52 protein-coding genes (2 of these 52 running past the window's edge) are annotated in these 57004 nt (G+C 64.9%); 30 read left to right on the plus strand and 22 right to left on the minus strand.

What is annotated here, in order from left to right:
- Positions 1-501, plus strand: the final stretch of a protein-coding gene (gene pobA, locus AC1DQQ_RS13710; protein WP_478045476.1) for a 4-hydroxybenzoate 3-monooxygenase. Its footprint begins 678 nt before the window's first position; only the last 501 of its 1179 coding nucleotides appear in the window; the start codon falls outside the window, past its left edge; the stop codon is at positions 499-501.
- A gap of 61 nt (positions 502-562) precedes the next feature.
- On the opposite strand, the gene AC1DQQ_RS13715 is transcribed toward pobA, so the two are convergent.
- Entirely contained in the window at positions 563-1876 is a 1314-nt protein-coding gene (locus AC1DQQ_RS13715; RefSeq protein WP_478030277.1) for an MFS transporter, read from the minus strand.
- A gap of 157 nt (positions 1877-2033) precedes the next feature.
- Positions 2034-2825 (minus strand): CmcJ/NvfI family oxidoreductase, encoded by a 792-nt coding sequence (locus tag AC1DQQ_RS13720; RefSeq protein WP_478030279.1) that lies wholly within the window; start codon positions 2823-2825, stop codon positions 2034-2036.
- Between the two features lie 270 nt (positions 2826-3095).
- Between AC1DQQ_RS13720 and AC1DQQ_RS13725 the strand changes: the two genes are divergently transcribed.
- From AC1DQQ_RS13725 to AC1DQQ_RS13755, 7 genes are all read left to right on the plus strand, one after another.
- Complete coding sequence (locus AC1DQQ_RS13725; protein WP_478030280.1) at positions 3096-5615, plus strand: TonB-dependent receptor; 2520 nt, start codon at positions 3096-3098, stop codon at positions 5613-5615.
- 32 nt (positions 5616-5647) lie between these two features.
- Positions 5648-6463: a glutathione S-transferase family protein gene (locus AC1DQQ_RS13730; protein ID WP_478040996.1), complete on the plus strand. Its 816-nt coding sequence runs from the start codon at positions 5648-5650 to the stop codon at positions 6461-6463.
- A complete protein-coding gene (locus tag AC1DQQ_RS13735; RefSeq protein WP_478040997.1) occupies positions 6460-7209 on the plus strand; it encodes a glutathione S-transferase family protein in 750 nt (249 codons plus the stop codon). Before AC1DQQ_RS13730 ends, AC1DQQ_RS13735 begins: the two co-directional genes overlap by 4 nt.
- A 37-nt stretch (positions 7210-7246) precedes the next feature.
- Complete coding sequence (locus AC1DQQ_RS13740; protein ID WP_478040998.1) at positions 7247-9388, plus strand: PQQ-dependent dehydrogenase, methanol/ethanol family; 2142 nt, start codon at positions 7247-7249, stop codon at positions 9386-9388.
- Between the two features lie 104 nt (positions 9389-9492).
- On the plus strand, positions 9493-10365 hold the full coding sequence (locus AC1DQQ_RS13745) for an amidohydrolase family protein (protein ID WP_478040999.1): 873 nt from the start codon (positions 9493-9495) through the stop codon (positions 10363-10365).
- 64 nt (positions 10366-10429) lie between these two features.
- Positions 10430-11194 (plus strand): glutathione S-transferase family protein, encoded by a 765-nt coding sequence (locus AC1DQQ_RS13750; protein ID WP_478045477.1) that lies wholly within the window; start codon positions 10430-10432, stop codon positions 11192-11194.
- Positions 11194-12090, plus strand: a complete 897-nt coding sequence (locus AC1DQQ_RS13755; protein ID WP_478041001.1) for a bifunctional 5,10-methylenetetrahydrofolate dehydrogenase/5,10-methenyltetrahydrofolate cyclohydrolase — start codon at positions 11194-11196, stop codon at positions 12088-12090. Before AC1DQQ_RS13750 ends, AC1DQQ_RS13755 begins: the two co-directional genes overlap by 1 nt.
- Here AC1DQQ_RS13755 and AC1DQQ_RS13760 read toward each other — a convergent pair.
- Positions 12070-12468, minus strand: a complete 399-nt coding sequence (locus tag AC1DQQ_RS13760) for a VOC family protein (protein ID WP_478045478.1) — start codon at positions 12466-12468, stop codon at positions 12070-12072. The genes AC1DQQ_RS13755 and AC1DQQ_RS13760 overlap by 21 nt on opposite strands.
- 230 nt (positions 12469-12698) lie before the next feature.
- Here AC1DQQ_RS13760 and ligM point away from each other — a divergent pair, with 230 nt between their 5' ends.
- Both ligM and AC1DQQ_RS13770 read left to right on the plus strand, forming a co-directional pair.
- Complete coding sequence (ligM, locus tag AC1DQQ_RS13765; RefSeq protein WP_478041003.1) at positions 12699-14102, plus strand: vanillate/3-O-methylgallate O-demethylase; 1404 nt, start codon at positions 12699-12701, stop codon at positions 14100-14102.
- Positions 14103-14139: 37 nt separating this feature from the next.
- Positions 14140-14823 carry an alpha/beta fold hydrolase gene (locus AC1DQQ_RS13770; RefSeq protein WP_478041004.1) on the plus strand — a complete coding sequence of 228 codons (684 nt, stop codon included), beginning with the start codon at positions 14140-14142 and terminating at the stop codon, positions 14821-14823.
- Between the two features lie 73 nt (positions 14824-14896).
- Here the strand turns inward: AC1DQQ_RS13770 and AC1DQQ_RS13775 are convergent, their stop codons facing one another.
- From AC1DQQ_RS13775 to AC1DQQ_RS13785, 3 genes are read right to left on the minus strand one after another with little or no spacing between them, the layout of a single operon-like run.
- A complete protein-coding gene (locus tag AC1DQQ_RS13775; protein WP_478041005.1) occupies positions 14897-15307 on the minus strand; it encodes a nuclear transport factor 2 family protein in 411 nt (136 codons plus the stop codon).
- Between the two features lie 45 nt (positions 15308-15352).
- On the minus strand, positions 15353-16243 hold the full coding sequence (locus AC1DQQ_RS13780; protein ID WP_478045479.1) for an SDR family NAD(P)-dependent oxidoreductase: 891 nt from the start codon (positions 16241-16243) through the stop codon (positions 15353-15355).
- Positions 16240-17205 carry an SDR family oxidoreductase gene (locus tag AC1DQQ_RS13785; protein ID WP_478045480.1) on the minus strand — a complete coding sequence of 322 codons (966 nt, stop codon included), beginning with the start codon at positions 17203-17205 and terminating at the stop codon, positions 16240-16242. Before AC1DQQ_RS13785 ends, AC1DQQ_RS13780 begins: the two co-directional genes overlap by 4 nt.
- A 176-nt stretch (positions 17206-17381) precedes the next feature.
- Here AC1DQQ_RS13785 and AC1DQQ_RS13790 point away from each other — a divergent pair, with 176 nt between their 5' ends.
- Entirely contained in the window at positions 17382-18200 is an 819-nt protein-coding gene (locus AC1DQQ_RS13790; RefSeq protein ID WP_478030302.1) for a helix-turn-helix transcriptional regulator, read from the plus strand.
- Here the strand turns inward: AC1DQQ_RS13790 and AC1DQQ_RS13795 are convergent, their stop codons facing one another.
- The gene (locus tag AC1DQQ_RS13795) at positions 18201-19058 is read right to left on the minus strand and encodes a CmcJ/NvfI family oxidoreductase (RefSeq protein ID WP_478045481.1); all 858 of its coding nucleotides are present in this window, start codon (positions 19056-19058) and stop codon (positions 18201-18203) included. It lies immediately after the preceding gene.
- A gap of 24 nt (positions 19059-19082) precedes the next feature.
- Positions 19083-19751, minus strand: coding sequence for a glutathione S-transferase family protein (locus tag AC1DQQ_RS13800; protein ID WP_478045482.1), 669 nt, complete (start codon positions 19749-19751; stop codon positions 19083-19085).
- A 228-nt stretch (positions 19752-19979) separates the two neighbouring features.
- Here AC1DQQ_RS13800 and AC1DQQ_RS13805 point away from each other — a divergent pair, with 228 nt between their 5' ends.
- The 4 genes from AC1DQQ_RS13805 to AC1DQQ_RS13820 all read left to right on the plus strand — a co-directional run bounded on the left by AC1DQQ_RS13805 (position 19980) and on the right by AC1DQQ_RS13820 (position 24091).
- Positions 19980-20738: a glutathione S-transferase family protein gene (locus AC1DQQ_RS13805; protein ID WP_478045483.1), complete on the plus strand. Its 759-nt coding sequence runs from the start codon at positions 19980-19982 to the stop codon at positions 20736-20738.
- 16 nt (positions 20739-20754) lie between these two features.
- Positions 20755-21576: a glutathione S-transferase family protein gene (locus AC1DQQ_RS13810; RefSeq protein WP_478045484.1), complete on the plus strand. Its 822-nt coding sequence runs from the start codon at positions 20755-20757 to the stop codon at positions 21574-21576.
- 23 nt (positions 21577-21599) lie between these two features.
- On the plus strand, positions 21600-23042 hold the full coding sequence (locus AC1DQQ_RS13815; RefSeq protein WP_478045485.1) for an aldehyde dehydrogenase family protein: 1443 nt from the start codon (positions 21600-21602) through the stop codon (positions 23040-23042).
- Positions 23043-23242: 200 nt separating this feature from the next.
- Positions 23243-24091 (plus strand): p-hydroxycinnamoyl CoA hydratase/lyase, encoded by an 849-nt coding sequence (locus AC1DQQ_RS13820; RefSeq protein WP_478045486.1) that lies wholly within the window; start codon positions 23243-23245, stop codon positions 24089-24091.
- Between the two features lie 36 nt (positions 24092-24127).
- Here AC1DQQ_RS13820 and AC1DQQ_RS13825 read toward each other — a convergent pair whose 3' ends face one another.
- The 3 genes from AC1DQQ_RS13825 to AC1DQQ_RS13835 all read right to left on the minus strand — a co-directional run bounded on the left by AC1DQQ_RS13825 (position 24128) and on the right by AC1DQQ_RS13835 (position 27267).
- Positions 24128-26275, minus strand: a complete 2148-nt coding sequence (locus AC1DQQ_RS13825; protein WP_478045487.1) for an acetate--CoA ligase family protein — start codon at positions 26273-26275, stop codon at positions 24128-24130.
- Positions 26275-26667 (minus strand): hypothetical protein, encoded by a 393-nt coding sequence (locus AC1DQQ_RS13830; protein WP_478041014.1) that lies wholly within the window; start codon positions 26665-26667, stop codon positions 26275-26277. The genes AC1DQQ_RS13825 and AC1DQQ_RS13830 overlap by 1 nt, the downstream gene beginning before the upstream one ends.
- Before the next feature lie 153 nt (positions 26668-26820).
- Positions 26821-27267, minus strand: coding sequence for a MarR family winged helix-turn-helix transcriptional regulator (locus AC1DQQ_RS13835; protein WP_478045488.1), 447 nt, complete (start codon positions 27265-27267; stop codon positions 26821-26823).
- A 124-nt stretch (positions 27268-27391) separates the two neighbouring features.
- Between AC1DQQ_RS13835 and AC1DQQ_RS13840 the strand changes: the two genes are divergently transcribed.
- The 3 genes from AC1DQQ_RS13840 (at position 27392) to AC1DQQ_RS13850 (ending at position 30807) form a co-directional block, all read left to right on the plus strand.
- Positions 27392-28810: an aldehyde dehydrogenase family protein gene (locus AC1DQQ_RS13840; protein ID WP_478041016.1), complete on the plus strand. Its 1419-nt coding sequence runs from the start codon at positions 27392-27394 to the stop codon at positions 28808-28810.
- Positions 28811-28887: 77 nt separating this feature from the next.
- Positions 28888-30015 carry a cobalamin-independent methionine synthase II family protein gene (locus AC1DQQ_RS13845; protein WP_478045489.1) on the plus strand — a complete coding sequence of 376 codons (1128 nt, stop codon included), beginning with the start codon at positions 28888-28890 and terminating at the stop codon, positions 30013-30015.
- Between the two features lie 45 nt (positions 30016-30060).
- Positions 30061-30807: an IclR family transcriptional regulator gene (locus AC1DQQ_RS13850; protein ID WP_478041018.1), complete on the plus strand. Its 747-nt coding sequence runs from the start codon at positions 30061-30063 to the stop codon at positions 30805-30807.
- A 52-nt stretch (positions 30808-30859) separates the two neighbouring features.
- Here the strand turns inward: AC1DQQ_RS13850 and desA are convergent, their stop codons facing one another.
- Together desA and AC1DQQ_RS13860 are read right to left on the minus strand one after the other, a co-directional pair.
- The gene (gene desA, locus AC1DQQ_RS13855; RefSeq protein ID WP_478030324.1) at positions 30860-32257 is read right to left on the minus strand and encodes a syringate O-demethylase; all 1398 of its coding nucleotides are present in this window, start codon (positions 32255-32257) and stop codon (positions 30860-30862) included.
- 1 nt (position 32258) lies between these two features.
- Positions 32259-33014 carry an alpha/beta fold hydrolase gene (locus AC1DQQ_RS13860; RefSeq protein ID WP_478041019.1) on the minus strand — a complete coding sequence of 252 codons (756 nt, stop codon included), beginning with the start codon at positions 33012-33014 and terminating at the stop codon, positions 32259-32261.
- Positions 33015-33100: 86 nt separating this feature from the next.
- Between AC1DQQ_RS13860 and AC1DQQ_RS13865 the strand changes: the two genes are divergently transcribed.
- The 5 genes from AC1DQQ_RS13865 (at position 33101) to AC1DQQ_RS13885 (ending at position 37369) form a co-directional block, all read left to right on the plus strand.
- On the plus strand, positions 33101-33973 hold the full coding sequence (locus tag AC1DQQ_RS13865; RefSeq protein ID WP_478041020.1) for a methylenetetrahydrofolate reductase: 873 nt from the start codon (positions 33101-33103) through the stop codon (positions 33971-33973).
- A 26-nt stretch (positions 33974-33999) separates the two neighbouring features.
- Complete coding sequence (gene purU, locus AC1DQQ_RS13870) at positions 34000-34854, plus strand: formyltetrahydrofolate deformylase (protein ID WP_478041021.1); 855 nt, start codon at positions 34000-34002, stop codon at positions 34852-34854.
- Entirely contained in the window at positions 34826-35266 is a 441-nt protein-coding gene (locus AC1DQQ_RS13875; protein WP_478045490.1) for a dihydroneopterin aldolase, read from the plus strand. The genes purU and AC1DQQ_RS13875 overlap by 29 nt, the downstream gene beginning before the upstream one ends.
- Positions 35256-35660: a hypothetical protein gene (locus AC1DQQ_RS13880; protein ID WP_478045491.1), complete on the plus strand. Its 405-nt coding sequence runs from the start codon at positions 35256-35258 to the stop codon at positions 35658-35660. Before AC1DQQ_RS13875 ends, AC1DQQ_RS13880 begins: the two co-directional genes overlap by 11 nt.
- Before the next feature lie 146 nt (positions 35661-35806).
- The gene (locus tag AC1DQQ_RS13885; RefSeq protein ID WP_478045492.1) at positions 35807-37369 is read left to right on the plus strand and encodes a class I adenylate-forming enzyme family protein; all 1563 of its coding nucleotides are present in this window, start codon (positions 35807-35809) and stop codon (positions 37367-37369) included.
- A 251-nt stretch (positions 37370-37620) separates the two neighbouring features.
- Here AC1DQQ_RS13885 and AC1DQQ_RS13890 read toward each other — a convergent pair whose 3' ends face one another.
- Positions 37621-38526 (minus strand): helix-turn-helix domain-containing protein, encoded by a 906-nt coding sequence (locus AC1DQQ_RS13890; RefSeq protein ID WP_478041024.1) that lies wholly within the window; start codon positions 38524-38526, stop codon positions 37621-37623.
- A 236-nt stretch (positions 38527-38762) separates the two neighbouring features.
- Positions 38763-39665 carry an SDR family NAD(P)-dependent oxidoreductase gene (locus AC1DQQ_RS13895; protein WP_478045493.1) on the minus strand — a complete coding sequence of 301 codons (903 nt, stop codon included), beginning with the start codon at positions 39663-39665 and terminating at the stop codon, positions 38763-38765.
- Between the two features lie 139 nt (positions 39666-39804).
- Between AC1DQQ_RS13895 and AC1DQQ_RS13900 the strand changes: the two genes are divergently transcribed.
- Genes AC1DQQ_RS13900 through AC1DQQ_RS13925 form a run of 6 tightly spaced genes read left to right on the plus strand, consistent with a single transcriptional unit; the run spans position 39805 to position 47741 of the window.
- On the plus strand, positions 39805-41220 hold the full coding sequence (locus AC1DQQ_RS13900) for an MFS transporter (protein ID WP_478030340.1): 1416 nt from the start codon (positions 39805-39807) through the stop codon (positions 41218-41220).
- A 55-nt stretch (positions 41221-41275) separates the two neighbouring features.
- Positions 41276-42034, plus strand: coding sequence for a nuclear transport factor 2 family protein (locus tag AC1DQQ_RS13905; RefSeq protein ID WP_478045494.1), 759 nt, complete (start codon positions 41276-41278; stop codon positions 42032-42034).
- A gap of 35 nt (positions 42035-42069) precedes the next feature.
- Entirely contained in the window at positions 42070-43497 is a 1428-nt protein-coding gene (locus AC1DQQ_RS13910; RefSeq protein ID WP_478045495.1) for an NAD-dependent succinate-semialdehyde dehydrogenase, read from the plus strand.
- A gap of 13 nt (positions 43498-43510) precedes the next feature.
- Entirely contained in the window at positions 43511-45085 is a 1575-nt protein-coding gene (locus AC1DQQ_RS13915; protein WP_478045496.1) for an FAD-binding oxidoreductase, read from the plus strand.
- The gene (locus AC1DQQ_RS13920) at positions 45082-46137 is read left to right on the plus strand and encodes an amidohydrolase family protein (RefSeq protein ID WP_478045497.1); all 1056 of its coding nucleotides are present in this window, start codon (positions 45082-45084) and stop codon (positions 46135-46137) included. The genes AC1DQQ_RS13915 and AC1DQQ_RS13920 overlap by 4 nt, the downstream gene beginning before the upstream one ends.
- Positions 46134-47741, plus strand: coding sequence for an MFS transporter (locus AC1DQQ_RS13925; protein WP_478030349.1), 1608 nt, complete (start codon positions 46134-46136; stop codon positions 47739-47741). The genes AC1DQQ_RS13920 and AC1DQQ_RS13925 overlap by 4 nt, the downstream gene beginning before the upstream one ends.
- A gap of 211 nt (positions 47742-47952) precedes the next feature.
- On the opposite strand, the gene AC1DQQ_RS13930 is transcribed toward AC1DQQ_RS13925, so the two are convergent.
- Positions 47953-49428 carry a carotenoid oxygenase family protein gene (locus AC1DQQ_RS13930; RefSeq protein WP_478045498.1) on the minus strand — a complete coding sequence of 492 codons (1476 nt, stop codon included), beginning with the start codon at positions 49426-49428 and terminating at the stop codon, positions 47953-47955.
- Positions 49429-49532: 104 nt separating this feature from the next.
- Here AC1DQQ_RS13930 and AC1DQQ_RS13935 point away from each other — a divergent pair, with 104 nt between their 5' ends.
- A complete protein-coding gene (locus AC1DQQ_RS13935; RefSeq protein ID WP_478041031.1) occupies positions 49533-49997 on the plus strand; it encodes a MarR family winged helix-turn-helix transcriptional regulator in 465 nt (154 codons plus the stop codon).
- Between the two features lie 32 nt (positions 49998-50029).
- On the opposite strand, the gene AC1DQQ_RS13940 is transcribed toward AC1DQQ_RS13935, so the two are convergent.
- The 6 genes in view from AC1DQQ_RS13940 to AC1DQQ_RS13965 are tightly spaced (at most 10 nt apart) and all read right to left on the minus strand, a layout consistent with a single transcriptional unit that may run on beyond the window.
- Positions 50030-51265 carry a molybdopterin molybdotransferase MoeA gene (locus tag AC1DQQ_RS13940; protein ID WP_478045499.1) on the minus strand — a complete coding sequence of 412 codons (1236 nt, stop codon included), beginning with the start codon at positions 51263-51265 and terminating at the stop codon, positions 50030-50032.
- Positions 51262-51804, minus strand: coding sequence for a molybdenum cofactor guanylyltransferase (gene mobA / locus AC1DQQ_RS13945; RefSeq protein ID WP_478041033.1), 543 nt, complete (start codon positions 51802-51804; stop codon positions 51262-51264). Before mobA ends, AC1DQQ_RS13940 begins: the two co-directional genes overlap by 4 nt.
- On the minus strand, positions 51801-52601 hold the full coding sequence (gene fdhD, locus AC1DQQ_RS13950; protein ID WP_478045500.1) for a formate dehydrogenase accessory sulfurtransferase FdhD: 801 nt from the start codon (positions 52599-52601) through the stop codon (positions 51801-51803). The genes mobA and fdhD overlap by 4 nt, the downstream gene beginning before the upstream one ends.
- Before the next feature lie 8 nt (positions 52602-52609).
- The gene (locus AC1DQQ_RS13955; RefSeq protein WP_478045501.1) at positions 52610-52840 is read right to left on the minus strand and encodes a formate dehydrogenase subunit delta; all 231 of its coding nucleotides are present in this window, start codon (positions 52838-52840) and stop codon (positions 52610-52612) included.
- A gap of 10 nt (positions 52841-52850) precedes the next feature.
- Entirely contained in the window at positions 52851-55697 is a 2847-nt protein-coding gene (fdhF, locus tag AC1DQQ_RS13960; protein ID WP_478045502.1) for a formate dehydrogenase subunit alpha, read from the minus strand.
- Between the two features lie 5 nt (positions 55698-55702).
- On the minus strand, positions 55703-57004 hold the 3' portion of the coding sequence (locus tag AC1DQQ_RS13965; RefSeq protein ID WP_478045503.1) for an NADH-ubiquinone oxidoreductase-F iron-sulfur binding region domain-containing protein. It continues 255 nt past the right edge of the window; 1302 of the gene's 1557 nt are visible here — the last part of the coding sequence; the start codon falls outside the window, past its right edge; its stop codon occupies positions 55703-55705.

Below are 57004 nucleotides of genomic sequence, written 5' to 3' on the forward strand. Positions count from 1 at the left end.
GTCCCGTCGAGTGAACGGCTGGACGATTGGCCCGAAGACCGGCTGTGGGACGAACTCGAACGGCGCTTCGCCCCGCTCGCGGATCATCCGGTGACGCGCGGGCCCGCACTCGAAATGTCGATCGCGCCACTCAGGTCCTATGTTTTCGAAACGATGCGGCACGGCCGCCTGTTCCTGGCTGGCGACGCCGCACATATCGTCCCGCCGACCGGGGCCAAGGGATTGAACCTCGCGGCATCCGATGTCGCCTATCTGTCGGACGCGCTGATCGGGTTTTTCGGACGCGGCGACGAGCGCGGATTGCTGGACTATCAAGCAAGGGCGCTAGCCCGGATCTGGAAAGCCGAACGGTTCAGCTGGTCGCTGACCAAGCTGATGCACCGCTTTCCCGAGGACGGAGCGTTCGAGCGCCGGATGCAAAAGGCCGAGCTCGATTATCTCGCCGGGTCGCCGGCGATGCAGACCGCGATCGCCGAAAATTACGTGGGACTGCCGCTTTAAGACCATCTTGCTGAGACGGCGCTATCGCGTCGGCCACCTCTCGAAATGTATGCCAAACAAACTATTTCGCGTCATCCAACCGCAGCTTGACCAGCATCAGCGCGAGCGCCGCGACAAGCGACCCCGTTCCCAGCCCGATCGCGACTCCCGCCAGCGGCAGCCCCGCATTGAACAACAGGCCGGCCAGGATCGGCGACAGCGCCGCCCCGCCTCGCCCGACGCCGATCGCGAACCCGGTACCGGTCGCGCGCACATGGGTCGGAAATGCCCGGGCGAAGATCGTATAGAGCCCAACCACGGCGCTGTTGGTGAACAGCCCCGACGCGCAGGCCAGCATAGCGAGGCCGGACAATGAGCGCACGCCCGCGGCGCCGAACAAGGCGACCATCACCGACGAGACCAGCAGTACGCCGATCGTCATCGGCTTCAACGCGAAGCGCTGGGCAAATAGCCCGAATACCGCGCCGCCAACCGCACCGCCGACATTCGCCCACACCAGCACGCCGGCGGCCTGGGCCGGCGCGTGCCCGAGATCGACGACGATCTTGGGCGCCCATTTGAGAATGAAGTAGAAGCTGACGATATGCGCGAAATAGGCGAGCGTCAGCAGCAAGGTCGTGGCCCGAAGGCCCGGCTTGAGAATGTCGATCAGCGACGCGCGGTCTTCGTCCGGCGAAACCGTGGGAAGCGCATCGACCGGCGCGTGCCCCATTCGGGCCAGCGTCGCGTTGACGCGATCGAGCGCGCGCGGCGGGCGGCGCGAAATCAGGAACTGGACCGGTTCCGGAACGAGGAACCAGACCAACGGCACGAAGCATGCGGTGACGATCGCGCCGAATTCGAACACCGCGCGCCAATCGCTTCCCTTGAGCAATTGGGCGGCGATGGAGCCGCCCAGCACCGCGCCGATCGGATAGCCGATCACCATGATCGCGAGCGAGAGATTGCGGCGGCGCCGGTTGGCGAACTCGGCCGCGACCGCGTTGATCGCGGCAAGCATTCCACCGATGCCGAGCCCGGTTATCACGCGCCAGACCGACAAGGTGACGATGTCGTGCGCGGTGGTGACCATGAACATGCCCGCCGCCATCGCCACCAGGCAGCCGAGGATCGTCCGCCGTCGTCCGATCCGGTCGGCGACGCCGCCGAGCAGCATCGATCCCACCGCCATGCCGATCAGTTCCATCGACAGCACCACGCCCAGCGCGGCGCGGTCGATTCCCCATTCGGTGGCGATTCCGGGTGCGGCAAAGCTGATCGACAGCACGTCGAATCCGTCGAGCGCATTCAACCCTACGGTGATCGCCACCGCCGCGATCTGAAGCGCGCCCATCGGCGCCTCATCGATCGTGATGCGCGGATCCTGATGTTTCACGCCGTCCTCCTCCCTTTTTTCGGTCGACCACGCGGAACAAGAAATTTCGTCCGTCCCGACAGCGTCCGCCCGCATATTATTTGTATGTTAGACTAACGAATTATAAGGCCGATGCGAACGTAAAACCTCGCTGGGCGGAGCGTAGCGGCCAGGCACCCTAGAACCAATAGGCGATCGCGCGCATCTCGATCGAGGCGCGCGGCACCGCATCGGCCGGACATTGGGGATCGTCGAACGCGACATGCGGCACCGAATGTGCGCGGTCGGGATCGCTGTCATTGGTCTTGAACACGATGACCTCGTCGCGTGTGAGATCCGGAAACCAATGCCAAAGATGCGCCGGCGAATGGGTGACGACCAGCCCCTCGAATGACCAGGCTATTTCTCCGTCCTGGTCGAACATCGCGTCCGCCGGCAGCAGGTCGGCGGCCGCGACGCTACGCGCGTCGCACAAGGCAAGCGGCACGTCCTGAGGCGCCGGCGAGAGCGCGCGCCAGACGTTGTAATGCGCGATCCTCCGCGGTTCGTCGGCACCGGCGGGTAGTGACCGTACGCCGAACTGCACCGCGGTGGCATCGGATACATCGACATGGGCGAATCGTGCCGGCTTCGAATTGTCGAGCGCACCGGAAAGCGTCGAGCGCTCGGCGAACCGCAACACGCCCGTCCCGGTCACCACAACCTCGTCCGCGCCCGACACGCGCCGCACCAATTCGGCTATCTCTTCGGGATGCACCCGTTTCACCTCGGCCGCGTCCGCAAAGTCGGTCACGACACTGCGATGCGGCACCAGCGCGAACCCTTCGCCGTCCAGAGTGGCCCCGATCTCCCGCGCATTGCGGATCGCCATCGGGCGGGGATCGAGGATGACGGTGTCACGGCTCGAATCATTGGCGAAATACCGCATCCGCTCCGTGCTGCGGGCGACATAGTTGATACCGACCTGCATTGAGCACCTCTCCAAAAACGGCCCGTGCCATCGAGTCCGCCGATGCTGCAATTTTTTTGCGCAGCATGAGGCGCTTAGCGGGGCGCCCCACAAAGGCTACATCATCGGCCCAACGGCAAAAGAGTGGCAATTATAGGGGTAGTCCTACTACTCCTTGTCAAGCGATCAATCGTATGTCCTACTAACAATACGCACCCATGAAGGTGCGCACGGGTGGCACGCTTTCCGGGAGGGGGAGCGAGGCGACACCGTATCAGGAGAGGATTTACGATGCAGAACCCCATTCGTTCGCACGCCTCATTGGCATTGTTGACCGGCGTTTCAGCAGCGGCATTATTGTGCGCAGCACCAGCCCTTGCCCAGGACGCGAACGCCTCGTCGCCGAGCACGGCCCCCGCGCCGCAAACGGCAACACCCCCCGCACCTCAGCCGCCCGCCCAGAACGATGCGTCGGGCTCGCCGGACATCATCGTCACCGCGCAGTTCCGCAAGGAACGGCTGCAGGACACGCCGCTCGCGATCACTGCGGTGAACGCCGCCCAGCTCGAAGCGAAGAGCCAGACCAACCTCGCCCAGATGGCCGACGCGGCACCCAACGTGTCGCTCAAGCCGCAAGGCGCCTCGTTCGGTCCGTCGATTTCCGCCTCGATCCGCGGCGTCGGCCAGAACGACTTCAACCCGGCCTATGAACCGGGCGTCGGCATCTATATCGACGATGTCTATTACCCGCAGCTGACCGGCGCGGTGTTCGACCTGCTCGACGTCGACCGGGTCGAGATCCTGCGCGGTCCGCAAGGCACGCTGTCCGGGCGCAATTCCGAAGGCGGCGCGATCAAACTCTATTCGAAGATGCCGAACGGCGAAACCAGCGGCTATGTCGAGGCAACCTATGGCTCGCGCAATCGGATCGGCCTGCGCGCCGGCGCCGACTTCAAGCTGACCGACACCTTGTTCGGCCGCGTTTCCGGCGTGTTCAAACAGCAGGACGGCTTTGTCGACCGGATCGATTATGGCTGCGCCAACCCAGGCAGCGGGGTTCCCGCGACGCAAGCGGCTGGCCATTGCAAGATCGATAAGCTCGGCGGCATCGGCTATCAGGCGGTCCGCGGCATTCTGCGCTGGGAACCGAGCAGCCAGCTCGATGTGACCGTGATCGGCGACTATACGCATGACGAACACACGATCGCCGGCGAAGTGTTGCTGGGGGTGCAGACGGTCAATAACCCCAACGTCAATCCGGCACCGGGCGTGCCGTACGACAGCCGCTTCATCTGCGGACGCTTCTGCAATTATATCACCGTCGGGCAGCCGGCGGCGACCTGGGCCGGGCCAGTGGCGCCCGGCGTCCCCATGGCGGCGACGCAGGGTAACGACCGCAGCCTGTACGATGGCTGGGGCGTTTCGGGTCAGATCAACTACCGACTGAGCGAGGCTATCTCGCTCACCTCGATCACCGGCTATCGCAAGTTCGACACGCGTTTCGATTCGGACGATGATTTGTCGCCGGCGAATATCGGCTTTGGCCGTAACCGGCTGAAGAACTGGAGCCTGAGCGAGGAATTGCGGCTGAGCGCCAAGCTGGCCAAGGGCATCGACCTGACCGTCGGCGGTTATTACTTCAAGCAGAAGTCGGTCTACGATTCACAGCAGGATTTGCGCTACGTCGTGATCCCGCTGCAATTCCTCCAACCCGATCCAACCGAGGCCGAGGCCAAGGCGTTCTTCGCGCATCTGTCCTGGGAAGCGTTCCACGGCTTCACGCTCAGCGGCGGCGTCCGGTACACCGACGAGTCCAAGGACCAGACCTATTACCGCCTGAACTACAACGGCACGGTCAATGCCTTCCTCGATCCGGTCGGCGCGATCTACGGGATCGGCTATTCGGGACCGGATACGATCGATTACAACGGCAACGGCAATACCGCCGAGACCGTCACCGCGCTGTCGGGACTGACCGCCAAATATAAGGCGAAGCGCTGGGACTATCGGATCGCGGCCGACTACCGTTTCTCTCCGGAGTTGATGGTCTATGCGTCCTTCTCCACCGGCTTCAAGGGCGGCGGCAGCAATCCGCGGCCGTTCAACGCGCAACAGGTGATCTCCTTCCAGCCTGAAGAGCTGCGCGCCTATGAAGTCGGCTTCAAGAGCGACCTGTTCGACCGCAAGGTCCGCTTCAACGTTGCCGGTTTCATCAACGATTATACGAACATCCAAATCCCCGTGCTCACCTGCCCAACCGCACCATGCGCCGCACGGCTCAATGCCGGGGCCGGCAAGATCAAGGGGTTCGAGGCCGAATTGTCGCTATTCCCGGTCCAGGGTTTGGCGATCGACGCGTCGCTTAGCTATTTGTCGTTCAAATATGATGCGAGCAGCTTGAATCCGGCGGCAGCCTATCCGACCAATCCGGGCGGCGTCGTGGCCAACGATCCGCCGACCGTGCCGCCATGGAAGTTCAGCGCGGGTGCCCAATACAAGATCGAGATGGGCAGCGCCGGCAGCATCACGCCGCGCATCGACATGACCTATCAGGACAAGCAATATACCGGACCCACCGTGATCGGTGCGACGCGGATCCTGAACTTCATCCCCTCTTATACCCTGGTCAACGCACGGCTGACCTGGGCCAATGAGAAGGGAGACCTCAGCGTCTCGCTCGAGGCGCAGAATCTCTTCGACAAATATTATCTGCTGACGATCTTCGATCTGCGCGGCGCCGGCGCCGGCTTCCGCAAGGGTCGGCCGGGATCACCGCAGGAATTCGCGGTGACGATCAAGAAGAAGTTCTGAGGCAATTACAAGGCGAACGCGGCAGGGCCGGCATGACTGTCCCTGCCGCGTATCGCGAGGAACGAAGCGACATGGCGGAAACAGCGAGCGTCACTCTCTATCATTGGGAACCCAACGCCAATTCGGGCAAGCCCATGCTGACCCTGTTCGAGAAAGGCGTGACGTTCGAGAGCCATTATCTCGACCTGCTGAACTTCGACCAGCACAAGCCCGATTATCTCGCGATCAATCCGCTCGGCACGATCCCGGCCATGACTCACGGCGACCTCGTGCTGACCGAATCGACCGCGATCATGGAATATGTCGATGAGGCATTTCCCGGTCCACGGCTGATGCCCGACTCCGCTGTCGACAGCTGGCGCGTACGCTGGTGGATGAAGTTCATGGACCAATGGCTCGGGCCGAGCTTCTCGATGATCGGCTGGAGCGTATTCGTCGGCCCGTCGGTGCGCAGCCGCGACCCGGCGGAGCTGGACGCGGCGATCGAGCGCATCCCGCTGCCCGAGCGCCGCATCGCCTGGCGAAAAGCGATCAGCGGCGCGTTTTCGGCGGAAGAGATGGCCGAATCGCAACGGCGCGTCGCGGTCGGTATCGGCCTGCTGGAACAAGCGCTCGGCCAGCGCGAATGGCTCGCGTCGGACAGCTACAGCCTTGCCGATATCAACGGGTTCAACCTGGCTTACGCGCTGCCTTTGTCGCAGCCGCATTTGTCCAATGACGAGCTCACGCCCAATATCATGCGCTGGTTGCGGGCGATCTATGCGCGGCCGGCGACCAGATCGTGCTGGGCACTCGGCCGCACCGACATGGCCAGGCGCGTCACGATTCTGGAAGGGGAACCGGCATGACGACCACCCTTTATCACGGCGAACCCAACGGCCCCTCTTTGACCGTTCTGGCGGCCCTGTTCGAGAAAGGCGCGGACGCCGCGCTCGAGCGGATCGATCTTGCCTCGGGAGAGCGCCACAGCGCGCGCGTGCCGCACGCGATGGAAGTGGATCATTCGATCGAGGGCGAAGGTCCAATATTGGTGGTCGACGGTATCCCGATGGCGGACAGCGTATTCCTCGCCTGCTATCTCGACGACGTTGGCCCCGGACCGGCGTTGCGCCCGCGCGACCCCTATGACCGCTGGCGGATGATGACCTGGTGCCGCTACATCGTCGAGCGAGTCGCACCGGCTGCGTCCTATCTGGGAGTCGAGGCGAGTCCGCCCACGCGTATTCCCGAACGCATCGCCAGTGTCGATCTCGCCGAGCGCTGGAGCGATGCCGTTATGGGGCGGATCGACGATGCCAGGCGCGCCGATAGCCGCGGCAAGATCGTCGAGGCGGTCGAACGGATCGAGCGCGAATTGAGCGACGGCCGCGACTGGCTGATCGACGCATTCTCGATCGCCGACCTGGAAAGCTATGCCTGGCTCGCCGGGATGACCGAGCTCGTTCCCGAGGCCTTTGCCGACCGCCCGCGTACCGCCGCGTGGCTGGCGCGGGTCAAGGCGCGGCCCGCCGTGGCACGCGCGCTCGCACTGGCGACCAGCGTCGCGCCCGAACGTATCTGGGCGCCCGGCCCCGAGATCAATCGCTGGGGCTGATCGCGTGTCGATCGTCATCTCTGGAGGAAGGCACCGAATGGCTTCGGCACTGCAGCGTACCAATTTCATAGTCCTGTTCGCCGCCGGCATGGCATTGGCGGCCGCCGGTTGCAGCCGCAACGCCGGCAGCGAGAGTGGAGAAACGAGTGGCGGCGTCGATGCGGCGCGCATTACCGCGGCGGCTCCCGACCAATGGCTCTCGACCGGCCGAACCTATGACGAACAACGCTTCAGTCCGCTCGACGCGATCAACACCGGCGACGTCGCCAAGCTGGGACTTGCCTGGTCCACCGATCTCGACACCGCGCGCGGCCAAGAGGCGACGCCGCTGTTCGTCGATGGCACGCTCTACGTCTCAACCGCCTGGAGCATGGTCAAGGCCTATGACGGCCAAAGCGGCAAGTTGCTCTGGTCGTACGATCCCCAGGTGCCGCGCGAGACTTTGGTCAAGACCTGCTGCGACGCGGTCAATCGAGGCGTGGCGGCATGGGGCGACAAAGTGTTCGTCGGCACGCTCGACGGGCGGCTGATCGCGCTCGATCGCGCCACCGGCAAGCCGGTCTGGTCGGTAGTCACGGTCGATCAGAGCAAGTCCTACACCATCACAGGCGCGCCGCGCGTGGTCGACGGGCTGGTACTCATCGGCAATGGCGGCGCCGAGTTCGGCGCGCGCGGCTATGTCACTGCCTATGACGCGCAGACCGGCGCGCAGCGCTGGCGGTTCTACACCGTCCCTGCCCAGCCCGGCACGGAACAACAACCCGACTACCTCAACAAAGCCGCCTCGACCTGGTTCGGCGAATGGTGGAAGCAAGGCGGCGGGGGCACGGTCTGGGACTCGATGGCGTACGATCCGGCGCTCGACCTGCTCTATATCGGCGTCGGCAATGGCTCGCCCTGGAACCAGGCCTATCGGTCGGACGGCAAAGGCGACAATCTCTATCTGTCGTCGATCGTCGCCATCCGGCCCAAGACCGGCGATTATGTCTGGCATTACCAGACCACGCCGGGCGACAGCTGGGACTTCACGGCGACGCAGCACATCATCCTCGCCGACCTCACCATCAACGGTCAGAAGCGCAAGGTGCTGATGCAGGCACCGAAAAACGGCTTCTTCTACGTGCTCGACCGCACCAACGGTCAACTCATCTCCGCCAAGAATTTCGTGCCGGTCAATTGGGCGACCGGTATCGACATGAAGACCGGCCGTCCGATCGAAACGCCCGAGGCGCGCTATTACAAGACCGGAAAGCCGTTCATCGGCTCGCCGGGCGCCGGCGGCGCGCATAGCTGGCAGCCGATGGCCTTCGATCCCAAAACCGGCCTGGTCTTCATTCCGGCCAATATAGCCGCTTTCCCCTACTTCCCGGCAAAGGACTGGAAGGCCGCCAAGCTCGGCTTCAACGTCGGCGTCGACATGGGCGCCGCGGCGATGCCAGCCAATCCCCAGATCCGCGCGGCGGCGGCACAGGCGACGACCGGTGCGCTGATCGCCTGGGATCCGGTCGCGCAGAAGGAACGCTGGCGCGTCTCCTATAAAGGGCCCTGGAATGGCGGCCTGCTCGCCTCGGGCGGCGGCCTGGTCTTCCAGGGCAATGCCACGGGCGAGTTCGCCGCTTATGGCGCCGCGGACGGCCGCAAATTATGGTCCTTCCCGGCCCAGACCGGGGTGATCGCCGCGCCGATCAGCTATTCGATCGGTGGCGAGCAATATGTCGCCGTGCTCGCCGGCTGGGGCGGCATCTGGGCGCTCGCCCCCGGCGTTCTGTCGGACAAGAGCGGGCCGAGCCGCAACATCAGCCGCCTGCTGGTGTTCAAGCTCAACGGATCGGCGACGTTGCCGGCCGCGCCGCCCCTCAACAAAACGCCGCTCGATCCGCCCGCTTCTACCGCGCCCCCCGCAGCCATCGCCGCTGGCGGCGAACGGTTCGGGCGCTTCTGCGGGACGTGCCACGGCGATGCCGCGGTCGCCGGCAGCCTCGTCCCCGACCTCCGCCATAGCGGCGCGCTCAACGACGCCGCGACCTGGCGCCAGATCATTTATGAGGGCGCGTTGAAGGACAATGGCATGGTCAGCTTCAAGGCAGTGATGACGCCCGAGGAGATCGAGACGATCCGTGCCTATGTCATCAAGCGGGCCAATGAGGACAAGGCGCTGGAGAAGGCATCGGGAAAATGAAGAAAAGCTAGTCGATATTGTATCAATGGCATACAATATCGACTATGCGCTGCGGGGCGGAGTCGATCGTTAGCGATTGGTCGCCACGCGTCTGAGGAGAGTTCATGCCCATCGATCCCAGCAAGGTCGTCGCCATCGACGTCCACGTCCATGCCGAGGTGTCGTGCCACGACCCCGAGGATCCGGTGATGGCCAAATTCTTCGACGCGGCGTCGGCCTATTTCAAGGCAGATCGCAAGCGGCCGACCATCCCGGAAACGATCGACTATTACCGCGCGCAGAATATCGCCTTCTGCCTGTTCACGGTCGATTGCGAGAGCGGCATCGGCGCCAAGCGCATCAGCAATTACGAAGTGGCCGAGCTCGCCGGGCAGCATGACGACATTGTCATCCCCTTTGCCTCGATCGATCCGCGCAAGGGCAAATACGGCGCGCGCGAGGCGCGCGATCTGGTCGAGAATTACGGGGTCAAGGGCTTCAAGTTTCACAGCATCATGCAGGATTGCCACCCGGCCGACCGCGTCGCTTATCCGATCTACGAAGTGATCGCCGAATACGGGCTGCCGGCGATCTTCCACACCGGCCATTCGGGCATGGGCACAGGAATGCGGGGCGGCGGCGGCGTCCGTCTGAAATATGGCCAGCCGATGCTGGTCGACGACGTCGCGGTGGATTTCCCCGACATGAAGATCATCCTGGCCCATCCGAGCTGGCCATGGACCGACGAGAGCCTGTCGATGGCGCTGCACAAGGACAATGTCTTCATCGACCTGAGCGGCTGGTCGCCCAAATATTTCCCCAAGCAAGTGATCCAATACGCCAACACCCAGCTCAAGCATAAGATGATGTTCGGTTCGGACTGGCCGCTGATCCGCCCCGAGAAATGGATCGACGCCGCCAAGGAGGCGGGTTTCCGCGACGACGTGCTGCCGCTGATCATGAAGGACAATGCGGTGCGCGTGCTGGGCTTGGGATGACGGGAGCGCCCGCCGCGTGCCGGACGACGGCACCCCAACAGGCTCACCCTTTGAAGGCAGATCGATGGCGCTGAAACTCTATCATGCCGAACCGCTTGCCAATTCGCTCAAGTCGATGGCCCCCTTGTTCGAGAAGCAGCTCGCTTTCGAGAGCATCTATGTCAATCTTCACAAGTTCGAGCAGCACGAATCCTGGTTCCTGGCGATCAACCCCGAGGGCCAGGTGCCCGTGCTCGACCATGACGGGACGATCGTGACGCACTCCACCGTCATCAACGAATATCTCGAGGATGCCTTTCCCGATGCACCGCCGCTCCGGCCGAACACGCCTACGGGCAATGCGCGGATGCGGTATTGGAACAAGTTCGTCGACGAGCATGTGATGAGCCATGTCTCGATGCATGGCTGGCACCGGTTGGTTGGCGTGATCGCGCGCAAATTGGAGACAGGCGAGTTCGAACAACTGATGGAGCGTATCCCCCTGCCCGACCAGCGCAGGAAATGGATGGCGGCGCGCTCGGGCTTTTCCGACGCCCAACTGGCCGACGCCACCGTCAAGATCGAATATGCGGTGGACAAGGTCGAGCGGCAGCTCGACGGCAATCCCTGGCTCGCCGGCGAGAGTTTCACGCTTGCCGATATCAACTTCTATTCGCATTGCGGCATGATGGTCGAACGGATGTTCCCCGAGATGGAAATCGCCAAACGCGCGCCGCGGCTGGTCGAGTGGCGCGATCGCGTGACGGCGCGCCCGGCGATGCAGCAGGCGCTGAACATGCCGGACCATACCGAACCTGGTTTGCGCACCTGGTCGGGACACGCCCGCTGATGCTGGCCGAGATCGTCGACGGACGCGCGCTCGCCCGCAAGGTGGTGGAGGATGTCCGTGCGGGCATGGCCGCGCTGGATCGCGCACCGGGACTGGCCGTCATACTGGCCGGCGACGATCCGGCGAGCCACGTCTATGTCAATGGCAAGGTCAAGCTGGCGCGCGAGATCGGCTTCAACGCCGAGGTCGTGCTGCTGCCGGCCGACACGACCGAGGAGCGCGTCCTGACCGAAGTCGCGGCGCTCAACGCGCGCGACGAGATCGACGGCATCCTGGTCCAATTGCCGCTGCCCGATGGCATCAACACCTTGCGGGTCATGGCGGCGGTCGATCCGGCAAAGGATGTCGATGGCCTCCATGCGCTCAACGCGGGGCGACTGAGCCAGGGATCGGGCGGGTTGATCCCCTGCACGCCGCTCGGCTGCATGAAGATCATCCGGTCGCTCGTCCCCGACCTGACCGGCAGCCATGCGGTGGTGATCGGCAGCTCGAACATCGTCGGCAAGCCGATGGCGGCGTTGCTGCTCGATGCGCGCGCCACCGTGACCCAGACCCACATCCATACCCGCGACACCCAGTTCATCTGCCGCGGGGCGGATATATTGGTCAGTGCGGTCGGCAAGCCCGGGTTGGTGCGCGGCGACTGGATCAAGCCACGCGCGATCGTCATCGACGTCGGCACCACTCGCGTCGCCAAGCCCGAGGTCGGCCATCGCATTGTCGGCGACGTCGTGTTCGAGGAAGCCAAGCACGTGGCTGGCGCGATAACCCCGGTTCCCGGCGGTGTGGGACCAATGACGATCGCCTGCCTGATGGAGAACACGCTGACCGCCGCCCGTGCACGCGTCGAGGCGCGGCGATCGGGCGCAAGGCGGTCAGTCGCCGAAGAAGTTTAGCTCGAGCAACACCCCGTCCGGATCGTGGACGAACAACTGCCGCAGACCGGCGGCAGCCACCGTATTGATGCGATGATCGAGCGCCATCGCCGCGACCCGGGCAAGCATGGCATCGTAGCCGCTGCAGCGGAGCGCGATATGGTGCAGCGCGCCTGTCGGCGCCGGCGCCATGTCGCGATCGAACACGCGCGGTGCGCCCAGCCCGTTGAGATGGAGCACCGCCCGCTCGCCTTTATCGTACATCCAGCGCGCCGTCGCGCGCGTCAGCGGCGGCGGCGCGGGCCGCGACTCGAGTTCCAGCAGCTCATGATAAAAGGCTTCCGCACGATCGAGATCGCGGGTCACGATGTTGAAATGATCGAGCGCTTCGACGGCCATGCCCTTCTCCTCGACACGGCGATCAGCTTCGTCCCAAACCGCGTAGTTCACAAGTACGCAAGACGCACGGCCTTCCGTGGCGCTCTCGATTTGGCGACACGCGAAAATTGTTTGCCTTACATACAAAATTTCCTATGATCGGCGCCAAGCTTTTGCCACCCGCGAGAGGCGAGCAAAGCACAGCGACAGCGCGGCTGCGGTAGCGGCCGCCGGAAAACGGGAGTGGATCGATGGCCGACAATCTGGAAACCGTGCTGCAGCGGAATGGCAACATCGTCGACATGCTGCGTAATTCGCAGTTGGGCGCCTATGTCTATCCGGTCGTCGCGCCCGAATTCCACAATTGGCGATCCGAACAATGGGCCTGGCAGCATTCGGCGGTATTGTTCGACCAGTCGCACCACATGGTGAACCTGTATTTGCGCGGCAAGGACGCGCTGAAGCTGCTCACCGACACGATGATCAATTCGCCCAAGGGCTGGGAAGTCGGCAAGGCCAAGCAATATGTGCCGACCACGCCTTATGGCCATGTCATCGGCGACGGCATCATTTTCTGGCTGGCGCCGGAAGAATTCTGCTACGTCGGCCGCGCGCCGGCATCGAACTGGCTACGCTATCACGCCGCGACCGGCGGCTATGACCTGGATGTCGAGCTCGACGACCGCTCGCCGATGCGCCCAATGGGAAAGCCGGTCACCCGGTCGGTCTGGCGTTTTCAGATCCAGGGGCCGAGCGCTTGGGCTATCATCGAAAAGCTCAATGGCGGCCCGCTCGAAAAGCTCAAATTCTTCAACATGAGCACGATGACCATCGCCGGCCGAGAGGTGCGCACGCTCCGCCACGGAATGTCGGGCGCGCCGGGCCTGGAAATCTGGGGCCCCTATGCCGAGCAGGAAGAGATCAGGGCGGCAATCCTGGACGCGGGCAAGGAATTCGGCATCGTGCCGTGCGGCAGCCGCGCCTATCCGTCGAACACGCTCGAATCGGGTTGGATCCCCTCCCCGCTGCCAGCCATCTATACGGGCGACAAGCTCAAGGATTATCGCCAGTGGCTGGGCGCCGACAGCTATGAGGCGACCGGTTCGATCGGCGGCAGCTTCGTTTCCGAGCGGATCGAGGATTATTATCTAAACCCGTGGGAGCTGGGCTACGGCCCGTTCGTCAAGTTCGACCATGACTTCCACGGCCGCGAGGCGCTGGAAGGACTCGATCCCGCAGCGCAGCGCCAGAAAGTGACGCTCGCCTGGCATCCCGAGGACATGGCCAAGATCATGGCATCGCTGTTCGACCCCGATGGCGAGCAGTATAAGTTCTTCGACGTGCCGCTCGCCAATTATGCCTCGTCCAATTACGATCGCGTGGTCGATGCCGACGGCAGGACGATCGGCCTGTCGATGTTCACCGGCTACAGTTACAATGAGAAGCAGGCATTGAGCCTCGCCACGATCGATCCGTCGGTGCCGGTCGGCAGCGAAGTCCGCGTCGTGTGGGGCGAGGAGAATGGCGGCACCCGCAAGACCACCGTCGAGCCGCACAAGCAGATCGAGGTCCGCGCGATCGTCAGCCCGGTCCCCTATTCGCGGGTCGCGCGCGAAACCTATCACGAAGGCTGGCGCACCACCCAGACAGCGTAATCGCCGCGACCAATCGACCACGTCCGGGGAGGGTGCGATGACGGATTATGTACTGGTGCACGGTGCCTGGGGTGGCGGCTGGACGCTCGCCGGCCTGGCTGCCGATCTCGAGGCGCACGGACATCGTGTCCTTGTCGCGGCGCTGACCGGGCTGGGCGACCGCGCCGCCGAGCTTTCTCCGGCGGTCGACCTGTCGCGCCATGTCGCGGACGTGATCGATCAAATCGAGGCCGCCGGTTTCGACCGCTTCGTGCTGGCCGGGCACAGCTATGGTGGGATGGTGATCACCGGCGTGGCGACGCACCTGGGCAGCCGGATCGACGCGCTTGCCTATATCGACGCGTTTCTGCCGGGCGATGGCCAGTCGCTGTGGGACCTGACCGGCGAGCAGGACCACCAATTCTATATCGACGGCCAACGCGATACGCCCGGACTTGTCGCACCTTTGCCGTTCCTGCCGCCGGAACCGCGCCTGGGACGGCACCCGCTGCTGACGTTGCTCGAGCCGGTACGTTTCACCGGCGAGGAAGCGAAGGTCGCGCGGCGGGCCTATCTATTCGCCACCGGATGGGCGCCGACACCTTTCACGCGTTTCCATGATGCGGTGAAGGACGATCCTGCCTGGGAAGTGCATCGTGCCGAGGCGAGCCACGACGTGATGACCGACCAGCCGCAGCAATTACGCGAATTGCTGCTCGATCTGGGCCAGCGTTCGTCCTGAGCGGCAGCTACCCAGACTCTCGCTCGCGCGTACGCGGACGCCCTTGGTGAGGCGGCCAGTGCGCCGGCGAGAGTCAGAAGGCGAGCGAGCCGCGACGCTCGGCAAAGCGCCAGCCTTGCTCCGTCAGAACGAATATATCCTGGAACCCGCCCACCAGCGGCGGCGCGTCTGCTGCGGTGAACAGCAGCATCGCGCTGGTGCCGCGAGCGCGGCGCGGGCTTTCGACGGTGACGACGATGTTGCTGCAGATATGGCATGTCACACGCGGCGGCCGCGCCTGGAACGCGGCGAGGATCGCCTCGCGCCCGACGATCGGCACGTCGGGCGCGGTCGGCCGGGTCATGAGCCCGTCCAGCGCGTAGAGCGCGGCGACCTCTTCCCAGCGCGCGGCGTCGTTGAGCTGGGCGTAGAGGTTGATCAGCCGCGCGCAGTCCCATTCGATCGCGCGCTGGTCGCCAGCGGAAAGTTCAGCGCCCAGATTCATTGCGAAGCATCCTTTTCCCTCCCGCTCGCGCCCGGTCGGCGGGGGTCAAGCGTCGGCCGGACGCCGCTCGCCGCCTGGCACGCCGTGCGCGACACGTTTCTCATATTCGGGATCGTCCTCGGGTTGGGCAAGCGCCGCCATTACCCGCGTGTGGATTTCCTCCAGCGTGCCGCGAAATTCGGGATAAGGCAGGATGTAGAGCTGGTCCCGCTCGACCCCATCGAGAACATAGCGCGCCAGCGTCTCCGGCTCCATGCCGACCTCGATCACGCGTTTCAGATGCGCGAACATCGCCGGGTCCGCACCGTAATAGCCGGTGTTCCGCAGATGCTCGGGCCGCGTCAGCACCGCTTCGTGGATATTGGTGTTGACCGCGCCGGGACACAGCATCGAGACGCCAATCCGGTGTTCGGCAAGGTCGAGCGCGAGGCATTCGGACAGGCCGCGGATCGCCATCTTGGTCGTGCAATAGATGCCCGTGCCCTTGAGCGCGACGAAGGCCGACATCGACGCCGTGTTGACGATATGGCCGCCATTGCCGCGCGCGATCATGCGCGGCACGAACGTCTGGATACCATTGATGACGCCGTTGAGATTGACCGACAATTGCCAGTCCCAATCCTCATAGGTCGCCTTTTCCAATGGTCCGAAGATCGACACGCCGGCGGTGTTGAACAGCAATTCGACCGGGCCGAGCCTGGCCTCCACCGTATCAGCCGCGGCTGCGTAGGCGGCGCGGTCGGTGATATCGAGCTTGATCGGCATCACCTCGAAATCGGTCTGGTCGAACCAGGCCATCGCTTCGTCGAGATGGTCCTGGCGGATATCGGCGATGGCGACCTTGCATCCGGCCTGCGCGAATATCTTGGCCTGGCCGAGCGCGACTCCCGAACCGCCGCCGGTGATGAAGGCGGTGCGCCCCGCCACCCTGGTCATCGTGCCGATTCCTTTTCCTTGACGCCCTTTTGCTTGCCGTGACGGGCGAGTTCCTCATCGAACACGGGGTTGCCGAGCAGGAAGCCGATTGCCTCCGCGCGCTCGCGATTGATCGGCTCGTCAGGGAAGGACGCGAGGATCGCATCGAACCGCGTGCGCATGCCGGCAGCGAATTCGGGATGGGTGAGGATATAGAGGTCGTTGTTGCGGATGCCTGCGAGGACGCGCTCGCCGACCTCGTCGGCCTCCATCCACAGTGGCGATACCGGCCGCTTTTCCAGTTCGGCCTCGCGGGTCTGATACCCGCTGTCGCCCTTGAACCGGTCGGGACGCAATTCGCCCGACAAGGCGATATTGCTCTGGACCGGCCCGGGCAGGAATGCCGAAACGCCGATATTTTCCGCCGCCAGCTCGCCGCGGATCGCTTCCGAGAGCCCCAGCACCGCTGCCTTGGCCGCCGTATAGGTCGCCGAAAAGGGTATCGGGATCAGCGCCGATTGCGACGAGGTGGTGACGATCTGCCCACCTTCGCCATGGGCACGGATCCGCGGCAGGATGGTGACGAGGCCATTGATAACGCCGCCGAAATTGACTCCCATCGCCCAATCCCAATCGTCGTAGCGGGCATCGACGATCGGCCCCATGATGCCGATCCCGGCATTGCCGATCAGCATGTGGATCTTGCCGAACCGCGCCTCGGCGGCGTCGGCGGCTCGCGCGAAACCGGGACGGTCGGTGACGTCCAGTACGACGGTTTCGACCCGGCTGTCGTCGCCGAGCGCGGCGCGTGCCTCCGCCAGCGAGTCCGCGCGAATATCAGCGATCACCACATTGGCGCCCGCGCGAACCAAGGCGCGCGCGATGCCGAGCCCGATGCCGTTGGCACCCCCGGTGATGAACGCCGTGCGGCCGGCCACATCGGCCATGGGGGCAGGCCGCGGCGCGGCCGTTACTTCCGACATCTCACTCTCCTTTTATCGTGCCCGCCGTCGGTTTGGGATGATCGGCATGCCGGTATTTCCGGCTATCTCCCGATCCTCCCAGCGGCGGCGCCACATGCTTGCGGTTTAGCTTGCAGAAGCTGGATAGAACTAGAAGACCGCTGGCTATGCCATTATTGGAGCTAACTGGATAAACCATGGCCCATCGCGAAGAACTCACCCGATTCCTCAAGGCGGCGCGCGCCAAGCTGTCGCCGGCGGATGTCGGCCTGCCATGCGGCACGCGGCGGCGCACGACGGGCTTGCGGCGAGAGGAAGTGGCTGCGCTCGCGGGCATGAGCGTCACCTGGTACACCTGGTTCGAGCAAGGCCGCGAAGTGCGGCTCTCGGCGCCGATGATCGAGCGGCTCAGCGCCACATTGCGGCTCGACAAGAACGAGCGCGAATTCCTGTTCGCGCTCGCCCAGCACCGCCCACCCCCGCTCACCGCGGTCGCCGACGAGCAGGTCCATCCCGGGACGCAGCATTTGCTCGACAGCCTGTCGATCCCGGCTTTGGTCATCGTCGAGGACTGGACGGTGATCGGCTGGAACGATCTCGTCGCGCGCGCTTTCCGCGATTATGGCAGCTTGCCGCTCGCCAAGCGCAACCTGTTCAAGATCCTGATGCTCGACGACCGCTATCGCAGCGACCCCGACCATTTCCGTGAAATGGGGCAGCGGCTGACCGCGCGGTTCAAATGGGATTACAGCCGCACCGCGCGGCCCGAAGTGTTCGACGCGATCATCGCGGAGATGTACGAGCGGTCCGAGTTGTTCCGGCAATATTGGCAGGAATCGGAAATCCTCGCCCATTTCGAGCACACCAATGTCGCCGACATGCCCGACGTGGGCGAGATCATTTTTAGGCATACTTCCTACGCGATCGAGGAAGCGCCGGGGCAGCGGCTGATCCTGTTCGCGCCCAACGACCCCGAAAGCGCCGCCAAGCTGGCAAAGCTCGCCGCCAAACGTTGATCAGGTGAAATAGGCGATCGCGCGGAATTCATAGCTTTCGCGCGTCACTGCATCTGGACGGCTGGTGTCGTGAAATGCCGTGTGCGGTGCCCGCCAGGCGCGGCTGTGATCGCTGTCGTGGAACTTGATGAAGATCACCTCGTCGGCGGTCATGTCGGGGAAATACCACCAACGATGCGCCGGATTGTGATGGAAGATGGTGGCGGCCGCCATCTCCTCTTCGCCCTCGATCGGTGCATAGAGCGCATCGCCCTCGGGGATTTCGTCGACATCGACCTTGACGTTGGCGACCGCGTCCTCGTCGCCGACGCTGCCCGCTTCGCACAAAGCGAGCGGCCAGTCCTGCGGCGGCGGTGAAAAAGTGCGCCACAGGCTGAACGCGATGAAGCGGCTGAAGCTGGTGCCGGGGGCCGCCTTGTCGTGAAGCGCCTTGGCGATCCGGTGCGCCGTGCCGGTGTTGAAATCGACATGCGCCTCGGCCGCGGGCGGTTGGATGCCGGCACCGGAAATGACCGGCGAGCGCAATTGCCCGCTCATCGGCACGACCAGGTCGCAGCCGGTGAGCATGCGCGCGACCTCCGCCACCTCGGCGGGATAATCCGCCATCGCGTCGGGGTCGCGGAAGTCCGCCACCCCGCTGACGTGGCGCGCCAGGCAGAAACCGTGCTTGTCGAGCGTGAACGGCTCGGGCGCGAGCCGCGCGTTGCGGATCGTCACCGGATAGCCTTGATAGACGCCCGTATTCACTTCGTGCCCCGGCGCCCAGAACCGCCGATTGATCTTCGATGTCGGGACGAGATAATCGATGCTGGTCTCGACCGCCGGCATCGCCGTGCTGCGATTGATGAGCGTCGCCATCGCCGTTTTCCGCCTTCCCTTCGCCTAGGACAGGATCGTCTTGCCCTGGAGGACGGTCTTCTTCTCCATTTCCGTGGCCTTTGGCGGTTCCGGCACGAGCAGGCCGCGCTGCACGGCCGGACGCACCGCGATGGCATCGAACCAGCGCTGCAGATGCGGGAAACCGTCGATCGGCACCTGCGCCCAGTCATGGCCCCTGACCCAGGGGAAGCAGGCGATGTCGGCGATCGAATAATCGCCGGCCAGATAGTCGCGATCGGCCAGATGCGCGTCCATCACGCCGAACAACCGTCGACTTTCGCGGACGTAGCGATCGATCACCTTGGGCAGGCGGTCCTCGAAATAGCGGTTGAACACCGTCGCCTGGCCCATCATCGGCCCCAACCCGGACATCTGCCACATCACCCATTGAATGACGCGGCTGCGGCCCTTGGCGTCGGAGGGCATGAAGCGGCCGAACTTCTCGGCGAGATAGATCAGGATCGCGCCCGATTCGAACACCGCGAAATCGCCTTCGTCATGGTCGACCAGGGTCGGTATCCGGCCATTTGGGTTGAGCGCGACGTACCAATCCTGCTTCTGGTCGAGGTTGGTGAGCGAGATCGCCGTCACCTGGTATGGTACGCCCAATTCCTCGAGCATGATCGCGGCCTTCCAGCCGTTCGGGGTTTCCGACGTCAGCAATTCGAGCATATGCGGGCCTTTTTCTCTCCTGGCCGGCAAGCCAAGCAGAGCGACGCCTCGCCTACAAGGTGACCGCTTACGCTATCACTGCCGATGACACCCTGGATCGCGCATTGCGCCCGCCTGAGGGGTAGCTCGACTAATAGAACCGCTGGTCTTCTTGCGAAGCGCGCCAACCATCGTCACCGCTACCGCAACGTGTGAAAACGCACGGTCCGGGAAGAGGAGGAAGCGCTGATGTTGACCCTGTATAGTTTCGGTCCGGCCGCCAACTCGCTCAAGCCGCTGCTCGCTTTGTACGAAAAGGGCCTACCCTTCACCCCGCGCTTCATCGATCCGCGGAAGTTCGAGCATCATGAGGAGTGGTTCAAGAAGATCAATCCGCGCGGCCAGGTGCCGGCGCTCGATCACGACGGCCACATCATCACCGAATCGACGGTGATTTGCGAATATCTCGAGGACGCCTTTCCCGACGCGCCGCGGCTGCGCCCGGCCGATCCGGTGGTGACCGCGGAGATGCGCGTCTGGACCAAATGGGTCGACGAATATTTCTGCTGGTGCGTCTCGACCATCGGCTGGGAGCGGATGATCGGCCCGATGGCGCGCGCTTTGTCCGATTCCGAGTTCGAGGAGCAACTCGAGCGCATCCCCGTTCCCGAACAGAAGGTCAAATGGCGCAACGCCCGCAACGGCTTTCCGAAGGAAGTGCTCGACGAGGAGATGCGCAAGATCGGCGTCTCGGTCGACCGGTTGGAAAACAGGCTGTCGCAAAGTCGCTGGCTGGCGGGTGAGGATTATACGCTGGCCGACATCTGCAACTTCGCGATCGCCAACGGCATGCAGCACGGTTTCGCTGACATCGTGAATCGCGACGCCACTCCCCATCTCGTCGCCTGGATCGAGCGGATCAACGCCCGCCCCGCCGCGCGGGAGATGTTCGCGCGGTCGCAAAGCGAAATGCCGTCGCGTGCGCCGGCGCCTGCGTCAGCTGCTTGAGGAGACCGAGACCGTCATGAGCTGGAACGACGAACCCCCGGGCGGTGCGCTCAGGATGTACCATATCCCGGGCTGCCCGTTTTCCGAACGCGTGGAGTTGCTGCTCGACCTCAAGGGGCTCGACGGCATCATGGCCGACCACGAGATCGATATTTCCAAGCCGCGCCCCGACTGGCTGCTGCGAAAGACGCGCGGCACCACTGCCCTGCCCGCGCTCGAGCTGGAAAATGGCGAGACGCTGAAGGAGAGCATGGTCATCATGCGCTATTTCGAGGATCGTTTCCCCGAGCGCCCGGTCGCGCGCAGCGACCCCTATGAGCATGCGGTCGAAGCGATGTTGTGCGCCACCGACGGCCAGTTCACCGGTGCGGGCTATCGCATGATCCTCAACCGCGATTCCGCCAAGCGCGACGAGCATCGGGCGGAAGTCGATGCGCAATATGCCCGGCTCGACGACTTCCTGCGCCATTACGCGCCCGACCGTGATTTCCTGTTCGACGCATTCGGCTGGGCCGAGATCGCGTTCGCGCCAATGTTCAAGCGGCTGTGGTTCCTCGATTATTACGAAGCGTACGAAATCCCGCAGCACCTCGTTCGCGTGCTGCGCTGGCGAGAAGCATGCCTGGCGCACCCGATCGTCGAGCGCCACCACAGCCATCGCGAGCTGATGACGCTCTATTACGATTATTCGCAGGGCGGCGGGAACGGCCGCATCCCCGATGGGCGCAGCGTCTCCAGCTTCACGCTCGACCCCGCCTGGGACACGCGGCCGATGCCGCCGCGCGACAAATGGGGTGTACCCGCCACCGACGCCGAATTGGGGCTTGTTCCCGCCTGACCTTCCGCAAAAGGACCGACACAATGAAGAGCTATCCGCAGAACTATATCGACGGCCGCTGGGTCGACAGCAAAGGCGGACGCAAACACACGGTCATCAACCCCGCGACCGAGCAGGCGGCGAGCGAGATCGTGCTCGGCACCGCGGCCGATGTCGATGACGCGGTCCATGCCGCGCGGCGCGCGTTCGAACGCTTTTCGCAGACGTCGAAGGACGAGCGCATTGCCCTGCTCCAGCGGATCATCGCCGAATATCAGAAGCGGATCCCCGACATCGCCGAGGCGATCGCGACCGAAATGGGCTGCCCGATCTCGATCTCGCAGACCGCGCAGGCCGGTTCGGGCCTGGGCCATCTCGGCAATGCGCTGAAGGCGCTGCAGGATTATGATTTCGCCGAGAAGATCGGCGACAATATAGTCGTGCGCGAGCCGATCGGCGTCGTCGCGCTGATCACGCCGTGGAACTGGCCGATGAACCAGATCGTCGCCAAGGTCGGCCCGGCGCTGGCTGCCGGCTGCACGATGATCCTGAAGCCATCGGAGGAAGCGCCGAGCTCGGCCGCGATCTTCGCCGAGATCATGGACGCCGCCGGCGTGCCGGCAGGCGTATTCAATCTCGTCCAGGGCGATGGCGAAGGCGTCGGCACCGCGCTAGCGAAACATCCCGATATCGACATGGTGAGCTTCACAGGCTCGACCCGCGCCGGGATCATGGTCGCCAAGAACGCCGCCGATACGGTCAAGCGCGTGGCGCAGGAGCTCGGCGGCAAGTCGCCCAACATCATTCTCGAAGGTGCCCCGCTCGATCAGGCACTGCCCGGCGGCGTCGGCGGCGTATTGCTGAATTCGGGCCAGAGCTGCGTCGCGCCGACGCGGATGCTGGTCCATACGTCGCAGCATGACGAAGCGGCCGAGAAGGTCGGCGCGATGTTCGCCGCCAAAAAGGTCGGCGAACCGCTCAGCGAAGGCGATCATATCGGCCCGGTCGTCAATCAGCGCCAATGGGAACGCATCCAGGGCCTGATCCAGACGGGCATCGACGAAGGCGCGACCCTGGTGACCGGCGGCACTGGCCGCCCCGACGGGTTCGACACCGGCTTCTATGTGAAGCCCACCGTCTTCGCCAACGTCACGCCCGAAATGACGATCGCGCGTGAGGAGATTTTCGGCCCGGTGTTGGTGATCATGCCCTATGCCGACGATGCCGACGCGATCCGCATCGCCAACGACACGCCGTACGGTCTGGGCGCTTATATCGCGGGCGATCCGGCCAAGGCGAAGACGATGGTCGGCAAGATTCGGGCCGGAGCGGTCTACGTCAATGCCGGCGGACTCGCTTTCGACATGCCGTTCGGCGGCTACAAGCAATCGGGTAACGGCCGCGAATTCGGTAAGTTCGGGCTCGAGGAATTCCTCGAGGTGAAGTCGGTGATCGGCACCCTGCCCGAAGACGCCGTTCCCGCCTGAAGCATTTACGGGTGCCGGCCGGCCCCGGCCAACCGGCACCCGACTCTCAAGCGGCCGGGCGTCCGCCGCGATCCGCATCACGCGCTCGCTTGCTTCCTGCGCTATCGTCGCTATTGTGCGCCTAGCATACAAATAACGGCGAGGGAGAGTCGGCACCTAACCGACCGGCATCTGCCCCGCGCAGACTGGGATGGCGAATGATGAGCGAAGGCAATGCGCAGGATGTGGTGTCGTATCGGGTCGAGGACCGAATCGCCTGGGTCTATTTCGCGCGACCGGAGAAGCGCAACTGCATGAACCCGGCGCTCAACCGGCGCATGATGGAAGTGCTCGACGAGCTCGAATATCGCGACGATGTCGGCGTGCTAGTCTTGAGCGGCGAAGGAACCGCCTGGTCGGCGGGCATGGACCTCAAGGAATATTTTCGCGAGACCGAGGCTAAGGGGCTGCGCGGCGTCCGCCAGTCGCAGCGTGAGAGCTATGGCTGGTTCCGGCGGCTGCGCTGGTTCCAGAAGCCGACCATCGCGATGGTCAACGGCTGGTGCTTCGGCGGCGGCTTCGGCCCGCTTTTCTCGTGCGACCTCGCGATCTGCGCCGATGAGGCGCAATTCGGACTGAGCGAAATCAATTGGGGCATCCTGCCCGGCGGCGGCGTGACCAAGGTCGTTGTCGACCTGTTGTCGATGCGCGACGCGATGTGGATGACGCTGACCGGTGAGCTGATCGACGGCCGCAAGGCGGCGGAGTGGAAGCTGGTCAATGAGAGCGTGCCGCTCGAGCGACTGGAAACCCGCGTTCGCGAAGTCGCCGAGATGCTGCTCAAGAAGAATCCGGTCGCGCTCAAATTCGCCAAGGACGCCGTGCGCCGCGTCGGCTCGATGACGTACGACGAGGCCGAGGATTATCTGGTCCGCATGCAGGAAGCGGCCAATTTCCACGACAAGACCGAAGGCCGCAAGGAAGGCATTCGCCAGTTCATCGACGAGAAGAGCTACAAGCCTGGGCTGGGGTCTTACGACCAGCAAAAGGCCGACGCTTCCCGAAGCTGATGCGGCGCGGCGGCCCCTGTGGCCGCCGCTCGTACCTTAGGTCTGGATCAGGGCGTCCAGCGCGATCGCACCATGGCCGCGCGGATAGACCATTACCGGATTGAGGTCGATTTCGCGGATCGCCGGTGTCGCTGCCACCACCTTGCCGAGTGCTTCGACGAGTGCCGCCACCGCGTCGACATCCATCGCCGGTTCGCCACGGAACCCGTCGAGCAACGGAGCGAGACGCAGGCGCCGCAATTCGGCGGCGATGGCTTCGCGATCGAGGCCGGCGGGAAGCAACCGCACGTCGTGGAGCAGTTCGGCACTGACTCCGCCGAATCCGACCAGGATGGTCGCTCCCCAATGCGGATCGTTGCGCGCGCCGACGATCAGTTCGACGCCGCGCGCCGCCATCGGCTCGACCAGCACGCCATCCAGCATGAGATCGGGCCGCGCCGCGGCAACCGCAGTCTGTAGTTTCGCCCATCCGGCGCGGACCGCTTGTGAATCTGCCAGCCCGACGACCACGCCACCGGCATCGCTTTTGTGCGGCAGCCCCGCAGCCTGAGCCTTGAGCACGACCGGATAGCCGAGCCGTTCGGCGGCGGCGACCGCCTCATCGGCCGATCCGACGAGTGTGCCCGATGGGAACGCGATGCCGCGCGCACCGAGCAGGTCCTTGGCGCGATATTCGGGCACCGTCGCGCCAGCTTCTGGCAGTCCCGCCAGCGGTGCCGCGTCACTTGTCGGAAGAACGGCAATGTCTCCGGCCGACCGCATCCTTGCCAGCGCGCGCAAGGCGCGTTCTGCCGTGGGCAGGTACATCACGCCTTCCGCCCGCAGCGCAGCGACGTCCTCGGCCAGGATGATGCCGCCTTCGTCCACGCCCGCGACGATCACCGGCTTTTCCGGCGGGCTCGCACGCAATGCGCCGAGCACGGCATCGAATTTGATGTGCGACGTGCCGGTGTCGGTTTGGATCAAGGTCACCAGGATCGCCCCGATGCGGTCGTCGGCCGCCAGTGCAGCGATCGTCCGGCCATAGATGCCGGGATCGACCAGCCCTTGCGCGGTCACGTCGAGCGGATTGCTGACCGGCACGAAATCGGGCAGCGCCGCGCGCAATGCTGGGCTGTCAGCATCGCCGAGCGGCGGCAGGACGAGCCCAAGCGCTTCGGCCTGATCGAGCATGATCGCCTTGAACGCCCCCGATTCCGCGATCACGCCGAGCCCCTTGGCCACCGGCGAGGCATAACGCGCGAGCATTTCGACGACGTCGCCCAATTCCTCCAGCGTATCGACCAGAATCACGCCGGCGCGTTCGACATGGACGCGCATCACCTCATAGTCGCCAGCCATCGCGCCGGTATGCGTCGCCGCGCTCGCCGCGCCCGCCGCGCTGCGCCCGGGATGGAGCAGCACCACCTGCTTGCCGGCGGCGCGCGCGGCTCGTGCCGCCGCCAGGAAGCGTGCGGGTTTGCGGAAATGTTCGACGATCATGCCGACCACCGACGTCGCCGGATCGCCGACGAGATGGTCGAGATAATCCTCGACCCCACTGGCCGCTTCGTTGCCGGTCGAGATGTAACAGCTGAGCGGCACCTCGCGCGCGATCATCGTCGTCGCCAGCACCGCCGCCATCGCGCCCGATTGCGACACGATGCCGACCCGGCGGTCGCCATCGACGCGCGGTTCGGGCAGCTCGATGAAGGTAAGCGCGATGCGATCGACGAAATTGACCAGGCCGAGGCAATTGGGACCCTCGACGATCATGTTCGCTTCCGCCGCGATCCGCGCAATCTCCTGCTGGTCGGCGAGGCCTTGCGGCCCATCCTCGGCGAAGCCTGCCGAAAAGACGATCGCCGCGCCGACGCGGCGCCCGGCCAGGCGACGGATCACGTCGAGCACGCCTGCGCGAGGAATCGCGAGCACCGCGACATCGATCCCTTCGGGCAAATCGTCGACCGTGGCGACGCAGCGCCGGCCGCCAATCTCCGCACGTTTCGGATTGACGAGATGAATCTCGCCGTCGAACCCCTGCCGCTCGAGATTGCCTAGAACCGACGCTCCGAGCGCGCCGGGTTTATCCGAAGCGCCGACGATCGCCACCGAGCGCGGCCGCAGCAATCGGTCGAATCGCAAGCCCCCGTCCGCGCCGTTGCCGATGATGTCGTTTTTCGCCGTCGTCGCAATCGTCGCCATCAAAATCCGTCCTCAATCTCGAAATCTTGTACCCGCAGCCAGGCGATGAAATCGCGAAGCGCCAGCGTCGCATCCTCTGCCGACCGGCGATAGGCTTCCGGACTCTCGCGCGCCCGAACGACCGGCCAGGTCGCCTGGTGCAGCGACACGACGTGCCGGACGCCCGACAGCCGCCGACGTGCATCCGATCGCAACTCGGGCGGGCACGATTCGCTGTCGATGAGAAGTCCGGTCGCGCCGATTTCCGCCGTCAGGTCACGGCGCGCGGCGACGATCTCGCGCATGCGATCCTCGCGGCCGGCCAGGAATTCCAGATTGCTCAATATCGCCTCGAGCCGGCCCGCCGCACCTAGCCAGCTGCGGCCGCTATTCGGCGATCCCCCAGTCGTCATCGGCGCGATTCGCACGCGACAAGACGGGCGGCATCGCCGTCATTCCATTCGATGTTTCGACACATCCCCGCCCACTCCGATCTCGCTCGTATGTGGCGAGCGTTTGCCAGATTGTATCTCAAGCAAACAATTTGGCAAGCTGGGTGCTACCCGTCAGTCATCGTCGCGCCGCACCGTGCGCGGTTTCCGGAGTTTCTTGAGCAATGCCATCAGCGTCGTTCGTTCGGCCGCGGTCAGATCGGCGGCGAGGCGTCGATCGGACTCGCGCAATCGGTCGAGCATCTCCGCCACCCGCTCCTCGCCGCCGGGCAGCAGATGCAGGGCATTGGTGCGCAGATCGCGTCCAGGTCGACGCTCGATCAGGCCGCGATCGACCAGCACGTTGACCAGCTTCATCGCGCTCGACCGGTTCACGCTCAACGCCTTGCCGAGCGCGGTCTGATCGCAGCCCGGATTGGCGCGAATGAGCAACAACGCGGTCAGCTTCGCCGGCGTCAGGCCGTATGGCGCGAGCGCCAGCCGCGCATCCTCTATCGCGATCAAATGGGCGAGTTCGATCCTGTACCCCAGTAGCCCGTCGAGATCGCTTCCTTGTTTCATCGGCTGAATACCATCTTGTCAAAATTGTATGCCCGGCGCACAAAGGCCGAAACGTGTCGCATCTTTTCCCGATTGCGACGCTGATTGCCAGCGCAATGCCGGCAGCCGAACAAGGAGAGTGATGATGGAACGCGATTTCAGGATGTTGGTCGATGGCGAACTCGTCGAGGGCGCGACGACATTCGACGTCATCAATCCGGCGACGGGGTCGAGCTTCGCGCATTGCCCCAAGGCCGATCGCGCCCTGATCGATCGCGCCGTCGCCGCGGCCAAGCGCGCTTTCCCGGCCTGGTCGGCGACTCCCATCGAACAACGCGCGGCCCTGGTCGACAAAATCGCGGACGCAATCGAGGCGCGGGCGGGCGAGTTCGCCAGCCTGCTGACCAGCGAACAGGGCAAACCGCTCGACCAGGCGATGTTCGAGATGATGGGCAGCATCTTCACGCTGCGCGCGTTCGCCGCCATGCGGATCGAGCCCAAGACCTTGCGCGATGAAGGCGGCAATACCGTGATCGAGCACCGCACCCCGCTCGGCGTGGTCGCGTCGATCACGCCATGGAACTTCCCCGTCATCCTGCTGATGAACAAGCTGGGGCCGGCACTCGTCACCGGCAACACGATGGTCGCCAAACCCGCGCCGACGACGCCGCTTACCACCTTGCTGGTCGGTGAGATCTGCCGCGATATCCTGCCCGCCGGCGTGTTCAACACGGTGTGCGACCAGAACGACCTGGGCGAAGTGCTGACCACGCATCCGGACGTGGCGAAGGTTGCGTTCACCGGATCGACCGCGACCGGCAAGAAAGTGATGGCCGCGGCCGCGCAAGGCGTGAAGCGCGTGACGCTCGAGCTCGGCGGCAACGATGCCGCGATCGTGCTCGACGATGTCGATCCACGCCAGGTCGCGCAAAAGGTCTATGGCGGCGCCATGGCCAATGCCGGTCAGATCTGCGTCGCGATCAAGCGCGCTTACGTGCCCGAGCCGATGTACGACGAATTCTGCGACGAGCTCGCCCGCCTTGCCAAAGAAGCGGTGGTCGATGACGGCGCCAAGCAGGGCACGCAGGTCGGGCCGGTCCAGAACAAGATGCAGTTCGACAAGGTCATGGCGCTGCTCGACGATGCGAAGGAGCGCGGCACGGTGCTGGCCGGCGGCGAAGCCCTCGATCGGCCCGGCTATTTCATTCCGCCGACGATCGTCCGCGACCTCGACGACGACGCGCCGCTAGTGCGCGAGGAGCAATTCGGTCCGGTGCTGCCGGTGCTCAAATATGACGATATCGACGACGTGATCGCGCGCGCCAACAATTCCGAATTCGGCCTGGGCGGCACCGTCTGGGGCAAGGACCTGGTGCGCGCCACCGATGTCGCGAAGCGGATCGATTCGGGCACCGTTTGGGTCAATCAATATCTGGCGATCGATCCCAACATCCCGTTCCGCGGATCGAAGCAATCGGGCCTGGGCGGCGAACTGGGTGAAGCGGGTCTGCACGAATATACCCAGCCGCACATCATCAACGTCGTCGCGCTCGAGGATGCGTGATTATTCGCGTATATGATCTATACACAAACATGAAATGACGGCATGGTCGTTCGATAGTCCAAAGACGAGGAACGCCCATGCCGATCGCGACGACCCATGTCGGTAGTTTGCCGCGCGGCCCCGAACTGACGCCGCTCTTGCTCGCCCGTGACCATGGCGAGCCCTATGACGCCGACGCGTTCGACACCGCAGTCCAGGCTGCGGTCGATGCGGTGGTGACGGCTCAGATCGACGCGGGCGTCACGGTGATCAGCGACGGCGAACTCGGCAAGGTCGGCTATTCGACCTACATGATCGAACGCCTGTCGGGCTTTGGCGGCCATACCGACCGCCATCCGGCACTCGACCTTGCCCCGCTGCCCGATCTCCGCGCCAAGCTGGCGCATATCATGGGAGCGCAGGAATTCACCCGCGCCTCGTGCATCGCGCCCGTTCGTTTGGTGAACCTTCAGCCGTTGCACGACGACATCCGGCGCTTCCGCGGCGCGCTCGACCGCCACGGCAAGGGCACGCGCGCATTCATGAACGCCGCCTCGCCCGGGCTGATCACCGCGTTCCAGAAGAATGCTTATTATCCCAGCCACGAGGCCTATCTCGCGGACCTCGTCGCCGCGATGCAGCCCGAATATGAGGCGATCGTCGCGGCCGGATTCGAATTGCAGCTCGATTGTCCCGATCTCGCCATGTCGCGCCACACCGGCTATCAGGAAATGGACGAGCCGACATTCCTCAAGACGATCGCGGCCAATGTCGACGCGCTCAATGCCGCGACCGCCAATATCGCGCCCGAACGGATGCGGATGCACATCTGCTGGGGCAATTACGAAGGCCCGCACGACCACGATATCCCGCTCGAGCGGATCATCGATATAGTGCTCAGGGCACGCCCAGCGACCATCCTGTTCGAAGCGGCCAATCCGCGCCACGAGCATGAATGGGTGATCTGGCGCGACGCCGCCATCCCCGATGACAAGCTGCTCGCGCCCGGCCTGATCGACACCTGCTCAAACTATCTCGAACATCCCGAGCTAATCGCGCAGCGAATCGAACGCTTCGCCGGTATCGTCGGCAAGGACCGCGTGGTGGCGAGCACCGATTGCGGATTCGGCACCTTTGCCGGCTACGGCAAGATCGATCCGATCGTGACCTGGGCCAAGCTGCGCAACCTGCGCGAAGGCGCCGATATCGCCGCCGCCCGGATCTAGCTCACGGGAGTAGCGGGCGGCGCCGCGATCGGGCAATAAACGTTCATGGCAGATGCCGCATCATCCCCCGTCAAATCGGCGACACGCACGCTCGACATCATCGAATATGTCGTGGCGCGCGATCGCCCCGTCGTCGCCCAAGAGATTGCGGCGGCCCTGGTCATCCCGGTCAGCAGCCTGTCCTATCTGCTCAACACGCTGATCGATCGCGGTTATCTGGCGCGCGCCGGCCGCCGCTACACCGCCGGCCCCGGCCTCGCCCGGCTACAGGCACGCGCGCACGGCTTTTCGCTGGCCGAGCGGGTCGCGCCATTGGTCCGCTCGTTGCGCGTCCAGCTCAACGAAACCGCATCCTTCTTTGTCCGCGTCGGCTGGGAAGTGGAGGCGCTGGTCACCGAAACCAGCGAGCATGCGCTGCGCTATGCCGTCCAGATGGGCACGCGCACCCCGCTCCACGGCTTCGCGGCGGGCAAGGCCATCCTGGCCGCTCTGCCTCAGGCCGAATTCGAAACCTATCTGGACGAGTCGGAGCGGCGAGCCTTCTCGCCGGCTACGATCACTGATGCCGATGCCTTGCGCGCCGAGATCGCCGCGATCCGTCAGTCAGGCATTGCTCGGACGCGCGAGGAGCATACGCCGGGCATCCAGGGGATCGGTTGCGCCGTATCGGTCGACGGCGAATTGCTCGGCGCGTTCAGCGTCGCCATCCCCTCGGTCCGGTTCGACGCCGAGATCGAACGCCATGCCGCCGAGTTGCTCAAGCGAACGGTGGCTCTATTCGAAGCCGCCTGACCGCATTTCCAGCGACACGAAAGCATCGCCGGAAATGCGGGGACGGAGTCCGTCAGGTCAGCTGGTGGGTGCGCCAGCTCTCGGCATAGCTGTCGCGCGCGACCTCGGAATAGGGGACCGGCGCCACAACCGCCTTGATCTCGGTCTGAACATGGCGCTCGACCGTCGGCTTGCGCGTGCCGCCATCGGGCTCACCCCATAACAACGTGACTTCGGTGCCGGGTACGGCGTGATCGGCCTCGATCATCGCCAGCGTCAGCATCCGCCCTTCATTGGCGCTATAGCTGATCCAGGTCGAAATACCGACCTGCTTTCCGTCCTTCAGCACCTGGTCATAGGGGTGCATCGAATAGACGGCCGATGGGAATTCCATATATTTGGCGCGATCTCCTCGCGTGAATTGCGAACTGATGACGCGCATCAGATCCTCATTGTCGAGCGCCAGCGTCACCTTCTTGCGATGCGGCAGGCCCGCCATCCGTTCCAGCGCATCGCGGCCAATGAAATCGTGGTCGAACTTGACGAACGGGCCGTAGCCGAGGTCCCAGGGTGTCAGATAATAGCCCTCGATCGAATCGGGCACGAAGCTGCCGCCGATCGACGCCTTGCCTTCATAGCTATTGGCCGACAGCCATTCGCGGAAACCGCGCGTCCCTTCACCGGTATAGGTCGCCGGCAAGGGTGACGGGATCCAGCCCGATTCGATCGTGTTCGACGAATAGGTGCGCCCGCCGACCAGCGCCAAACCGAATTCCTTGCCGGCGTCGATCAGCGCGTTGCGCACGACGTCGTAATCGCCCCATGGCCCGAATAGTTCATAGCCGGGCTGTCCCGCCATGCCGTGGCGCAGCGCGCGCACTTCCTTTCCAGCAATCGCGAGCCGCGTCATGTGAAAGAATTTGAGGTCGGGCGGTGTCGTGCCCATCGCCTTTTCCAGCGTTTTCATGGCGTTCGGCCCTTGAAGCTGGAACCGGTAGGAACGACGATTTTCCGGATCGGGACGGACCGCAGTGCGCTCGTCGCGCGACACCGTGACGTTCCAGTCGCCGGTCGCGGCGTGATATTCGATCCATTCGATCGTCGGCGCACGGCCGACCAGGTTGAACTTGTTCTCGTCGAGATAGAACAGGATGACGTCGCCGATGACATAGCCGTCGGGCGTCACCGGCACGAATTGCTTGGCGCGGTCGGGCACGAACCCCTTGAAGCTGTTGACGCCGAGATGGTTGAGCATCGCGAACGCATCGGGTCCCTCGACCGCCAGGTCGACCATGTGGAACGACTGGTTGAACAGCACGCAGGTCTTCGCCCAGGCTTGCTGTTCGCTGCGCCAGTTCGAATATTCGGCCGGCACGCCTGGATAGACATTGGGTCCGCTTTGCTGGTTGCGCAGCAATTCGACGATATCGCCGCTGGCATCCAGCAGCTGTTGCAGGGTCTGTTCGGTCATCTCAGGCTCCTTCAGGACAATATGATTGGGATGATAGGGCGGGCTGTTCCAGCCAGTCCGCGATCGCGGCGTTGAGCGAGTCGGGACGTTCGGCGGGCAGCATGTGCCCTGCCCCCTCGATCACGGCCAAGCGCGCGTCCGGAATAAGCGCGGCGATCGCCTCGTGCTGGACGGGCGGGCTCCAGCGATCCTCGCTGCCGACCGCGACTAGCGTCGGGCAGGTAATCGCCGGTAACAGGCTTTCGACTTCCGGCCGTGACAGCAAGGCGGCAATCTGCGCCTCGAAACGCGCCAGGCCGGCCTCGACGCACATCGCGTGGAGCTTTTGGTAGAGATCGTCGCGCGGTCGCGACGGCGCGATCATCGGCGGGAGCCAGGCATCGACCAGCGCCGCCATGCCACGCTGCCGCCCCAGATCGCGCAAGGCATAGCGCTTAGCCGCCTCGCCTTCCCCCGGCAGATGGACGCCGGTGCTGAGCAATGCCAGCCGATCGACTCGATCGCCTGCCGCTCGCACGATTTCCAGCGCGACGCGCGCACCCATCGAATGGCCGAGCAGCGCGAAGCGTGCGGGAGCAGCATCCAGCACGCGCCGCGCCATATCCCCCAGCGTGGCGGCATCGCCATAATCGGGCACCGGCCACGCTTGGGTGAAGGCCCCCGCCTGCGCCGCGAAGACGCGCGAATCGCACATCAGTCCCGGCAGCATCACGAGCGGGAGAGGTTCGACGGCAGGCTCAGATAAATTCACAGACATGAAGTTTTCATCTATACGAAATATCAAAGTCGCGATAGAGGCTATCGACACGCGGCGGTCGAAACCGCGCAAGAGCGAGAGGGCCCATGGGAATTCCTGTCCTGCACCCCGCCTGGACGCGGCCAGCCAATGGCATGACCGACGGCTATTCGCTCGAAATGACGGCCAAGGATCGCCCCGCTTTGTACGAGGTGGCCAATGCCATCGCGCCCGAAACGCCTGTCGCGATAACGTTCCTGCCCAACGAAACGATGGACGCCCGGATCGACGCCGCGATCGGCCTGCGCGCGCTCGGCTTCGAGCCGATGCCGCACCTCTCGGCGCGTCGCATCACGTCGCACGACGAATTGGCCCAGATGGTGGCGCGGACCACCGCCGAGGCCGGTGTGCGTCGCGTCTTCCTGGTCGCCGGCGATCCGCCCGTCCCTGCCGGGCCATTTGCGGACACGATGTCATTGCTCGAGACCGGGCTGTTCGAACGTCACGGGATCCAGGCGATCGGCATCGCCGGCCATCCCGAAGGGCATCCGGCAATGAACGAGGCCGAACGCTGGGACGCGTTGGCGACCAAGCACGCGGCGATCACCGAACGCGGCATGGCCACGCTGATCGTCACCCAATTCGCCTTCGACGCCGCGCCGATCCTTACCTGGCTGGCGGAACTTCGCGCGCGCGGCATCGACTGCCCGGTCCGCATCGGCGTGCCGGGCCCGGCCGGGATCAAGACCTTGCTGCGTTACGCAGCGCATTGCGGCGTCGGGGCGTCGACGACGGTGATGGCCAAATATGGCGTCTCGCTCACGCGCTTGCTCGGGTCGGCCGGGCCCGACCGGCTGGTCGCCGATTTCGAGCGCGGACTAACGCCGGCGCACGGCGCGGTCCGGCTGCATTTCTACCCGTTTGGCGGGCTCGCCCGAACGGTCGAGTGGATCAACACTTATCGGGCCGCGTCGCATTGACCGGCGTCACTCTTGCGGAGTTTGACGTGAATCCAACCTTCGTCCTGCGCTTGTCCTGCGACGATCGACCAGGCTTGGTCGCCAAGGTCGCGACCGTGCTCGCCGATCATGGCGCGAACATCACTGACGCCCAGCAATTCGACGACCCCGCCACCGGGCGCTTCTTCATGCGCGTCGTCTTCATCGTGACGGGCGGCGGCAGCATTGACGATGTGCGCACCGCTTTCTCTCCAGTGGGAACGGCGATCGGCGCGGATTGGACGATCCACGATGCCGCCGAGCTCAAGCGCGTGCTGCTGATGGTGTCGAAGTTCGACCATTGCCTGGGCGATCTGCTCTACCGCCGGCGCATCGGCGAATTGCCGATGGATGTCGTGGCGATCGTTTCCAATCATCCCAAGACCGCGCTCCACACCACGATGATCGGTGACATCCCGTTTCACCATCTGCCGGTGACCAAGGACAACAAGCACGAGCAGGAAGCGGCGCTGAAGCGGATCGTCGACGAAACCGGTGCCGAGCTGGTCGTGCTTGCGCGCTATATGCAGATCCTGTCGGACGATCTCAGCCGGTTCCTGTCGGGTCGCTGCATCAACATCCATCACAGCTTCCTGCCCGGGTTCAAGGGCGCCAAGCCCTATCACCAGGCGCATGAGCGCGGCGTCAAGATGATCGGCGCCACCGCACATTACGTCACCGCCGATCTCGACGAAGGCCCGATCATCGCCCAGGACGTCGAGCCGATCAGTCACGCCGATACGCCCGACGACCTCGTCCGCAAGGGGCGCGACATCGAACGGCGCGTGCTGGCGGCGGCGGTTGCCTATCACCTCCAGGACCGGGTGTTGCTCAATGGCCACCGCACCGTCGTTTTTCGATAGCGCGCCGTGCGACGCCGCGGCGGCGCGGCCGGTCCGCGACCGCTATGCGCTCGCCACCTATGTCCGCGTCGAAGAGCTCCGGATTTCCGCGCGCATCGGGATCAATCCGGACGAACGCGACCGGCGTCAGCCATTGCTCGTATCCGTCGATCTCCGACTCGCGGACAGGGGGCCGGTTGGCTCGCTTGGCCAGTCGGTCGATTATCGCCGGATCGCCGCCGAAGCCGAGGATCTGGGGTCGGATCATATCGAGCTGATCGAGACCTACGCTCTCCTGCTCGGCGAACGCTGCCTCGAACTGGGGCCGGTGGAGCGCGTCGAGATCATCGTCGCGAAGCCCGAGGCCCTGCCCCGCGGCACCGCCTCGGTACGGATAGCGTTGACGCGGCGGGAGCGGCACGATGGGCAATGACCCCGCGGCTTCCGGCAGTCATGGCGAGGCCGCGCGCCGGCAATATCGGTTGCGGCGCTTTTCCTTCCGGTCCGGGATCAATCCCGACGCGCAGCGTATCCTGGCGGACCTCGCGCGCCAGCTGACGCTGCAGGTCGACGGCATCGAAAGCTGCGACCTGGCGTTCGACCGCGCATCCAATCAGTGGGTCGAATATACCATCCGGACCGACCGCTGCCCGGTCGGCGAGGAAATATCGCCCGACGCCGCCAGGGCGCTGCTGGCGCGGCTTCGCGCGGCGGAACTTGGCGAGGATTATCTGGCGCCCTGCCCGTCGGGCAGCACGGCGACTGAGATCGAGCGACTGCCGGGGGCTAGATCGGATGAAAAACGCGATCGGTTCGGCGTCGGGTGAAGACAGGCATTTCCGTTCGGAAAATTGTATGTAAGACACACGGACGAATCCGACTGTAAGCTGGCGGGAATGGGCCATCGAACGGCCGAGCGTCGGAATGCGGAAGCGTTCGACAACGATAAGTATGGCGCAGGGAGAGAGCGGCGATGCGCAACATCGATTATTTCGACAAGCAGGCGCGACTGCATCCCGATCGCATCGTGCTGGTCGCCGGCGACGAAAGCTACACTTATGCCGAGATGGCCAAGCTGTCGCAGCGGCTGGCCGGCGCGCTGATCGCGGACGGCCTGGAGCGCCAGGAAGCCGTCGCGGTAATGTCGCCCAATCACGGCTCGGTGCTGATCGCGATGCTCGGGCTGTGGCGCGCGGACGCCGCCTGGATTCCGGTCAATACGCGCAACGCGCTCGACGCCAATATCCAGTATCTCAACTATGTCCGCGCCAGCTGGCTATTCTATCATTCGAGCTATGCCGCCGACGCGCACGCCGTCGCACAGCAAGTGCCGACGATCCGGCGTCTGATCTGCCTCGACGCCGAGGAAGGCGGCAATGCCTCGCTTGACAATTATATGCTGCCGGAGGGTTCGCCCCCGGTGCCCGATGGCGGCGACCCGACCGGCAATGGTGAGGATCTGGCCGCCATCATCGCCACGGGCGGAACCACCGGCCCGGCCAAGGGCGTGCGCGTGCTCAACCGCAGCTGGGGCACGATGCTGGAGACGATCGCGCATCTCATGCCGGCCGAGACTCCGGTGTTCCTCGCGACCGCGCCGCTGACCCATGCCGCCGGCCCCTTCACCATGGCGGGAATCGCGATGGGCGCGACAGTGGTGGTCCTGTCCGGCTTCGACGCAGATACCGTGATGGCGGCGATCGGCGAGCATCGCGTGACCCATATGTTCCTGCCCCCCACCGCGCTCTATTCGATGCTGGCTCATCCGCGCGTCAGCGAATTCGATTATGCGAGCATGCGCTATTTCCTGCTCGCCGGATCGCCGGTTTCGCCGGACAAATTGCGTCAGGCGGTCGGCGTATTCGGCCCTTGCATGTGCCAGAGTTATGGACAGACCGAATGCCACCTCGTCGCCACCTGGCTGTCGCCTGAGGTCGTCGCGGCGGCCGCGCGCGGCGAGCATCCGGAACGGCTGGGCAGCTGCGGCACGGCGACGCTTTCGGTACGCGTCGAGTTGATGGACGATGACGGCAACATCCTGCCGACCGGCGAAGTAGGCGAGATCGTCGCGCGCGGCGGGATCGTCGGCGGCGGCTATTTCGAGCTGCCCGAGGCGAGCGCCGAAGCCTGGGAGCATGGCTGGCACCATACCGGCGACGTTGGCCGGCGCGACGAGCACGGTTTCTATTATATCGTCGACCGCAAGAAGGACATGATCGTCTCGGGCGGGTTCAACGTCTTCCCGGTCGAGGTCGAGGCCGCGATCATGGAACTGCCCGAGGTGATCGAGGCCGCGGTCATCGGCGTGCCCGACGAGAAATGGGGCGAAGCGGTGACGGCGTTGGTCGTTCTGTTGCCCGGACAATCGCTCGACGCCGAGGCGATCCGCGCGCATTGCAAGGCGCAATTGGGCAGCGTGAAGGCGCCCAAGACCGTGCTGTTCCGTAGCGAATTGCCGCGCACCCCGGTCGGCAAACCCGACAAAAAGGCGATGCGCGCCGAATTCTGGTCCGGGGCCGGTCGCAACGTCAATTGATCGGACGGAGGTGATCGCTAGGTTGAGAACCAAAATAAGTCGTTGCTCTTAAAGAGATTTACTTCCAAAACTCGTCGTCCCAGCGAAAGCTGGGATCTCAAGCGGCATCGCGTTACCGCCAGAGACCAACATCGGGTCGGATCGTCCCCCGGACGATCCTTGAGCATGCGGGGCATGCTCAACCCGATGTTCTTTCGTTGGGGTGACGGGAAGATTCCGCGGGGATGACGACGGGACTATGAGTCCCCAACCTAAGCCCTATCGCGCCAGGCGCTCGGCGTCTGTCCGAAACGGCGGCGGAAGCAGCGGCTGAAAAAGGCCGAATCGGAAAACCCGACATCGAACGCGATCTGCGTCACCGACCGCCCGTCGCGGCGGCGGAGCGCCTCCGCCGCGCGCTGCAGCCGCTGCTCCGCGATGAACCCGGTCGGCGTCGCGGCGACATGCCGCGCGAATGCCTTCTGCACCGCGCGCGCGCCAAGCCCGGTCATCTCGGCGATGCGCGCGGTGCCGAGTTCGGGATCGTGCAGATGCGACAGGGCGTAATCGATCGGATCGCGCGGCGCCTCGGCTTCTCTCGGCGAGCCGCTGAGACACGCCATCCGGGCAAGACCCGCGAGCACACCGTCCACGCCTTCTTCCAACCGGTCGAGCTTCGCGCGTTCGGCCCATAGTCCCTCGAGCATCCTGCCGAACAGCGCAACGTGCGGGTCGTGCCCGTCCAGCATATGCGCGTGCCAGTCGCGCGCTGCCGCTTCGGCGCCGAGCATGGGCGCCGGGACATGGACGATCAGGCAATCGTTGGTATCGGAAATGTCGATCGTGTACGGCGTGGCTTCGTCAGCGATGACGATATCCCCTCCCCCCGCGATCGCGACGCGGCCCGCCTGGGTCATCATCAGCCTGCCGCGGCGCTGAAAGTGGAAAACCAAGTTGCGGTCGTCGCGCACGTCGCGCGTGCGCTCGACGCGGGCCCGGTCGCTGCGCGCATGTGCGACCGCCATCTTACCGATCGACCAGCGCGCCAGATCGGCACGGATTCCGGCAGGCACATCGGCGACCATGCCGGGAAAGGTCTCGGCGACCAGCGAGCGCCAGAAGTCCTGCCGCCGTTCGTGCGGCACCATGCGGGTGGTGAACAGCTCGACCGTGCTCAACGGACTTGCCCTGGCGGCTCGGCGAGCAGCGAAAGGCCACTCTCGCTTTCCGGCGTCGCCCGCGTGTCGCGCTTTAACCCGTCGTACCAGCGATCCATCGCCCCTCCCGCTCACCGGTCTTACCGGACGAACCTATGCTCCGCCCGATCTGCGCCGGGCTGATGGCGATATTGTATCCCTATCATACTTTTTGCACAAGCGCGGGGCGCTATGGCGACTCGTCGAGTCGCGGGACCTTAGCCGTCGCCACGAGCTGCTTGCCGTGCCGCGCGATAGCCGTCGCGTCGCATCTTCTCGAAGGCGAGCCGCTGCTGGAACGCCGAATCCTCCGGATAATCGCGAAACGCGTCGAGGATATCGTCGAACACTTCGCGCAATTCGTCACGAAATTCCGGATGCGAGAAGATGTAGAAGCGGTTGGCGCGGACCGCCTCGATCACGCGCGCGGCGATGACATCGGGCTCCATCCCGGCCTGATGGATCTGCTCGAGCCGTCCGACGCTCGTCGGGTCGACCGCTTTCGCTCCCGCCTTCAACTCGTCCGGGCGCACCTCGTCGCTCGCGAAGATGTGACTCTTGACCAGGCCGGGGCAGAGCACCGAGACGCCGATGCCGTGCGGCGCCAGGCTGTAGCGCAACGATTCACTCATCCCGCGCACGGCGAATTTGGCGGTATTGTAGATGCCCGGCTGCGGCCCGCAGAGAAAGGCGGCCATCGACGCGGTATTGACGATATGCCCGCCGCCGCCTCGCGCTTTCATCCGCGGAACGAAGGTCATCACCCCATTGACGACGCCGTGGAGATTGACGCCGAGCACCCAATCCCAATCGTCATAGGACGAGTCGTCGATCGTCTGGAACAGGTTCACCCCGGCATTATTGAACACCAGGCTGACGGGCCCCAATTCCGCCTCCACCCGATCGGCGGCGGCGGCGAAACCTTCGCGCGACGCGACGTCGAGCTGAACGCCGATCACGTCCTGATTGTCGAGCGTCGCGAGTGCCGCGTCGATCGCGTCCTGGCGGATATCGGCCAGCGCGACCTTGCACCCTTCGGCCAGCAAGGCGCGGACGAGCCCGAGTCCGATGCCGTTGGCACCGCCGGTGACGAACGCCGTGCGTCCAGCCAGATCCTGCAATTCGTCTCTCCCATGACCGGCGGAAATTTGTTTCCCACCGCACGCATTTTTGTCTCGCCTTTTGTATCCAACACGTACAATTTGCCAAGCGGAAACGATGGGCCCGCAAGCGGCCCACGTCACGGTGAGAGGAATGCCCATGGCGATCGGGATCGCGACGGCGGCGGACATGACGACCGGCGAACGGGAAGCGGAGGCTGCGCCGCATCCTTCGCGCATCTGGCCCTCGACACCGCGCGCTTACTGGGCGTTGGCGGTGATCGTGCTGGCGACCTTCCTGACTTTTTTCGATCAGGTCGTGTTCGGCATGCTGGCGCAGCGCATCAAGACCGATTTCGGCCTGAGCGATGCCCAACTCGGCTTTCTCGGTGGACCGGCCAGCATCATCTGCTATCTGTTCGTCGGCATTCCGCTGGCGCGGCTCGCCGATATCTATCCGCGCAAATACGTGCTGGCGGGCGGCGTGGCGGTGATCGGATCGATCATCGCACTCGGCGGCCTGGCGCAGAACTTCGCCCAGTTCGTCGGCTCGCGCGTCTTTCTCGCGGCTGGAGGATCGGCACACGCCCCGGCATCCTATTCGCTGCTGGCCGACGCCTTTCCGCCGCGCAAGCTGACTCGCGCTTTCGCCTTGCTGCAGTTCGGCTTCATCGGCGGCACGACGTTGGGCCCGATCGTCGGCGGGATGCTGATCGCGATGACCGCGCATTGGGCGCCGACCGAATTTGGCGGCCTCCGGATCTTCGCCTGGCAATGGATCATGATCTGGGTCGGGCTGCCCGGCCTGCTGGTCGCTTTGCTGTTCCTGACGGTGAAGGAGCCGCCCCGCCTCGCGCCCGCGCCCGACGCGCCACAGCCGCCGCGCGACGCCTCGCTCGCCCGCCGCATGCTGACTTTTACCGGGCTCGACGCGATCCGCGCGATCCATGCCCGCCGCCGGGTCTATTATCCCCTGTTCGCCGGACTCGCGCTGAGCGCGATCGAGGTGTTCGGGCTTCAATTCTGGCGAGTCCCGTTCATGATCCGCACCTTCGGTTGGGACGAGCGCCAGATCGGCGCGGTGATGGGCGGGATGATCCTGATCGCCTCGCTGGCGGGACTGGTGCTCGGCGGCGTGCTGGTCGAGTGGCTGGCACGGCGTCACAAGGACGCCAACGTCCGCGCCGCGGCGATCCTGTTCGGCGGCGTGACGATCTGTTCGATCCTGTCGCCGCTGATGCCCAACGGCTATCTGTCGCTCGGCGTGATGAGCGTCGGCGCGATGTTCGGCATCGCCGGCGCGGTACCCCAGAATGCCGCGATCCAGCGCGTCGCACCCAATGCGATGCGTGGCCAGGTCACCGCGATCTACCTGTTCATGTTCACCTTCTTCGGCGCGATGGGCAGCTTCGTCGTCGGGCTGGTGCAGGATTATGTGATCGGCGACGAAGCGCAGTTGTGGAAGACGCTGGTGCTGACCGCGTCGATCCTGCTGCCGATCGCCACCTTGTGCATGGTGCGCGCCATCAAACCCTATCGCGAGGAAGTCGAGCGGCTGGAAGCGGCGGGAAGTTGACTCGCTCGCGCGGGCGGCGCACATTGTACGCAAAGCATACAATTAGGAGAGATTGATGTCCGAGGCCGATCGCATCGCGAAGCTCGAAGAGACTGTCCGGCAATTGTCTCGCCGCCTGCTGCAGCGCGAGGACGAGCTCGATATCCGCAAGCTCCAGCACCTCTATGGCTATCTGATCGACAAATGCCTCTACAACGAGACGGTCGACCTGTTCACCGACGATGGCGAAGTGCGCTTTTTCGGCGGCGTGTGGAAGGGCAAGGAAGGTATCCGCCGGCTCTATGTCGAGCGGTTCCAGAAGCGCTTCACCCACGGCAATAACGGTCCGATCGATGGCTTCCTGCTCGATCACCCGCAGCTCCAGGACATTATCGACGTCGAACCCGACGGCGAGATCGCCTATGGCCGCGCGCGCTCGATGATGCAGGCCGGCCGACACAAGGATTATGCCGATTCGAGCAACCCGATGATGGGCGCGCGCCAATGGTGGGAAGGCGGAATCTACGAGAACACCTATCAGAAGGTCGACGGAGTCTGGCGCATCAAGGTGCTGAATTACCTGCCGCAATGGCATGCCGATTTCGAGACCGGCTGGGCCAATACGCGGCCCGAATACGTCCCCTTCCCGACCCAGACCTTTCCCCAGGATCCGACCGGCCCCGACGAGCTGATCGCCGACAGCTGGCTATGGCCGACCCACAAATTGGTGCCCTTCCACATGAAGCATCCGGTGACCGGCAAGGAGATCGTCGCCGAGCGCTGGCAGGGGGACGTCGACCGCGAACAGGCCAGGACGGCGGAGCCCGCGGTCTAGTCTCGAGTAGCGCTCACCAACAACGCAGGACGCCGATGACCTATCCCGAACTCTGCATGGTGATCGACGGCGAGCGCGTTCGCGGCGGAGGGCGGCGAACGCATGACGTGGTCAATCCGGCGACCGGCGAAACGCTCGCCGCGTTGCCGCTGGCCGACCCCGCCGATCTCGACCGCGCGCTCGATGCTGCCGCGCGCGGTTTCCGGCGCTGGCGCAATTCGACCCCGCACGAACGCGCCGCCGTGCTGCAAGGTGCGGCGCGGTTGATGCTCGAACGCCAGGACGAGCTCGCCCGCGTCGCGGTGCTCGAGCAGGGCAAGACCCTGGCCGAGGCCAAGGTCGAGGTGCTGATGAACGTCGGCCTGTTCAATTTCTACGCCGGCGAGGTCTTCCGCCTCTATGGACGGACGCTGGTGCGTCCGACCGGCCAGCGATCGACCGTCAGTAAGGAACCGGTCGGGCCGGTCGCGGCGTTCGCGCCGTGGAACTTCCCGATCGGTAATCCCGGCCGCAAGCTGGGCGCGCCAATCGCGACGGGATGCTCGGTGATCCTCAAGGCGGCTGAAGAAACCCCGGCCTCGGCGCTCGGCGTGCTGCAATGCCTGCTCGATGCCGGCCTGCCCGGCGAGGTGGCGCAAGCGGTGTTCGGCGTGCCTGACGAAGTATCGCGGCACCTGCTCGGCTCGCCCGTCATCCGCAAGCTGAGCTTCACCGGCTCGACCGCGATCGGCAAGCACCTCGCGAAGCTGGCCGCAGACGACATGAAGCGCACCACCATGGAGCTTGGCGGCCATGGCCCGGTACTGGTGTTCGACGATGTCGATGTCGATCAGGTGCTCGATACGATGGTCGCCGCCAAATATCGCAACGCCGGCCAGGTCTGCGTCTCCCCTACCCGCTTCATCATCCAGGAGGACGTGTACGACCGGTTCCGCGCCGGCTTCGCCGAGCGCGCGGGGCAGATCACCGTCGGCGACGGGCTGGACCCCGCGACCCGGATGGGACCGATGGCCAATCCGCGCCGCCCGGATGCCATGGAGCGACTGATCGGCGACGCGACTGCGCGGGGCGCGAATTTGCTGTCGGGGGGTGGGCGGATCGGCAATCGCGGCTTCTTCTACCAGCCGAGCGTGCTGTCCGACATCCCGCTCGACGCCGCGATCATGAACGAAGAGCCGTTCGGCCCGGTCGCCGTGATCAACCCGTTCGCCGGCGAGGAAGCGATGATCGAAGAGGCGAACCGCCTTCCCTATGGACTCGCGGCTTACGCCTGGACGCGCGATTCGGGGCGGCAGCGGCGCCTCGCGCGCGAGATCGAGAGCGGGATGGTCGGGATCAACACGACCATGATCGGCGGCGCCGACGCGCCGTTCGGCGGCGTCAAATGGTCCGGCCACGGATCCGAGGACGGCCCCGAGGGCGTCGAGGCGTGCCTGGTGACCAAGGCAGTCCACGAGGGGTAGAGGGAGGCGGCAAATGCCGGACGTAGCGGACGTTCCAATTGCGGCGATCGATGCTGCGCTCAAGGAGCTGGCCAATATCCTCGGCCAGGACGGGTTGATCGTCGATGAAGCCAAGGTCGCGGAGTTCCGCGACCCTTTCGCGCCGCCGACGGGCCGGTGGTACGAACCCGGCGCGGTGCTGATGCCGACCAGCGTCGAGCAGGTGCAGGAGGTGCTGCGCGTCGCCAACAGCTACAAGACGCCGCTCTGGGTCAACGGCCAAGGTCGCAACAACGGTTATGGCGGACCGGCACCGCGGGTGTCGGGATCCTTCGTCATGTCGATGCGGCGGATGAACCGCGTCCTCGACGTCGACGAGGATTCCGCTTGGGCGCTGGTTGAATCCGGCGTCACTTTCTTCGACCTGCACGACCACCTCAAATCGACCGGGTCCAAGCTCTGGATGTCGGTGCCCGATCTCGGCTGGGGCAGCATTGTCGGCAACGCGCTGGAACATGGCGTGGGCTATACGCCGCTCGGCGATCACTTCGACGCCAAATGCGGGATGGAGGTAGTGCTCGCGAACGGCGAGTTGCTGCGCACCGGGCTCGGCGGGCTCGAGGCGCCCCGCGCCTGGCACGTCTATAAACATGGCTGCGGACCAACACTGGACGGCCTGTTCAGCCAATCCAATTTCGGCGTCGTCACGAAAATGGGAACGTGGCTGATGCCCGCTCCCGATTGCTACATGCCCGGCTGGCTGACCTTGAAGAAGGACAGCGACCTTGAGGTGATGCTCGAGCGGCTCCGCCCGCTGATGCTCGACGGCACGATCCCCAACCAGCCGATGATCATCAACGCGGTCTGCGCCGCCTCGGCTTTCTGGCAGCGCGATCACTGGTACACGGGCGACGGTCCGATCCCGGAGGACGTGATCGACAAGATCGCCGAGACCCCCGGTTTCGGCCGCTGGGTGATGCGCTTCGCGCTCTATGGCGACGAGAAGATCGTCGAGCGTCAGCGCGAGATCGTTCAGGATGCGCTGGGCACGATTCCCGGGGCAACAATCGACTTCACCAAATATGACGGGCACGCTCTGCCCGAATTCGACAACCCGCATCACCGCGTGCAAGCTGGCGTCCCCAGCCTTGCCCTCGACCAGATGACACGCTGGTACGGTGGCGAACAAGGAGGCCATATCGGCTTTTCCTCGGCGACACCGATCACCGGGCGCGACGGCGGCGCGATCCGCGATCTGGTGCGCGAGCGCCTTTACGCGGCCGGGCTCGATTATAGCGGCGTCTATGTCGTCACCAAGCGCGCGCTGATCCATGTCGGGCTGGTCGTGTTCGACACCCAAAATGCGAAGCAAGCCGATGCCGCTTATGCCGCGTGCAAATTGATGGTCACCGACGCGGCGAAGATCGGCTATGGCGAATATCGCTCGCACCTCGATTTCATGGACTTGGTCGCCGACCAATACAGCTTTGGCGATCACGCCCAGCGCCGCTTCGCCGAAACGATCAAGGATTGTGTCGATCCGAACGGCATCCTGTCCCCCGGCAAGCAGGGCATCTGGCCCCGCGCCTATCGCGAGGCCCACCAATGACCCATGCGCTGAACACCGGCGGCGACCGCGGCTATCTTCGTATCGCGACCGAAGAGGCGTTTGCCACGCGCGAGCAGATCGACGCCTATCTGCGCATGGTGGGCGACGGCACCGCCGATAAGGGCATGACGTCGTTATGGGGCTTCTATGCGCGGTCGCCGTCGGAGCGCGCGATGCTGATCATCGAGCGGTTGCTCGATCTCGGCGAGCGCAGGATCGCCGACATGGACGCGACCGGGATCGATGTCGCGATCCTGTCGCTCACCTCGCCCGGGGTTCAGCCGCTGCTCGACACCGACGAGGCCAAGGCGATGGTGGCGCGCGCCAACGACTATCTCGCCGAACGCTGCGCCGCCTATCCGACGCGGTTCGTCGGCATGACCTCGATCGCGCCGCAGGATCCCGAATGGTCGGCAGCCGAGATCCGACGCGGCGCGGCCGAGCTGGGCTTCAGGGGCGTGATGGTCAACAGCCACACCCACGGCCATTATCTCGACGAGCCGCAATTCGACCCGATCTTCCGCGCGCTCGCCGATACTGGCCAGCCGCTCTACATCCATCCCCAGACCCTGCCCGACGCGATGATCGGTGGCATGATCGAGGCCGGGCTGGACGGCGCGATCTTCGGCTTCGGCGTGGAGACGGGGATGCACTTGCTCCGGCTGATCACCACCGGCATATTCGATCGCTATCCCGACCTCCAGATCGCGGTCGGCCATGGCGGCGAGGCGATTCCTTATTGGCTCTATCGCATCGATTTCATGCACAAAGCTGGCGTCGCCTCGCAACGGTACGAGCGGCTCAAACCGCTCAAGAAGGGCATGGTCGCCTGCCTGCGTGAGAATGTGCTGGCGACCACCAGCGGCCTCCCCTTCCCGCCGGCCATCAAGCTAATGCTCGAGGTGATGGGCGAGGATCGCGTGATGTACGCGATGGACTATCCTTATGAATATGTCGCCGACGAGGTGCGCGCGCATGATCTGCTCGACATTCCCGACGCGACCAAGAAGAAGCTGATGCAGACCAACGCCGAACGCGTGTTCGCGCTGTGAGCCAAAGCGCCACCCGGCCGCTGCCCGGCGCCTGGTATGCGCTGGCGCTGGTCGCTGCGACCCAGGCGATCAGCCTGCTCGACCGCAACATCCTCGCGATCCTGGCGCCGGCGATCAAGGCCGACCTGAAGATCGGCGATGCCGAGATGGGTCTGCTCTACGGCACGGTATTCGCGCTGTTCTACGCGCTGTTCTCGCTGCCGCTGGGGCGGCTGGCGGACGGCTGGGTCCGCACCCGGCTGTTGGCGATCGCCATCCTCTTCTGGTCGCTCGCGACCGGCACGGCTGCGTTCGCCGGCGGCTTTCTGCTGCTGATGCTGTCGCGGCTGGGCGTCGGCATCGGCGAGGCCGCATCACAGCCCGCCGGCACCAGCCTGCTCTACGATTATTTCCCGCGCCGGCGCCGCGGGACGGTGATGGCCATCCTGGCCGCTGCGGTCGCCATCGGACTTGGCGGGTCGCTGGTGATCGGCGGTGGCGCGGCCGATTGGTGGCATCGGTGTTATCCGGCCGGCGGCGCGCCGCTGGGGCTGGCCGGCTGGCAATTCGCCTTCCTGGTCGCGGCCTTGCCGGGGCTGCTGATCGCTCCCCTGATGTGGCGCGTGCGCGAGCCGGAGCGCGGCGCGGTAGACGGCATCGCGACGCCGCGCGACCCCCATCCGTTCGGCGCCAGCCTGGGCGTGCTCGGCGCGATCACGCCTGGCATCCACTGGGTCGCGCTGGCGCGGCGGCGCGCGACCGCGCGCGACTGGCTGGTCAATGCCGGCATCCTCGTCCTGATCGTTGCCGCCATGGTCGCCGCGATCCGTTGGGCCGAAGCCTTTTCGCCCCGGCCGCCGTTGATCCTCGGCGGCGTCGCGGTCAGCCCGCACGTGCTGCAATGGAGCGTGATCGGCTTCGGCATCTTCGTCATCGCCAATCTGCTCCAGGCGTTGCGCCGCAACGATCCGCCGGCCTTCGCGGCGATCGCGACCTCGCCCTCGGTGATCCTGTGCATCGCGGTCGGCGCTTTGCAGGGCGTGGTCAATTATGGCGTAATGGGGTTCACCCCCTCGTTCCTGATGAAGACCTATCACTTATCGCCAGGCGCGACCGGGCTCCAGTTCGGGCTGCTCGCGGCGGCGCTCGGTGTGATCGGGCCACTGATCGCCGGACCGCTGTCGGACCGGCTGAGCGGTGGCCGGCCGCGCGAGCGGGTATGGGTCACGCTGTTCGCGCTCGGCGTATCGCCGCTAATCGCCTTCTGGGTCTATCGCGCGCCCTCGGCGGGCGCCTTCTACTTCCGCTTCACCTTTTACAGCCTGGTGCTGACGATGTGGATGCCGCCGCTTTATGCCGTGCTTTACGATCAGGTGCTGCCGCGGATGCGGGGGATCACTTCGAGCATCTATCTGTTCGCGATGACGATCATCGGCCTGGGCATCGGGCCCTATGCCGTCGGACTGGTAAGCGACGCCACGCACGGCGACCTCGCCACCGCGATCCTCTCGGTCAATTGGGTCGCGCCGCCGATCGTCATCATGCTGGTGATCCTCGCCCTGCGCGTCAATCGCGACCAGGCGTCATTGCTCGACCGAACGCGCGCGGCTGGGGAAAAGGTTTAGGTTGAGAACCCAAATAAGCCGTTGTTCTTAAGCGATCCATTTCCAAAGCTCGTCATCCCAGCGAAAGCTGGGATCTCAAGCGACATCGCGTCACCGCCAGAGACCCCAGCTTACGCTGGGGTGACGGCGGGATTCCGCGGGGATGACGATAGGAATATGAGTCCCCACCCAGGGGCCCCGCTTCTGCGGGAACCCTGGGATGCTTTACGGCTTAGGCCGCCTCGGCCAGCCCGATCTCCTCGGCGGTCGCCCAATTGCCGTGCAGCCCGAAGCGCAGCCGGATCGGGATGCGCACTTCGGCGATCGGCCCCTTTTCGATGTCGAGCGCGTCGAACAGCAACAGGTCCGAACGATGCTCTTCGAGCCGGTTGCAGACCTGGACGATCCAGCCATCGCCTTCTGCGGCATCGGGCCCGCGCGGGATGAAGCAGGGCTCCTGCAGCGACGAGACCGGGCCGCACCAATATTTCTGTTCGCGCCCGGTCTCGTGATCGACCAGGCCGAGCGTGTTCATGATCATGCCCCCGGCGCTGCCGCCCTTGAGCTCGACCGGTTTGGTCGGATCGATCACCAGCATCCAGCCATAGCGATAGGGCAGTCCGGTGCGGCGTTCGTCGATGCGGGGAAATTCGCCCATCATCCCGGTCAGCCGCTCGAAGCTTTCGAACGTGTCGGAATTGGACGCCATATCGACCGTCCAGCGCGTCAGGAAGCTCGCCGCTTCCATCGGATTGAACGGCGCGCCATGGATGTCGGGGAAGAACGGAAACATGTTGTTCTTCGCTTCTGGCGTATCGAAATGGATCCTGGTCCCGTCCTGGAACGCGTTCATGACATGGCTGGCGAAGCAATTGTCGCGCTTGAACCAGCGTATGTCCTCCGCCGTCGCGTCCGCCCGCCGCGGCAATACGCCGAGATAGACTGGCAAGGTCGTGTCGAAGCCGAAATGCGGCAGGCCCTTTTCGAGCCGCTCCCAGTTAGAGGTCGAGGGCACGACGTGGAACAGCGCGTAATCGGGCGTGATCGCGAAATCGTGCATCATCGCGTAATAAGGCAGCTCGAACCACAATTCCTGCTTCAGCTCGCCATCGGGCGACACGACATAATAGGTCATGTCGCGCGTCAGCACGCCCTTGGCGGCATAGCCGAACGCGATCATGTCGCCAGTTGCCGGATCGACCTTGGGATGCGCGGTGAAGGTCTGCCCCGTCATCGCGCCGTTGAACCAGGTATAGCCCTCGGTCTCGAGCGTCGCCGGGTCCATCACCAGCGCCGGGCTGTCTTCCTTCAGCGCGTAGAGCTTGCCGCCATAGACGAAGGCGTTGGTATTGGCGGTGCCGCGGATCCGGCCCTTCACGCTCTCGTCGTCGGTCAGGGGGTTGCGATAGGCGCCGAACAAGGCATGGCCGGCCCCATGCTCCAACTGCCATTTGTCGGTCTTGGCCCAGCGCTGGCGGAAATCGACGCGGCCGCCATGGAAGCGGAACATCGTGATCATGCCGTCGCCGTTGAAGGCGATGTCGTCGCCCAGTCGCGGCGCGAATTGGGGGTCGGGCTGGACGCGATAGAAGGCGCCGTCGAGCTCGACCGGAACCGCGCCTTTCACGTCGAGATCGGCAATATCCGCCTCGATCCGCGACGGCGTATTGAAGCCGGTGAACGACGGCGTGTCGGGGAAATGCGTCACGGCCGATCCTCTCTTTGTTATCTGCGCGGCATTGTATGCAACGCAAACATTATTTTCAATCCGTGATGGTTGACCTGAACACCCCCGGGGGGCAGGCTGGCGCAATGCTGAGATCGTTTCCCGCCAAAAGCGCCCCCGCGTCCGACGATGGGGAGATCGGCGGTCTCGATCAGATCGTCGGGTTTCACATCCGCCTTGCCTATGGCGCGGTGTACCGCCATTTCAGCGAGACGTTCAACGACCTGGACCTGACCCAGAAACAGGTCTCAGTGCTATGGCTGATCGACGATCATCCGGGCATCGCCCAGGCGGATATCGGCCGGCGGCTACAGATGGACCGCGCGACGGTGATGGCGATCATCAACCGCCTGCAGAAACGCGGCTTCGTGGTGCGTGGCCCCTCTCCCGACGATCGCCGCCGCCAGACGCTGAAGCTGACCGATGCCGGCCATGACGGCCTGATCGCGGCGCGCGCGTGCATCCTGGAGCACGAGCAATGGCTCAAGAACCGGTTCACGCCGGGCGAGACGGCGATGCTGATCGAGTTGTTGCGACGGATACACGAGTAAGGGCACCGGGCCCGGAGTTTCGGGCTGGCAGCTTACTGGCCGCAGCCGGCTCCCTGATCGTCTGCGAAACTCGGCGTCATCGCGAAACAGGTCCAGACAGGATCGCCGTTCGGACCCGACGAGCGCACGACCCAGCTGTTGCAATCCAACAAGGGCCGCATGGTGTGCGAGCGCTGGTCGGCCGCGAGAGTGACGGCCGGCGTCGGGCCGGGGTGCCATCGCGCCTTGAGGATCCGGGTACCGACAGTGTCCGCCCCGCCGGGAACCTCCATCGCGACGGCACCTCCGCGCTCGTGCCCCAGACCCAGCATGGCGCGAATCGCGGCGATCACGAAGAAGCGAGCACCTACCGCCGCGGCGACCGGATTTCCCGGCAATCCGAAATACAGGCAGCCATTGGGCAAGGTGGCGAAGAGCACCGGCTTACCAGGACGCATCGCCACGCCGCGAAAGTGGATCGTCGCGCCCAGCGCCTGGAGCGCGGCCGGTACCTGGTCATGATCGCCAACCGATATCCCGCCCGTTGAGATGATCAGATCGGGTGCTGTGGCCATGGCCTGCTCGATGCTCGTCGCCATTGCCTCGGGATCGTCGCGTGCCGGCGTGACGAGCTGCGGCGCAAGGCCGGCTTGTTGCATCATCGCGGCGATCATCGGTCCGTTCGAATCGTGGACGAAATGGTCGCTGGTCCCGCTCGCCCGCCGCAATTCATCGCCGGTCGTCAGCACGACCACGCGCGGCAGCCGGATCGCGTCGACCTCGGGCACGCCATAACAGCATAATGCGCCGATCACTTCAGGCGTAACCAACTGGCCGCGAGTGGCGACGACATCGCCTTGCCGCGCGTCTTCGCCCCGGCGCCGGATATTCCGCCCGAGGCCGACGGGCTCTGTCAGCAGGACGGCCGTTCTCGCGCGCGAGACACGTTCCTTGGCGACCACAGCGTCGAATGGCGGGACGATCGGCGCCCCAGTGCTAATCGCGCAGGCGCCCGACGCCGAGACCAAAGTCGCCGCCGCACCGGCCCGGCTTTCCCCGACCAGATCCAGGCGAACCGGCCGCTCAGGCGATGCATTGGCGACATCGGCGGCCACGACCGCGAACCCGTCCATCGCCGAGCAATCGAACCGCGGATAATCGGCTTGCGCCACGACATCCGCGCCGATGATCCGACCGAGCGCCGCGCCAATCGCCACGGGTTCGACCGGCAGGCGCGGGGCGACGTCCTCGATACACGCGAGCGCTGCCGAAAAATCGATGCGATTCATGGCTCCGACATAGCACGCAGCGCCGCCAGGTCGTCGGGCCGATTGACGTTAGGGATAGGCGGCCAGCCATCGAGCGCCGCGGCGCCGATCTCCTCCGCCCAGGCTCTGACCGCCCGGTTCCCGCCGTGCTCGAGATAGTCGCTGAGCCTGTCGGCCAACGCGCAAGGCCATAATCCTATCACGGGCGTGTTGGCGACGAAGCTCGCCACGCCGCGCCCGGCGAGATCGCCGAGCAGCCCGGCGGGAAGCGACGGCGTGTCGCAGGGAAGCGTGAGGATGGCATCGAATTGGCGATCCCGCGCATGACGCAATGCGCCGCACAACCCGCCGAGCGGGCCGAGCCCAGGCGCCGGCCAGTCGGCTATCGAGACATAGGTCGGACTGTCGCGCCCGACCACGGCGATGTCCTCGGTAACCGGCCGCAACGCCCGGGCTGCATGGTCGAGCAAGGCGATCCCGGCGAGCGTCGCGAGCGCCTTGTCGCCGCCGAACCGGCGCGCCTGCCCGCCCGCAAGGACAACGCCGAGCAGTCGGGTCACGGTGCCTGCTCGAGCAGCGCGTCGCTGCGCGCGAGAACGACGAGCCTGAGCCCGGCATTGGCCGCGCGCGCCATGGCGAGATCGGTCGGCGCCGAAATCGTCACCAGCATCGGACATTGCGCGAGCACCGCTTTTTCGACCAGCTCATAGGAGCAGCGCGACGACAACAAGGCGAATCCGCCATCCCAGGTTCGGTCGGATCGCGCCATCGCGCCGATCAGCTTGTCGAAGGCATTGTGGCGGCCGACATCCTCGCGGACCTCGACGACGGCGCCGCTTGCGTCGCACAAGGCGGCGGCATGGACCGCGCCAGTCTGCTCGTTGAGTGGTTGGCGCGCGCGCAACCCGGCGAGTGCCGCGAATATCTGGTCGGGTGCGGCGCGCGAAACCGTTTCGACCCTGGGCAGCGGCCGGATCGCCTGGTCGAGATTTTCGATGCCGCAAAGTCCGCAGGACGATTCCGACACGCGATGCCGCGCCCGTTCGACCAGTGCCTCGGCGCGCGACGGCGCGAGCGACGCGCGGACCACGTCGCCGCTGGGCGTGGCATGCACGTCGATCGCCTCGATCTGACCGGCATGGTCGATCAACCGCTCGCTCAGGGCGAACCCGACGACAAAATCCTCGATGTCGAGCGGCGTCGCCATCATTACGGCATAGCCGATGCCGTTGAACTCGAGCGCCAGCGGCCGCTCGACCGCCACGGCCCGCTCGATCTCGTCGACGCCCCGGCCGTCGGCGGCGTGGCGTTGAAAGCGTCTCGCGGAGACGCCGGCGGTCCGGGAACGATCGGGCAATGTCCCGGTCAATCGACCCGTTCCGCAGTCTCACGGAGCAGCGCAACCGCGTCCCGTGCGGTATCGCTCAGATACTCGCCGCCACCGTCAAGATACGCGACAATCGCCTGGCGCATCCGGGGATCCCAGAATTGGCGGAGATGATCTCGCGTCGCCGCCACCGGGCGGCCGGGGCATTGGCTGCCGAGTTCGCGCGCGATCTGGTTGGCCATGTAGACGAGGTGGTCGATGGTCGACATCGCCCGCGCCTCACTCGGCCGGTTCGGGAAGGACGCGGCGCGAGCGCTCGGTTTGCGCTTGATAGGCCTGCTGCCAATCGCTCGGCCCATTCGATATCGCGACCTGAACCGCGGTGACCTTATATTCCGGGCAATTGGTCGCCCAGTCCGAATAGTCGGTCGTGATGACGTTGGCCTGGGTCGCGGGATGGTGGAAGGTCGTATAGACCACACCCGGCGCGACGCGTTCGGTGATCAAGGCGCGCAACGTCGTCTCTCCCGCCCTGCTGCGCAGACTGACCCAGTCGCCGTCGCGGATGCCACGATTCTCGGCGTCGTGCGGATGGATTTCGAGCCGGTCCTCGGGATGCCAGGCAATATTCTCGGTCCGGCGCGTCTGGGCGCCGACATTATACTGGCTGAGGATGCGGCCGGTCGTCAGCAGCAGCGGGAAACGCGGCCCGGTCTTCTCGTCGGTCGGGATATAATCGGTGACGACGAAATGCCCCTTGCCGCGCACGAATTGGTCGATGTGCATGGTCGGGGTACCTTCGGGCGCGGCCTCGGTCGCGGGCCATTGCATCGATCCCAGCCGGTCAAGCGCGTCATAGCTCACCGTGGCGAAGGTCGGCGTCAACGCGGCGACCTCATCCATAATCTCGGACGGATGACTATAGCTCCAATCGAGCCCGATCGCATTCGCCACGAGCTGGACGATTTCCCAATCGCCATAGCCGTTGAGCGGTTCCATCACCTTGCGCACGCGCTGGATTCGGCGTTCGGCATTGGTGAAGGTGCCGTCCTTTTCGAGAAAGGTCGATCCGGGCAGGAAGACGTGCGCGTAATTGGCGGTTTCGTTGAGGAACAGGTCCTGCACCACGACGCATTCCATCGCGGCGAGCCCTGCCGCGACATGATGCGTGTTCGGGTCCGATTGCAGGATGTCCTCGCCCTGGATGAACAGCGCCTTGAACGTTCCGTCGGTCGCGGCATCGAGCATGTTGGGGATGCGCAGGCCCGGCTCGGCGTCGAGCGTGACACCCCAGGCTTGTTCGAACATCGCCCGTGTCGCGGGGTCGGAAACGTGGCGATAGCCCGAATATTCGTGCGGAAAACTGCCCATGTCGCACGCGCCCTGGACATTGTTCTGGCCACGCAGCGGGTTCACGCCGACGCCCTCGCGGCCGATATTGCCGGTCGCCATCGCCAGATTGGCGATCGCCATGACGGTCGACGACCCCTGGCTATGCTCGGTGACTCCCAGACCATAATAGATCGCGCCATTACCGCCGGTCGCGAACAAACGTGCGGCGGCGCGCAGGTCGGCCGCGGGTACGCCGGTCAGCGCCTCGGTCGTCTCGGGCGAGCGCTGGGGCTGCGCGACGAACGCTGCCCAATCTTCGAACTCGCTCCAATCGCACCGCTCGCGGACAAACGCCTCATCGGCGAGCCCCTCGGTCACGACCACATGCGCGATTGCGGTGAGCACCGCGACGTTGGTGCCGGGACGCAACGGCAAGTGATGCGTCGCGGCGACATGCGGCGTGCGGACGATGTCGGTACGCCGCGGGTCGATCACGATCAACTTCGCGCCTTCGCGCAACCGCTGCTTCATCCGGCTGGCGAACACCGGATGGCCGTCGGTCGGATTGGCGCCGATCACCATGATAACGTCGGCATGCGCGACGCTGTCGAAATCCTGCGTTCCGGCCGACGTGCCGAACGTCGTCTTGAGGCCATAGCCGGTCGGAGAGTGGCAGACCCGCGCGCAGGTATCGACATTGTTGTTGCCGAACCCCTGGCGGATCAGCTTCTGGACCAGGAACGTCTCTTCATTGGTGCAGCGGCTGGAGGTGATGCCGCCGACGCTGTCCTTGCCGTATTTGGCCTGGATGCGGCGGAATTCGCCGGCGGTATGGGTGATCGCTTCATCCCAGGATACTTCGCGCCACGGATCCTCGACCGACGCGCGGATCATCGGCTTCAAAATCCGGTCGCGGTGATTGGCATAGCCCCAGGCGAACCGCCCCTTGACGCAGCTATGCCCGCGATTGGCCTTGCCGTCCTTCCATGGCACCATGCGGACCAGCTGCTCGCCGCGCATTTCCGCCCGGAACGTGCAGCCGACCCCGCAATAGGCGCAGGTCGTGATGACCGCCTTGTCGGGCGTTCCCTGGGCAATCACCGATTTCTCGATCAGCGCGGAGGTCGGACAAGCCTGCACGCAGGCGCCGCACGACACGCAGTCCGACTCCAGAAAGCTGTCGTTCTGGCTGGCAACGACCTTAGAGGCGAAGCCGCTGCCCTCGATCGTCAGCGCGAACGTCCCCTGAATCTCGTCGCAAGCGCGCACGCAGCGCGAGCAGACGATGCATTTGGCGGGATCGAAGGTGAAATACGGATTGCTCTCATCCTTCTCGGCAACGAGGTGGTTGCGCCCCTCATAGCCGTAACGGACGTCGCGTAAGCCGACCGCGCCGGCCTGGTCCTGCAATTCGCAATCGCCGTTGGCCGAGCAGGTCAGGCAATCGAGCGGATGGTCGGAGATGTAGAGCTCCATCACTCCGCGGCGCAGCTTGGCCAACCGATCGGTCTGCGTCCGCACGACCATACCGTCGGCGACCGGCGTGGTGCAGGATGCGGGGTAGCCGTTGCGGCCATCGATCTCGACCAGGCAGAGCCTGCACGATCCGAACGCCTCGAGCGTGTCGGTCGCGCACAATTTGGGGATATCGGTGCCGACCAAAGCCGCCGCGCGCATGATCGACGTTCCCTCGGGCACCGCCACGTCCTGTCCGTCGATCCTGAGCATCACCATCGCCGACGTCGCCGCCGAAACCGCCTTGGTGCCGAGATCCTGCTCGCCGATCCATGCCATGGTCGTTACTCCGCCGCCGCTGAGGTCATCGGCGCGCTGGCACCGAAATCCTGCGGGAAATGGTCGAGCGCGCTCAGCACCGGATAAGGCGTAAACCCGCCAAGCGCGCAGAGGGATCCGAACTTCATCGTATCGCACAAATCGCGCAGCAGCTCGATCTCCTGCTCGGGAGGCCGCGCACCACCGACAACATTGCGCATCTGGGGAAGCCGCTCGACCGCGTCGGCCGCGCGGCGTTCGCCGGCGATGAGGCGATCGATCAGCTCTACTCCGCGCGTCGATCCGATCCGGCACGGCGTGCATTTGCCGCAGCTCTCATGCGCGCAGAATTCCATGGCGAAGCGCGCCATATGCGCCATGTCGACGGTGTCGTCGAACACCGTGATGCCGGCATGGCCGATCAGCCCGCCGGCCGCGGCGAACGCTTCATAGTCGAACGGCAGATCGAACATCGACGGCGGGAAATAGGCGCCGAGCGGGCCGCCGACCTGGACCGCCTTGACCGGGCGGCCGCTGTCTGTGCCGCCACCGATATCCATGACCAGTTCGCCGAGCGTAATGCCGAAACCCACTTCGAACAGCCCGCCATTCCTGACATTGCCGGCAAGCTGCACCGGCATGGTGCCGCGCGACCGGCCAAACCCGATCGCGGCATAGGCCTCGCCACCTTCGCTCAGGATGAACGGCACCGCCGCCAGGCTCAGCACATTATTGATCACCGTCGGGCGGCCGAACAGCCCGGCGATGGCCGGCAAGGGTGGCTTGGCCCGCACCTCACCTCTTTTGCCCTCGATCGAGTCGAGCAAGGCGGTCTCCTCGCCACAGACATAGGCGCCGGCCCCGACCCTGACTTCCAGCGCGAACGGCGCGACAATCGGTGCCGCGCGCGCGATCGCCTCGCGCATCGTGCGGATAGCGAACGGATATTCGGACCGGATATAGATGTAGCCGCGCTCGGCTCCGACCGCATGGCCGGCGATCGCCATCCCTTCGATCAGGCAGAACGGATCGCCCTCCATCAGCATGCGGTCGGCGAAAGTGCCGCTGTCACCCTCGTCGGCATTGCACACGACATATTTGAGCGGGCCCGGCGCGTCGTGGACGGTCTGCCATTTGGTCCCGGTGGGAAAACCGGCACCGCCGCGCCCGCGCAGCCCGCTCGCCTTGACCGCGTCGACAGCGGCTTGCGGAGGCAAAGCGCGCGCGGCCGCCAGTCCGCGCCAGCCGCCATGCGCTTCATAGGCGTCCAGGCTCAACGGATCGATCACGCCGCAGCGGGCGAAGGTGAACCTTTGCTGCCGCGCGAA

The sequence above is a fragment of the Sphingomonas sp. P4_G3 genome, from assembly GCF_056401105.1.

Bases quoted from the DNA above. Each gene is read 5' to 3' on its own strand.
- AC1DQQ_RS13935 (WP_478041031.1), top strand. From the start codon at position 49,533: ATGCTGAGATCGTTTCCCGCCAAAAGCGCCCCCGCGTCCGACGATGGG.
- AC1DQQ_RS13830 (WP_478041014.1), bottom strand. From the start codon at position 26,667: ATGACGACTGGGGGATCGCCGAATAGCGGCCGCAGCTGGCTAGGTGCG.
- ligM (WP_478041003.1), top strand. From the start codon at position 12,699: ATGGCCGACAATCTGGAAACCGTGCTGCAGCGGAATGGCAACATCGTC.
- AC1DQQ_RS13865 (WP_478041020.1), top strand. From the start codon at position 33,101: ATGGGAATTCCTGTCCTGCACCCCGCCTGGACGCGGCCAGCCAATGGC.
- AC1DQQ_RS13770 (WP_478041004.1), top strand. From the start codon at position 14,140: ATGACGGATTATGTACTGGTGCACGGTGCCTGGGGTGGCGGCTGGACG.
- AC1DQQ_RS13885 (WP_478045492.1), top strand. From the start codon at position 35,807: ATGCGCAACATCGATTATTTCGACAAGCAGGCGCGACTGCATCCCGAT.
- AC1DQQ_RS13750 (WP_478045477.1), top strand. From the start codon at position 10,430: ATGGCGCTGAAACTCTATCATGCCGAACCGCTTGCCAATTCGCTCAAG.
- AC1DQQ_RS13845 (WP_478045489.1), top strand. From the start codon at position 28,888: ATGCCGATCGCGACGACCCATGTCGGTAGTTTGCCGCGCGGCCCCGAA.
- AC1DQQ_RS13810 (WP_478045484.1), top strand. From the start codon at position 20,755: ATGAGCTGGAACGACGAACCCCCGGGCGGTGCGCTCAGGATGTACCAT.
- AC1DQQ_RS13755 (WP_478041001.1), top strand. From the start codon at position 11,194: ATGCTGGCCGAGATCGTCGACGGACGCGCGCTCGCCCGCAAGGTGGTG.
- AC1DQQ_RS13760 (WP_478045478.1), bottom strand. From the start codon at position 12,468: ATGGCCGTCGAAGCGCTCGATCATTTCAACATCGTGACCCGCGATCTC.
- desA (WP_478030324.1), bottom strand. From the start codon at position 32,257: ATGACCGAACAGACCCTGCAACAGCTGCTGGATGCCAGCGGCGATATC.
- AC1DQQ_RS13735 (WP_478040997.1), top strand. From the start codon at position 6,460: ATGACGACCACCCTTTATCACGGCGAACCCAACGGCCCCTCTTTGACC.
- AC1DQQ_RS13795 (WP_478045481.1), bottom strand. From the start codon at position 19,058: ATGGCGACGCTCATCAATCGCAGCACGGCGATGCCGGCGGTCGAGACC.
- AC1DQQ_RS13775 (WP_478041005.1), bottom strand. From the start codon at position 15,307: ATGAATCTGGGCGCTGAACTTTCCGCTGGCGACCAGCGCGCGATCGAA.
- AC1DQQ_RS13785 (WP_478045480.1), bottom strand. From the start codon at position 17,205: ATGTCGGAAGTAACGGCCGCGCCGCGGCCTGCCCCCATGGCCGATGTG.
- AC1DQQ_RS13820 (WP_478045486.1), top strand. From the start codon at position 23,243: ATGAGCGAAGGCAATGCGCAGGATGTGGTGTCGTATCGGGTCGAGGAC.
- AC1DQQ_RS13850 (WP_478041018.1), top strand. From the start codon at position 30,061: ATGGCAGATGCCGCATCATCCCCCGTCAAATCGGCGACACGCACGCTC.
- AC1DQQ_RS13835 (WP_478045488.1), bottom strand. From the start codon at position 27,267: ATGAAACAAGGAAGCGATCTCGACGGGCTACTGGGGTACAGGATCGAA.
- AC1DQQ_RS13740 (WP_478040998.1), top strand. From the start codon at position 7,247: ATGGCTTCGGCACTGCAGCGTACCAATTTCATAGTCCTGTTCGCCGCC.
- AC1DQQ_RS13815 (WP_478045485.1), top strand. From the start codon at position 21,600: ATGAAGAGCTATCCGCAGAACTATATCGACGGCCGCTGGGTCGACAGC.
- AC1DQQ_RS13915 (WP_478045496.1), top strand. From the start codon at position 43,511: ATGCCGGACGTAGCGGACGTTCCAATTGCGGCGATCGATGCTGCGCTC.
- AC1DQQ_RS13910 (WP_478045495.1), top strand. From the start codon at position 42,070: ATGACCTATCCCGAACTCTGCATGGTGATCGACGGCGAGCGCGTTCGC.
- AC1DQQ_RS13825 (WP_478045487.1), bottom strand. From the start codon at position 26,275: ATGGCGACGATTGCGACGACGGCGAAAAACGACATCATCGGCAACGGC.
- AC1DQQ_RS13905 (WP_478045494.1), top strand. From the start codon at position 41,276: ATGTCCGAGGCCGATCGCATCGCGAAGCTCGAAGAGACTGTCCGGCAA.
- AC1DQQ_RS13860 (WP_478041019.1), bottom strand. From the start codon at position 33,014: ATGTCTGTGAATTTATCTGAGCCTGCCGTCGAACCTCTCCCGCTCGTG.
- AC1DQQ_RS13720 (WP_478030279.1), bottom strand. From the start codon at position 2,825: ATGCAGGTCGGTATCAACTATGTCGCCCGCAGCACGGAGCGGATGCGG.
- AC1DQQ_RS13920 (WP_478045497.1), top strand. From the start codon at position 45,082: ATGACCCATGCGCTGAACACCGGCGGCGACCGCGGCTATCTTCGTATC.
- AC1DQQ_RS13880 (WP_478045491.1), top strand. From the start codon at position 35,256: ATGGGCAATGACCCCGCGGCTTCCGGCAGTCATGGCGAGGCCGCGCGC.
- AC1DQQ_RS13840 (WP_478041016.1), top strand. From the start codon at position 27,392: ATGGAACGCGATTTCAGGATGTTGGTCGATGGCGAACTCGTCGAGGGC.
- AC1DQQ_RS13780 (WP_478045479.1), bottom strand. From the start codon at position 16,243: ATGACCAGGGTGGCGGGGCGCACCGCCTTCATCACCGGCGGCGGTTCG.
- AC1DQQ_RS13725 (WP_478030280.1), top strand. From the start codon at position 3,096: ATGCAGAACCCCATTCGTTCGCACGCCTCATTGGCATTGTTGACCGGC.
- AC1DQQ_RS13745 (WP_478040999.1), top strand. From the start codon at position 9,493: ATGCCCATCGATCCCAGCAAGGTCGTCGCCATCGACGTCCACGTCCAT.
- AC1DQQ_RS13730 (WP_478040996.1), top strand. From the start codon at position 5,648: ATGACTGTCCCTGCCGCGTATCGCGAGGAACGAAGCGACATGGCGGAA.
- AC1DQQ_RS13790 (WP_478030302.1), top strand. From the start codon at position 17,382: ATGGCCCATCGCGAAGAACTCACCCGATTCCTCAAGGCGGCGCGCGCC.
- fdhF (WP_478045502.1), bottom strand. From the start codon at position 55,697: ATGGCATGGATCGGCGAGCAGGATCTCGGCACCAAGGCGGTTTCGGCG.
- AC1DQQ_RS13875 (WP_478045490.1), top strand. From the start codon at position 34,826: ATGGCCACCGCACCGTCGTTTTTCGATAGCGCGCCGTGCGACGCCGCG.
- AC1DQQ_RS13805 (WP_478045483.1), top strand. From the start codon at position 19,980: ATGTTGACCCTGTATAGTTTCGGTCCGGCCGCCAACTCGCTCAAGCCG.
- AC1DQQ_RS13940 (WP_478045499.1), bottom strand. From the start codon at position 51,265: ATGAATCGCATCGATTTTTCGGCAGCGCTCGCGTGTATCGAGGACGTC.
- AC1DQQ_RS13955 (WP_478045501.1), bottom strand. From the start codon at position 52,840: ATGTCGACCATCGACCACCTCGTCTACATGGCCAACCAGATCGCGCGC.
- AC1DQQ_RS13800 (WP_478045482.1), bottom strand. From the start codon at position 19,751: ATGCTCGAATTGCTGACGTCGGAAACCCCGAACGGCTGGAAGGCCGCG.
- AC1DQQ_RS13900 (WP_478030340.1), top strand. From the start codon at position 39,805: ATGGCGATCGGGATCGCGACGGCGGCGGACATGACGACCGGCGAACGG.